The 57465-nt window shown below is 64.7% G+C and carries 49 protein-coding genes (2 of these 49 running past the window's edge); 29 read left to right on the plus strand and 20 right to left on the minus strand.

Features of this window, described 5'->3' with window-relative positions:
* Positions 1 to 88, plus strand: the 3' end of a protein-coding gene (locus HWY05_RS22810) for a hypothetical protein (RefSeq protein ID WP_176059726.1). 392 nt of this gene lie to the left of the window's left edge; the window shows 88 of its 480 coding nt (coding positions 393-480); the start codon falls outside the window, past its left edge; its stop codon occupies positions 86 to 88.
* Between the two features lie 90 nt (positions 89 to 178).
* Here HWY05_RS22810 and HWY05_RS22815 read toward each other — a convergent pair whose 3' ends face one another.
* The 11 genes from HWY05_RS22815 to sctU form a co-directional block, all read right to left on the minus strand.
* Positions 179 to 634, minus strand: a complete 456-nt coding sequence (locus HWY05_RS22815) for a CesT family type III secretion system chaperone (RefSeq protein ID WP_035546652.1) — start codon at positions 632 to 634, stop codon at positions 179 to 181.
* Positions 635 to 844: 210 nt separating this feature from the next.
* A complete protein-coding gene (locus HWY05_RS22820) occupies positions 845 to 1012 on the minus strand; it encodes a hypothetical protein (RefSeq protein WP_176059727.1) in 168 nt (55 codons plus the stop codon).
* Between the two features lie 168 nt (positions 1013 to 1180).
* Complete coding sequence (locus HWY05_RS22825; RefSeq protein WP_035546650.1) at positions 1181 to 1429, minus strand: hypothetical protein; 249 nt, start codon at positions 1427 to 1429, stop codon at positions 1181 to 1183.
* Between the two features lie 51 nt (positions 1430 to 1480).
* Positions 1481 to 2773 (minus strand): hypothetical protein, encoded by a 1293-nt coding sequence (locus HWY05_RS22830; RefSeq protein WP_035546648.1) that lies wholly within the window; start codon positions 2771 to 2773, stop codon positions 1481 to 1483.
* 155 nt (positions 2774 to 2928) lie between these two features.
* Complete coding sequence (locus HWY05_RS22835) at positions 2929 to 4032, minus strand: hypothetical protein (RefSeq protein ID WP_176059728.1); 1104 nt, start codon at positions 4030 to 4032, stop codon at positions 2929 to 2931.
* A 58-nt stretch (positions 4033 to 4090) separates the two neighbouring features.
* A complete protein-coding gene (gene sctS / locus HWY05_RS22840; RefSeq protein WP_035546645.1) occupies positions 4091 to 4354 on the minus strand; it encodes a type III secretion system export apparatus subunit SctS in 264 nt (87 codons plus the stop codon).
* Between the two features lie 25 nt (positions 4355 to 4379).
* Positions 4380 to 5030, minus strand: coding sequence for a type III secretion system export apparatus subunit SctR (sctR, locus tag HWY05_RS22845; protein ID WP_035546643.1), 651 nt, complete (start codon positions 5028 to 5030; stop codon positions 4380 to 4382).
* On the minus strand, positions 5014 to 6528 hold the full coding sequence (gene sctQ, locus HWY05_RS22850; RefSeq protein ID WP_176059729.1) for a type III secretion system cytoplasmic ring protein SctQ: 1515 nt from the start codon (positions 6526 to 6528) through the stop codon (positions 5014 to 5016). The genes sctR and sctQ overlap by 17 nt, the downstream gene beginning before the upstream one ends.
* On the minus strand, positions 6525 to 7256 hold the full coding sequence (sctP, locus tag HWY05_RS22855) for a type III secretion system protein SctP (RefSeq protein WP_176059730.1): 732 nt from the start codon (positions 7254 to 7256) through the stop codon (positions 6525 to 6527). Before sctP ends, sctQ begins: the two co-directional genes overlap by 4 nt.
* A 10-nt stretch (positions 7257 to 7266) precedes the next feature.
* Positions 7267 to 9372 carry a type III secretion system export apparatus subunit SctV gene (sctV, locus tag HWY05_RS22860; RefSeq protein ID WP_035546638.1) on the minus strand — a complete coding sequence of 702 codons (2106 nt, stop codon included), beginning with the start codon at positions 9370 to 9372 and terminating at the stop codon, positions 7267 to 7269.
* An 11-nt stretch (positions 9373 to 9383) separates the two neighbouring features.
* Positions 9384 to 10514, minus strand: a complete 1131-nt coding sequence (sctU, locus tag HWY05_RS22865; RefSeq protein ID WP_176059731.1) for a type III secretion system export apparatus subunit SctU — start codon at positions 10512 to 10514, stop codon at positions 9384 to 9386.
* 284 nt (positions 10515 to 10798) lie between these two features.
* Between sctU and HWY05_RS22870 the strand changes: the two genes are divergently transcribed.
* From HWY05_RS22870 to sctC, 10 genes are all read left to right on the plus strand, one after another.
* Positions 10799 to 11413 carry an HrpB1 family type III secretion system apparatus protein gene (locus HWY05_RS22870; protein ID WP_176059732.1) on the plus strand — a complete coding sequence of 205 codons (615 nt, stop codon included), beginning with the start codon at positions 10799 to 10801 and terminating at the stop codon, positions 11411 to 11413.
* Positions 11414 to 11427: 14 nt separating this feature from the next.
* Positions 11428 to 11823, plus strand: coding sequence for a type III secretion protein HrpB2 (locus HWY05_RS22875; protein WP_176059733.1), 396 nt, complete (start codon positions 11428 to 11430; stop codon positions 11821 to 11823).
* A 22-nt stretch (positions 11824 to 11845) separates the two neighbouring features.
* Positions 11846 to 12676 carry a type III secretion inner membrane ring lipoprotein SctJ gene (gene sctJ, locus HWY05_RS22880; RefSeq protein WP_176059734.1) on the plus strand — a complete coding sequence of 277 codons (831 nt, stop codon included), beginning with the start codon at positions 11846 to 11848 and terminating at the stop codon, positions 12674 to 12676.
* Positions 12677 to 12694: 18 nt separating this feature from the next.
* The gene (locus HWY05_RS22885) at positions 12695 to 13534 is read left to right on the plus strand and encodes a type III secretion protein HrpB4 (protein ID WP_176059735.1); all 840 of its coding nucleotides are present in this window, start codon (positions 12695 to 12697) and stop codon (positions 13532 to 13534) included.
* Entirely contained in the window at positions 13519 to 14322 is an 804-nt protein-coding gene (sctL, locus tag HWY05_RS22890; protein WP_176059736.1) for a type III secretion system stator protein SctL, read from the plus strand. The genes HWY05_RS22885 and sctL overlap by 16 nt, the downstream gene beginning before the upstream one ends.
* On the plus strand, positions 14319 to 15671 hold the full coding sequence (sctN, locus tag HWY05_RS22895; protein ID WP_035546630.1) for a type III secretion system ATPase SctN: 1353 nt from the start codon (positions 14319 to 14321) through the stop codon (positions 15669 to 15671). The genes sctL and sctN overlap by 4 nt, the downstream gene beginning before the upstream one ends.
* Positions 15668 to 16192 (plus strand): type III secretion protein HrpB7, encoded by a 525-nt coding sequence (locus HWY05_RS22900; protein WP_176059737.1) that lies wholly within the window; start codon positions 15668 to 15670, stop codon positions 16190 to 16192. Before sctN ends, HWY05_RS22900 begins: the two co-directional genes overlap by 4 nt.
* The gene (sctT, locus tag HWY05_RS22905) at positions 16189 to 17061 is read left to right on the plus strand and encodes a type III secretion system export apparatus subunit SctT (RefSeq protein ID WP_176059738.1); all 873 of its coding nucleotides are present in this window, start codon (positions 16189 to 16191) and stop codon (positions 17059 to 17061) included. The genes HWY05_RS22900 and sctT overlap by 4 nt, the downstream gene beginning before the upstream one ends.
* A gap of 200 nt (positions 17062 to 17261) precedes the next feature.
* On the plus strand, positions 17262 to 18737 hold the full coding sequence (locus HWY05_RS22910; protein ID WP_176059739.1) for a helix-turn-helix transcriptional regulator: 1476 nt from the start codon (positions 17262 to 17264) through the stop codon (positions 18735 to 18737).
* 92 nt (positions 18738 to 18829) lie between these two features.
* Complete coding sequence (sctC, locus tag HWY05_RS22915; RefSeq protein ID WP_176059740.1) at positions 18830 to 20620, plus strand: type III secretion system outer membrane ring subunit SctC; 1791 nt, start codon at positions 18830 to 18832, stop codon at positions 20618 to 20620.
* Positions 20621 to 20698: 78 nt separating this feature from the next.
* Here sctC and HWY05_RS22920 read toward each other — a convergent pair whose 3' ends face one another.
* On the minus strand, positions 20699 to 21802 hold the full coding sequence (locus HWY05_RS22920) for a response regulator transcription factor (RefSeq protein WP_244146679.1): 1104 nt from the start codon (positions 21800 to 21802) through the stop codon (positions 20699 to 20701).
* 490 nt (positions 21803 to 22292) lie between these two features.
* Between HWY05_RS22920 and HWY05_RS22925 the strand changes: the two genes are divergently transcribed.
* The 4 genes from HWY05_RS22925 (at position 22293) to HWY05_RS22940 (ending at position 31695) form a co-directional block, all read left to right on the plus strand.
* The gene (locus tag HWY05_RS22925) at positions 22293 to 23390 is read left to right on the plus strand and encodes an aromatic ring-hydroxylating dioxygenase subunit alpha (protein WP_176059741.1); all 1098 of its coding nucleotides are present in this window, start codon (positions 22293 to 22295) and stop codon (positions 23388 to 23390) included.
* Positions 23390 to 25606: a thiamine pyrophosphate-binding protein gene (locus tag HWY05_RS22930; protein ID WP_244146682.1), complete on the plus strand. Its 2217-nt coding sequence runs from the start codon at positions 23390 to 23392 to the stop codon at positions 25604 to 25606. Before HWY05_RS22925 ends, HWY05_RS22930 begins: the two co-directional genes overlap by 1 nt.
* Complete coding sequence (locus HWY05_RS22935) at positions 25603 to 27096, plus strand: polysaccharide pyruvyl transferase family protein (protein ID WP_176059743.1); 1494 nt, start codon at positions 25603 to 25605, stop codon at positions 27094 to 27096. Before HWY05_RS22930 ends, HWY05_RS22935 begins: the two co-directional genes overlap by 4 nt.
* Before the next feature lie 270 nt (positions 27097 to 27366).
* On the plus strand, positions 27367 to 31695 hold the full coding sequence (locus HWY05_RS22940) for a hypothetical protein (protein WP_176059744.1): 4329 nt from the start codon (positions 27367 to 27369) through the stop codon (positions 31693 to 31695).
* Between the two features lie 209 nt (positions 31696 to 31904).
* Here the strand turns inward: HWY05_RS22940 and HWY05_RS22945 are convergent, their stop codons facing one another.
* Together HWY05_RS22945 and HWY05_RS22950 are read right to left on the minus strand one after the other, a co-directional pair.
* A complete protein-coding gene (locus HWY05_RS22945; RefSeq protein WP_176059745.1) occupies positions 31905 to 32990 on the minus strand; it encodes an LLM class flavin-dependent oxidoreductase in 1086 nt (361 codons plus the stop codon).
* A gap of 16 nt (positions 32991 to 33006) precedes the next feature.
* Entirely contained in the window at positions 33007 to 33645 is a 639-nt protein-coding gene (locus HWY05_RS22950) for a DUF3455 domain-containing protein (protein WP_051980327.1), read from the minus strand.
* Between the two features lie 411 nt (positions 33646 to 34056).
* Here HWY05_RS22950 and HWY05_RS22955 point away from each other — a divergent pair, with 411 nt between their 5' ends.
* The 4 genes from HWY05_RS22955 to HWY05_RS22970 all read left to right on the plus strand — a co-directional run bounded on the left by HWY05_RS22955 (position 34057) and on the right by HWY05_RS22970 (position 37724).
* Positions 34057 to 35046 (plus strand): TylF/MycF/NovP-related O-methyltransferase, encoded by a 990-nt coding sequence (locus tag HWY05_RS22955; protein WP_208459105.1) that lies wholly within the window; start codon positions 34057 to 34059, stop codon positions 35044 to 35046.
* The gene (locus tag HWY05_RS22960) at positions 35040 to 36287 is read left to right on the plus strand and encodes a cupin-like domain-containing protein (protein WP_176059746.1); all 1248 of its coding nucleotides are present in this window, start codon (positions 35040 to 35042) and stop codon (positions 36285 to 36287) included. Before HWY05_RS22955 ends, HWY05_RS22960 begins: the two co-directional genes overlap by 7 nt.
* Complete coding sequence (locus tag HWY05_RS22965) at positions 36284 to 36715, plus strand: hypothetical protein (RefSeq protein ID WP_176059747.1); 432 nt, start codon at positions 36284 to 36286, stop codon at positions 36713 to 36715. The genes HWY05_RS22960 and HWY05_RS22965 overlap by 4 nt, the downstream gene beginning before the upstream one ends.
* Before the next feature lie 178 nt (positions 36716 to 36893).
* A complete protein-coding gene (locus HWY05_RS22970; protein ID WP_176059748.1) occupies positions 36894 to 37724 on the plus strand; it encodes a hypothetical protein in 831 nt (276 codons plus the stop codon).
* 125 nt (positions 37725 to 37849) lie between these two features.
* Here the strand turns inward: HWY05_RS22970 and HWY05_RS22975 are convergent, their stop codons facing one another.
* Positions 37850 to 39277: an alpha/beta fold hydrolase gene (locus tag HWY05_RS22975; protein ID WP_176059749.1), complete on the minus strand. Its 1428-nt coding sequence runs from the start codon at positions 39275 to 39277 to the stop codon at positions 37850 to 37852.
* A gap of 170 nt (positions 39278 to 39447) precedes the next feature.
* Here HWY05_RS22975 and HWY05_RS22980 point away from each other — a divergent pair, with 170 nt between their 5' ends.
* The 7 genes from HWY05_RS22980 (at position 39448) to HWY05_RS23010 (ending at position 48955) form a co-directional block, all read left to right on the plus strand.
* Entirely contained in the window at positions 39448 to 40599 is a 1152-nt protein-coding gene (locus HWY05_RS22980) for a serine hydrolase domain-containing protein (protein ID WP_176059750.1), read from the plus strand.
* 184 nt (positions 40600 to 40783) lie between these two features.
* Positions 40784 to 41695: a LysR substrate-binding domain-containing protein gene (locus HWY05_RS22985; RefSeq protein WP_176059751.1), complete on the plus strand. Its 912-nt coding sequence runs from the start codon at positions 40784 to 40786 to the stop codon at positions 41693 to 41695.
* A 178-nt stretch (positions 41696 to 41873) separates the two neighbouring features.
* Entirely contained in the window at positions 41874 to 43169 is a 1296-nt protein-coding gene (locus tag HWY05_RS22990) for a dicarboxylate/amino acid:cation symporter (protein ID WP_176059752.1), read from the plus strand.
* Positions 43166 to 44656, plus strand: coding sequence for an amino acid racemase (locus HWY05_RS22995; protein ID WP_176059753.1), 1491 nt, complete (start codon positions 43166 to 43168; stop codon positions 44654 to 44656). Before HWY05_RS22990 ends, HWY05_RS22995 begins: the two co-directional genes overlap by 4 nt.
* A gap of 98 nt (positions 44657 to 44754) precedes the next feature.
* A complete protein-coding gene (gene aspA, locus HWY05_RS23000; protein ID WP_176059754.1) occupies positions 44755 to 46173 on the plus strand; it encodes an aspartate ammonia-lyase in 1419 nt (472 codons plus the stop codon).
* A gap of 323 nt (positions 46174 to 46496) precedes the next feature.
* Entirely contained in the window at positions 46497 to 48140 is a 1644-nt protein-coding gene (locus tag HWY05_RS23005) for a serine hydrolase (RefSeq protein ID WP_176059755.1), read from the plus strand.
* Positions 48141 to 48559: 419 nt separating this feature from the next.
* Positions 48560 to 48955, plus strand: a complete 396-nt coding sequence (locus HWY05_RS23010; protein WP_244146680.1) for a hypothetical protein — start codon at positions 48560 to 48562, stop codon at positions 48953 to 48955.
* 104 nt (positions 48956 to 49059) lie between these two features.
* Here the strand turns inward: HWY05_RS23010 and HWY05_RS23015 are convergent, their stop codons facing one another.
* From HWY05_RS23015 to hmpA, 4 genes are all read right to left on the minus strand, one after another.
* On the minus strand, positions 49060 to 49521 hold the full coding sequence (locus HWY05_RS23015) for a cupin domain-containing protein (protein WP_176059757.1): 462 nt from the start codon (positions 49519 to 49521) through the stop codon (positions 49060 to 49062).
* 113 nt (positions 49522 to 49634) lie between these two features.
* Positions 49635 to 50303: an NAD(P)H-dependent oxidoreductase gene (locus HWY05_RS23020; RefSeq protein WP_176059758.1), complete on the minus strand. Its 669-nt coding sequence runs from the start codon at positions 50301 to 50303 to the stop codon at positions 49635 to 49637.
* Positions 50300 to 50860: an Rrf2 family transcriptional regulator gene (locus HWY05_RS23025; RefSeq protein WP_176059759.1), complete on the minus strand. Its 561-nt coding sequence runs from the start codon at positions 50858 to 50860 to the stop codon at positions 50300 to 50302. The genes HWY05_RS23020 and HWY05_RS23025 overlap by 4 nt, the downstream gene beginning before the upstream one ends.
* Before the next feature lie 302 nt (positions 50861 to 51162).
* Positions 51163 to 52344, minus strand: a complete 1182-nt coding sequence (gene hmpA, locus HWY05_RS23030) for an NO-inducible flavohemoprotein (RefSeq protein ID WP_176059760.1) — start codon at positions 52342 to 52344, stop codon at positions 51163 to 51165.
* 112 nt (positions 52345 to 52456) lie between these two features.
* Between hmpA and norR the strand changes: the two genes are divergently transcribed.
* From norR to HWY05_RS23045, 3 genes are all read left to right on the plus strand, one after another.
* A complete protein-coding gene (gene norR, locus HWY05_RS23035) occupies positions 52457 to 54052 on the plus strand; it encodes a nitric oxide reductase transcriptional regulator NorR (protein WP_176059761.1) in 1596 nt (531 codons plus the stop codon).
* A gap of 161 nt (positions 54053 to 54213) precedes the next feature.
* The gene (locus tag HWY05_RS23040; protein WP_035546580.1) at positions 54214 to 54843 is read left to right on the plus strand and encodes a hypothetical protein; all 630 of its coding nucleotides are present in this window, start codon (positions 54214 to 54216) and stop codon (positions 54841 to 54843) included.
* A gap of 13 nt (positions 54844 to 54856) precedes the next feature.
* Positions 54857 to 55375, plus strand: coding sequence for a M48 family metallopeptidase (locus HWY05_RS23045; RefSeq protein WP_176059762.1), 519 nt, complete (start codon positions 54857 to 54859; stop codon positions 55373 to 55375).
* Positions 55376 to 55406: 31 nt separating this feature from the next.
* On the opposite strand, the gene HWY05_RS23050 is transcribed toward HWY05_RS23045, so the two are convergent.
* Positions 55407 to 57465 carry the 3' portion of an FdhF/YdeP family oxidoreductase gene (locus tag HWY05_RS23050; RefSeq protein WP_176059763.1) on the minus strand. The gene runs 293 nt beyond the window's last position, so only the last 2059 of its 2352 coding nucleotides appear in the window; its start codon lies beyond the right edge, outside the window; the stop codon is at positions 55407 to 55409.

The raw sequence follows: 57465 nt of genomic DNA on the forward strand, positions 1-57465 counted from the left end.
GATGCAACTGGAGCAGGCGGCGGTCAACCAGATCGCGGAGTTGATGAAGCAGGGCGCACGCAATATCGAAGAGGCGTCGAAGGGCTGACGTGCGCGTCAGGGTCCGCTGCGCGTGCCGCCAGGCCCGCAGCCGGAACAGCCGGGCTGCAGCAAGAACGCCAGGCCCGCACTCAGAACACTAAGCCCGCAGCCAGAAAAACTCCCCCGAAGCGATTCCCTCGAACATCTCGTCGCTCGATTCCACGATGTTTTGCCGCCAGTAGCGGCCGTGTTCCGCGTAGTGCGCGAGCAGATCGGCGAGCGCGTTGCCGTCGAGGTCGTCGGAGAACGGTAGCCGTAGCACCAGCACGACGCCGCCGGTGTCCGTGTCGAGTCCCAGTTGCGCCTGGTCCTGCGCATAGATCAGCAGGTTAGCTTCAAGCATCAGCCGGAATACGACGAGCGTGCGCCCGGCAGTGACCGTGCCGAAATGAAAGTTCGCGTACATCGCGTCGAGGTCGCGCTCGAAATAATCGAGCCGCACGTCGAAGCCTTCAACCTCGATCGAGCGTGAGCGCAGCACATGGTCCGCGTCGCCGAGACCGACGACCGCGCACAGATCCGTGATCAGGCTGGTGTAACGCTCGCTGCTCATCCTCGTACCCTGCTTGGCGGTTGCGCGCGCGGCTCAACCGGATGTCCCGGCAAACCGCATCGCGGCGCCGGCAAAAAAGCGAAAAAACGTAAAGGCGAAAAAACGCAAACGCGCAAAAGACACAGCCGGCGCCCGTCGTAAACAAAAACAGAAACGGGACCGGCCGCATGCGAACCGCCGCCGTCGGCGAGCGGCCCGCGTCAGCGACGCTTAGCTGCCGCGCGACGCATCCTTGACGTTGCTCGCACCGCTCTTCGCAATGTTCGCCACCGATGAATACATGCTCTGCTCAACTTGCAGTTGGGCGGACTGCATCGTCATCTGGTCCATTTCCTGCGTGAGACCAGCCATCATTCCGCCTGCGCTTCCTACGGACATAAGAACCTCCAGTGACTAGGGATAAAGAGTGGGAGTGGCCTACATCGAGACCTGCCGTCGCGTCGGCTGCTCAGGAGAGCCATGCCGCCGCGACAAGCGCGTTGCCCGTCGCGCCGGCCGCTGCTGTACCGGTGCGTCGGTGAGTCGGTGAGCCATTGCGCCGCCCTGTCAGGCGTGCGCGCCGGCCTGTTTTTCCTGCAGCCGCGCGATCACGCGCGACGCAGCGAGAAAGCCGCGATACAGCTTGGCCAGATTGTTGCGATCGAGGTCGGTGGCGCCCTGCGTGTCGCTGATCCGCTGCGCGGTCGCTTCGAGCGACTGGCGAATCGCGTCCACGGTCGGCGCGCCGGCCGGATCGGCGAGGGTCTTCTGCAAATCATTGAATTCGCTGGCGTGGGCTTCGAGCTGCTCGTACATGTCGATCTCCTGATTGAACGGGGCAAGGGCGGTTGACGGGTCACCTTAGGGTCAGCTTGCCGGACCGTGGGGTTGAGCCGATGGCAATGTCGCGGGGTTCGGCAGCGGCACGACGCCGGCCGCGCTGCGGGTGACGGTGTCGTTGTCGACGATTGCGGTGTTGGTGGTGTTTGTTGTGTTCGCGACGTTGGCGGTGTTGTTCGGGTTGGCCTTGCCGTTCAGCGCCGCGTTGGCATTGGCGCTTTTATTGACGCTCGCGTTGGCGTTGGCATTCGCGCTCGCATTCACATTGACATTCGCCGTCGCCGCACCGCCCACATTCGCCTCGCTATCCGACGCGGGCGGGTCGACGGCGTAAATATGTTTGACGCCGTCCGGTGTCTGCGCGTAGCGGACGTCGTCGGAGGAAATCATTTCGGAATACGACGCGGGCGCCGCGCTGCCCGCGACGACATTGCCGTTTTCCGCCACCTGCACCACGATGTTTTTCACGTTCGGATCCAGATCGGCGCGCACCCGCGCGAGCGCGGCGTCGAGATCGGCGCGGCTGCTGACGGCGCCGGTGATCGCGAAGTTGCCGTCGCCGAGATAGCGGACATGCGCGCCCGCCACGCCCAACGAATCCTCGATGCTGCGCGCGTCGTTCTGCGCGACGTCGTAGTTGCGCGCCATGCCGCTCGGCGCGATGCGCGCCAGCAGAGTGCGCACGGCGTCGTCGTCGGCGGGGCTCGTGACCATGCCGGTGACCACCACCGTGCTGCCGACCGCGTGCGCCTGCAGGCCGCTCAGATGGGCCGCGGCCAGCGCCTCGCTAACGCGTTGCGCGCGGTCGTCGGCATTGCGCGGCAGGGCGGCGCGGCTCATCTGCGTGGTGGTCAGCAGCGAGCCCGCGACGATCACGATACCCAGCACGAAGCACGCCGCCACGGCGCCCACGTAACGGCGTCGCTTCTTGCGTTCGGCCGCGAAACGCGCTTCGGCGGGACGCGCCAGCAACATCGACAGCAGGTCGAGATCGGATGGCCATGCCGCGTCGTCCGCGCCGATGCAGAGGATCATGTCGTCGAATTGCATCGGTACGAAGTCCACCAGCAGCACTACTTCCTCGCCCGCAAGCGGCGCGGTGGCCTGGCCGTCCGCGGTCGTTGCCAACTGCGCTTCAGAGACGGTGACGCGCTGCGCGCTGACCACGCCGCTCGCGTCGACGTGCAGCAGCGCATCCGCGCCGCGCCAGTCGGTGAGGCGGATGTCGGCATCGTCGTCGGCGCCGACGCGATGCGTGCCCGGCGTGAGCTGCAACTGCGCTCCCGCGTGAACGCCCGTCAGTATCCGCAGCAGTTTCATCGTGCTCGCACAGGGTGGGTGGGAGGGACGCCGGAGGAGCGCGCGGGTTGCGCGGCTCGGCCGGCTCGATCGTCTTTAATGTAGCCGCGCGATGTGGCGTGCCGCCGGGAGGATGCGAAGGCGTCGCATGGGATGCGAAGCCGCGCCGCAAACGGCTAGCGGCGGCCGCCTGGAAAGGCGCGGCGCGGGGACGGCGGGGCAATGCTGGATGCGTTGCTGTCGGTGGCGGACCGGTCGGCTGCGCCCGGCGCGCCGGATGTGCTGGATGAACCAGAGGCACCGGATGCACCAGATGCACCGGCTGCACCAGATGCACCAGATGCACCAGATGCACCAGATGCACCAGATGCACCAGATGCACCCGCCGCCCCGCCAATCGTCCGCCCAAGCACACCACCGCGCAGCCCGCACAACGTATCGATCGACCGTCCGCGTTGCGTCGCCGTGGCAGGTTTATCCGCGTGCAGCCACAACAACGGAAACAGCAGGTTGAAGCGCTGCACGCGCTCAGGCGGCGGCAGCCGCGTTACCCCTTGAGCGCCCGCTCCGCCCGCATGCTCGCGCAATGCGGCCACGCCGGAATTCGCCCCCGGCAGCGCCGCCGAAATACCGCCGATGCGTTGCTGCACACCGAGCAGATCGATCGACTGTTCAAGCACGCGCGCGTCGAGCGGCATCTGCGGATTCGCGGCGAGTTGCTCGCGCAGGCTCAGCATGTCGCCGCGCCAAGCGTCGCGCACCGCGGCGGCGCGTGCGCCTTCCTGACCCGGCTGCGCGTACTGTGCGGCGACCGCGTCGAGCCGGCCGGACGGCGGCGGAGGCACCGCGCCGCGATCGCCGCGCGCCTTGATCGCGGGCGCCGTGCCGGTGCCGTGCTCGTCGCCGTGATCGCCTTGCGAATGGCCACCGCCGCCGCCGCGTCCACCGCCGTCGCGGTTCACTTTGTGGCCTTCAGCGTGATTCGCTTCGGCGTCGTCCGGGCCGTCGTCGTCGAGACCGGCGCCATTGCTGCGCTGTTTTTTGGCCGCGCGACGCTTGCGCGCCAACTGGTCGGCCATGCGTTTCGCGCGCACCGAACTGACCGAGGGTCCGCGCTGCGCGTCCGACCCATACGTGAAATTGGTGGTGCCGCGATACAGCGCCGCGAACTGCGCGCCGTTGCGCGCGCCTTGCGCATTGGCCGATTTCTGCTGCGCGTCCGCAGTGTGCTGCGCGTGCGCCGCAGCCGCGTCGTTACCCTGATGAGAGATGCGGCTCATATCGATCGCCTCGCAAATTGGCCTGCTCGGGTGGACAGGGTGGGCCGCGCGGACCGCTTCACAGCGGCACGGCGGCCTGCATCATTTCGTTGGCGAAGTGCAGAATCGCCGCGCACGAAAGCGGCGCGGCGACCACGATCACCACCGTCACCGCGATCAGCTTGACCGCGTGCGACAAGGTTTGATCCTGCATCGACGTGATCGCTTGCAGGAACGACACGCCGAGGCCGACCACGGCCGCGACGATCACCGCCGGCAGCGACACGGTCAGGCACAGCAACATGCCTTCGGTCGTGAAGCGGATCAGCGAATCGATTTCCATCTGGATCTCCGAAGGCAAGTCCGCGCTATTTGTAGGACATCACGAGGCCGTGAATCAGCGTCGACCAACCGTCCATCACCACGAACAGCAGCAGCTTGAACGGAATCGCGACGTTGGTCGGCGTGACCTGGTTCAGGCCCATCGCGAGCAGCACGTTCGCGATGATCAGATCGATCACGATAAACGCGATGTACAGCAGAAAGCCGATCTTGAACGCGTCGGTCATTTCCGTCAGCGTGAAGGCGGGCGCGAGCACGATCAGATCGTCTTCCTTGATCTGCGCGGCTTCTTCCTTCGGCCACACCACGGACGCCGAGCGCAGGAAGAAACGCTTCTCGCGCTCGTTGGTGTGCTTGACGAGAAACGCGCGGAACGGCTCGCGCGCCGCGCCGAACGCCTGGATCAGCGCTTGCGACGGCTGCGTCGCGAGTTGCTGGCCTTCGAGCGTTTTCGCGGCGAGCATGCCGATCGGCGCCATCACGTAGATGGAGACGAGAATCGCAATGCCGTTGAGCACCATGTTCGGCGGCACCTGCTGCACGCCGAGCGCATTGCGCAACAGCCCCAGCACGACGACGATCTTCGCGTAAGAGGTGACAACCATTGCAACGAAGGGCAGCAGGCTGATCGCGACGACGACCAGCAGCAGCCCGGTGATATCACTGAATTGGACCATGCCTATGCGCCATGCGAATGATGCGGATACCGAGATGCTCGCCGACCGTCACCAGCTCGCCATAGCCGATGGTCTGGCCATGCGCGACGAGCCGCAATTGGGCGTCTGCCGCAGGGACGGGCAGTTCGAGCACATAACCTGGGCCGAGCGCCGACAACTGGGCGAGCGGTAGTGCCACCGTATCGATCTCGAACTGCACGGGCAGCTCGAGCTCACCGATCCGGATCGGATCGGCGGGGTCGTCGATGGCGAGCCCGGCGTCGGCGCTCGCCGGGTCCAGCTCTTCTGACATGTTCGGCTCCTTGACGATGACGAGCGATTGCCCGTCGATTTCCACAGCGGCGCACACACGGGTGAGCCCGGGGGTTCCCCACGCGGCAACGGCACGCAGCCGCGCGCGGGGCGCAGAAAGGTTGTGCGATGTGCCGGACTGCGCCGCATCGAGCGAGGGAAAGGTGGCGCGCAACAGCACGTCGCCGGGTTCGAGCGCATGCAGCGTGTCCACCGGCAGGCGCTTGACGCCGAGGATCAGGCTGCCCGGCACGTCGAGATCGACGGCGGGATAAGGCGGCTGATCGTCTGACGCGAAGGCGGTGCGCGGATCGGTGTTGGCGGTGACGGCGGAGACGCTAGCGGTGCTCGAAGCCTGCGCCGCAGCGTTGCTATGCAGTAGTCGGTCGAGCAGGTCGTAGCACGCGGTGGGCGCGCGCAGCGCGGCCTGATAGTGGCGCCCGGCGAGCACGAACGACAGCGCGATTACCGGTGCGGCGACGGGCTGGGCGGCATGAGTCCCGGCCATGTGCTCGCGCACCGGACGCGTAGTGTCGAGACGTCCACGGCGCACATCGGCGACGCGTGCGTCCTTGAAACCGGCGCTAGTGAGTCGCGCGAGCAGCGGCTCCAGCACGACGCCCGCCACGGCCTGGCGCAAGGCGGCATCGGCGGGCGGCTTCGCGCTCAGCGCGTCGCTGTCCGGCCACGCGGCGATCGACAGCGCCGGATAGGCATGCAGATCGAGCGCCAGATGCAGGCTGACCGGTGCGCCGCCGTCAGGCGAAGCGAGCGTCAGGTCGACGACACCGGCGTCCACGTACGAGGCATCGAAGCTGCGCGTGTCGGTCGGCGACGCTTGCCATTCTGTGATACCGAGCGTCGTGCGCAGATGACCGGCCAGACGCGTATCGCAGACGGTTCGCGTAACCCGTGCAGCGGCGCGTGTGATAGCTGGCATGGTCAGCGGCGCGATCGGCGCGTCGTGCGTCTCGCCGGAAGCGGAATTGGAATCGGCAGCGTGCGCCGAGACCGTCGCCGTGGCTGTCGCCGCGACCGCAGGTGTAGCACTCGCCGTTAGCCGCGTCTCACCACGCACCGCCTCGCCCGACAACCCTGCCGATTCCGTCGTGCGCGCACGCTCACCGGCCGCGTGCGGATCGGCGATGGCTTCGTCTTCGGTCGTCGGCTCGTCGAGCGGATAGATCATGCGCAGAGAATCTGTCACCAGACAGTGAGTTCGATGTCGCGGGCTTCACCCCACGCGCGCAGCAAGGTGTCGAGTTCTCGCTCGAGCAGTGCGCTGTGTTCCAAGAGTAATTGCCTCGCGACGGTATCCGTCGTGTCGAACCGAAGCTGCAGACTGAAACGCGAAAGCGTCAGATACAGCGTGGTCTGCGGCAGCAGTTTCTGATCGAGCGGCAGTTGCACTTCCCAGTTGCCCGCTTCGGCAATCGACGGATCGCCGCAGAACGCGCCGATCTCGCGCGCCAGCGAGCCGAGCAATTGCACGAAGCGCTGCTGCTGCCGATAGACGGCGGAGACCACGGGCTGCGCGGCGTCTTCGACGCGCGAGCCGATCGCGAGGCGTTCGGTTTGGAGCGTATTGCCAGCGCCCGCTATGCCATTCGCACTGGAACCCGCAGAGTCTTCAGCCGCTTGCGGACCGTTACCGTCTTCGTGAGAAAAGAACGGGCGCGGCGCGGCTGGGGCCGATGCATGCCCGGCGGCTTCGGCATCGTCCGCAGGGTGATCGTTCTGCGAGCCGGCGCCGGTATTGGTGCCCGAATCGGCCTGATGATTCAGCCGCAGCACGGCACGCCGGCGCCCGAGCAGCGACGCGTAGTCGAAACCACGACCGCGTGACGCCGAACGCGCAGCCGCGTCGTCGTCGGGTGGGCCGTTGTCCTGCTCGCCTGGAATCACGCGCACGTGGCGCGACACGATATGCGTCATTGCCGTGGCCTCAGATCGACACGCGGCCGAGCGGCCGCAGCTCGACGTGCTCGCCGAGTTCCTGGTACGAATACACCGCGAGCCAGCTCAGGCGCGCCTCGATCATGCGCCGCACGTAACGGCGAATATCCATCGACGTCACCAACGCCACGCCCTCGCGCGGCGTCGCGCCCACGAACGACTGGATCTTGTCGATCAGCAAGGTGGCTTCATCCGGCGGCAACGCGAGGAAATTGCCGGTGGGCGTCTGCTTGATCGACTGACGAATATGCTGCTCGACTGGCATGTCGAACAGCACCGCCGACAAGGTCCGCTCGCCGCTCGCCGCCCGATGCGCGAGAAAGCGCGAGAGATCGCCGCGTACGTACTCGGTCAGCATTAGCATGTCTTTTTCTTTCGGTCCCCAGGTGATCAGGCTTTCCATGATCGTGCGGACGTTGCGGATCGAAATCTGTTCTTCGAGCAAGCGGCGCAGCACGTCGGCAATCCGTTGCGGCGGCAGGACCTTCTGCACTTCGGCGACCAGACCCGGATAGTCGGTCGCGAGCTGGTCGAGCATCCACTGCACTTCCTGGATGCCGAGAAACAGCGGCGCGTGGCGGCGCATGAGTGCGACGCACGCATGCGCGATGGCCTGTTCCGCGCGCCATACCGGCGTTTTCGGCGGCACCGCGCGCTCTTCGAGCCAGCGCGTCGGCGCACCGCTCGGATCGATCGGCGGACCGGCTTCGGCTTGCGCGACGAGCGCGTCCAGCGCCGCGCTTTCCTCGGCCGTCAGCGTGACGGCGGCGGCCGAATGGGCGAGGCGGCTCGCTTCGGGCAACATCACCTTGCCGGCGGGCAGTTCGATAGTCCGTTGCGGCACGTCGTGCACGAGAATCTGACAGGTGGACGCCGGCAGCGCCGCATAGGTCCACATGGTGATGCCGGGAAACGGCAGCCCGAGTTCTTCCTGCAGCCGCGCGCGTTCGCTTTCGAACGACTTGTCGAGCGCCGGCATGGTGAGCCGGGCCACGAGGTCGGGGGCGATCCGCACGCCGAGCGGGCAGGTGAATTGCGGCGCGCGCGCCAGAATGACCGGCACGTCGATCTTCGAACCCGAGCGTTGCATGGCGTGCAGTGACTCGCGTTCGTGGCTGCTTTGCTGCGGCTTCTTCGCGTCCAGCCGCCACGCGGTGAACGCCAGCGAGCCGGCCAGCAGCAGGAACAGCGCGGCGGGGAAGCCCGGCACCGCCGCAAAGCCGAGCAGCAGCACCGCCGCGAAATACAGCGCGCGCGAACTGGAGCCGAGCTGGCGGCCGATTTCATCGCCGAGCGAAGCGGGTTTCGCCTGCCGCTCGTCGGCAACGCGCGTGATCATCACGCCGGCCGCGACCGAGAGCAACAGCGACGGAATCTGCGACACCATCGCATCGCCCACGGACAGAATCGAAAAGCGGTTCGCCGCTTCGCCCGCGCTCATGTTGTGATACGCCACGCCCACCGCAATCCCCGCGACGATATTGATCATCGTGATGATCAGGCCGGCGATCGCGTCGCCCTTGACGAACTTCATCGCGCCGTCCATGCCGCCGTGCAACTGACTTTCCACGGCGAGGGTCGCGCGCTTGCGGCGAGCTTCCTCGGCGCTCAGCAGATTGGCGCGCAGGTCGGCGTCGATACTCATCTGCTTGCCGGGCAGCGCGTCGAGCGTGAAGCGCGCGCCGACTTCCGCGACCCGCTCCGAACCCTTGGCGATCACGATGAACTGCACCGTGGTGATAATCACGAACACCACCAGCCCGACCACCAGATTGCCGCCCACCACCAGCTCGCCGAAACTCTCGATGATGTGCCCCGCTTCGGCATGCAACAGAATCGACTTGGTCGACGCGATGTTCAGCGACAGCCGGTAGAGCGTCGTGAACAGCAGCAGCGAGGGGAACGCCGACAACGACACCACGTCGGGCACGTACAGCGTCACCATCAGCAAGGTCACGCTGATCGCGATGTTCACGCCGAGCAGAATGTCGATCAGCGTCGGCGGCAGCGGCAGGATCATCAGCGAAATGATCGCGACGATCAGGGCGACGATGCCAATCTCGCCGCCGGCAGGAAGTTTCAGTGTCTTCAGCATGGTGGGTCTCGTCAGTGGAGGGCGGGCGGCGGGGCGCTGGCGTCGTGCGAGGAAGCGGACGACGCGGCATCGTCGTCGAACGCCGGCATGCCTGCCGAGCGCCGCGCGCCGATCGATTCGACCCAGCGCAGAATCGCCGCGACGGTCTCGAACAGTTCTTCGGGAATCGGCTCATCGAGACCGACCTTGTACAGCGCGCGCGCCACCGGCGGATTACCGATGATCGGCACGCCCGCATCGCGCGCCGCACGGCGCAATGCGGCCGCGCTTTCGTCCATGCCCTTGGCGATCACGCGCGGCAGCGGATGCTCGTCGGGGGCGTAGCGCACGGCGACCGAGTAGTGCGTGGGATTGACCACCATCATGTTGGCCATGCCCACTTTCGACTGCGGCGGCGAGTTCAGAATCTCACGCGCAAGGCGCCGCCGTTCCCCCTTGATGCGCGGATCGCCCTCCTGATTCTTGTGCTCGCGTTTGACCTCGTCTTTCGACATCTTCATCTTCTTGAGGAACATGAAGCTCTGCAGCTTGACGTCCGCGGCGCCGACCAGCACGAACACCGCCGCGGCCACCATGAACAGCTTGATCAGCAACGCCCAGAACATCCGCACCAGTCCCGGCAGTGGCTGATAAAGCGAGCCGACGATCAGCGGAAACAGCCATTTGATGGTCTGCCACATCACGCAGAACACGATCGCCGCCTTGACGATCATCTTCGCGCACTCGATCAGCGTGCGCACCGAGAAGATCTTCTTGAGGCCCCCCATCGGACTGACGGCTTTCAGGTCGGGCGTGATCGGCTTGGTGGCGATCTGCATGCCGACCTGGCCGATCGAACCGGCAATCGCGGCGAGCGCCGCGATACACACGCACGGCACGATCGCCGAGAGCGCAAGGCCGCCGAGCGTGTACAACTGGGTCTGCATATTGGTCAGCGAATGATCGCCGTCCACGAAACCCGTGGCGATCAGCACCGCTTCGCGCATCGCGTCGCTGAAGTGGCTCGCGCCCGCCATCAGCAACAGCACGACCGCCGACATCGAGATCGAATCGGTCAGATCGCTGCTGCGGGACACCTGTCCTTCCTTGCGCGCGTCCCGCAGCTTTTTCTGGGTTGGCTCTTCGGTTTTTTCGTCGCTCATGTCGGCTCGGTCGCGATGGGAGAGGGCAGTGGGCGGACGCTGCGCGTGCCGTGGGAGGGCGCTTGAGACCCCGCCTGACGATAGCGCTCGCGCCGCTCACGCGCGCCGGGCGAGGCGAAGCGGCCGCACGCAGCGCGAAGCACCCGTGCGGCTTCGCATCCGGTGCGGCGACTTCGCATCCGGGCGTTGCCCGCCGCGCGGCGGTTGCTATGTTTGCGTCATCCTTCCCGACCTGCTGCAACCCGCAGGGTCGATTTCAACGCTTCCGTCAGGAGCCCATCGCCATGACCGTCAGCACGCCGGATTACCTGAACTGCAGCCCCGATGTCGTCGGCGGCCTGATCGAAACCGTCTCGACCGCCTTGCTTAGCCACTTCCCGAAAGTGTCGGCCGATCCGTACGACATCGAGCTCGTGCTCGACGCGCTGCGCGTGCTGCGTCCGCGCGTCGCCGAAATCGATACGCTCGACGGCATCCTGCACATGGTGCGCGGCCACTGGGACGACGCCATTCACGTGCTGCGCCAGGTCGGCGAAAACGCGCCGCGCTTCGGCTACGCCAAGGCGCTGCTCGCCTTCTGTCTGTCCGCCAAGGGCGACCCCGACTGGAAGCAGTGCGCGGCCGAAGCCATGGCCGACAATCCGACCCGCGATACGCAGTCGCTGGTGCGCGCGCTCGAAGCCCGCGAGGATCTGCTCAACGCGATGAAGGTCAAGCGCGCGGGCGGCCAGTTCGTCACGCCGAAATCGTGCGAGGCGCTGGCGGAGTTCGACGCCGAGACCGCTGAAGGCGCCGAAGCCACGCCAGCCGCCGGCACTGCGGAGCCGGTCGCGCATGCCGCGGTGGCGGCCACGCCCGCGCCGCTCGACTACGCGAGCCAGTCCTTCCTGCGCGCCTGATCGCGGAGTCGCACATGACCGTCAATGCCACCACGACCGCCTTGCAGGCGTCGCTCGATCAGATGTCGGAAGGCGCGGCCGCGCCCGCCGCGCAGACTTCGCCCGAACTGGCCGACAAGTTCCAGTCGCTGATGCAGAAGGGGCAGATGAGCGCGCCCGCCACGCCGCAGCAGGACGGCACCGCGGTCGCCTCGAAGCTGGTCGCGAGCCAGGACGCCGAGCTGCAACACACCGTCAACGACGCGCTGCAACTGGCGCAGCAGGCGCCGACCATGACGATGAACGAGATGAGCGCCGGCACCATTCGCATGACGCTCGAACTCGCCAGCACGCAGCTCGATCTGGAAGCGAAGATGGGCGTGGTGGATTCGTCGAAGTCGGCGATCGAAACGCTGATGAAGAACCAGTAACGCTGCCACGGACGCCGCCACCATGTTCGACCGATTGCCCACTGCGCGAGCCAGCCGCCGCGCCGCGCCGTTGCTTTGCGTGCTTGCGCTGTGCATCGCGCTCAGCGGCTGCAAGAAGGAGCTGTACGGCAATCTGTCGGAACAGGACGTCAACGAGATGGTGGTGGCGCTGCTCGAACGCGGCGTGGACGCGTCCAAGGACACCTCGGACGCGGGCAAGACCTGGTCGCTCGACGTCGACGATACGCAGATGGTGCGTGCCATGGAGGCATTGCGCGCGCGCGGTTTGCCGCACAGCAAGTTCGACGACCTCGGCGCGCTGTTCAAGAAGGACGGCCTCGTCTCGACGCCGACCGAGGAGCGCGTGCGCTTCATCTACGGCACGTCGCAGGAGTTGTCGTCCACGCTCTCGAAGATTGACGGCGTGCTGGTCGCGCGCGTGCAGATCGTGCTGCCGAACAACGATCCGCTCGCGCAGACCATCAAGCCTTCGTCGGCGGCGGTGTTCATCAAGTACCGGCGCGATTCCGATATCGGCGCCCTGGTGCCGCAGATCAAGACGCTGGTGATGCACAGCGTCGAGGGCCTCACCTACGATCAGGTCAGCGTCACCGCCGTCGCGGCCGACCCGGTCGAATACTCGCAACAGCCGCAGAGCAACGGCATGCCGGCATGGCTGCTGGGCGTGCTGGCGGGCGCCGTGGTGCTGGCTGCCACCGCGCTGCTGGTGCTGGCGCGTCGTGGCGTGCTGGCCGGGCGGCCGGGTGCCGACGCGGCCGGTGGCGAGGGTGCGGCGAGCGGCCGGTTGGGCGGATTGCTGGCGCGTCTGCGCCGCTTGCGACCCGCGAACTGAGCGGGCGACGCGGCTACGATGAATGCGCCGACCGATCTGCCTTTTCAACGCATGGCCGCGGCGCTCGATGCGTACCGCCGTAACCTTGCCAGCGTGGCCCGTTGGGCCGATCCGTCGTGGAGCGCCGCGTTGCTCGACGCCGACGTTACGCAACTGGAAGCCTGGCGCGGCGCGCTCGAGCGCGCCGGTGCAGCGGCCGTCGAAACCTGTTCGCTGGCGCTCGCCGATGCCGCGGGCGTTAAACCCCCTTCATTCGCCGCGCTGACGCACACCGCGCTCAAGCCGTCGGCCTCCGGCGCGGCTCAACCGAACGCCGTGCTGCTCGACGTGTTGCCGGTGCGGCACGCGTTGCAGGTGCTGTGCATGCGCGCATTGTCGTTCCGGCGCGCGGAAGCACGCCGTCTGATCGACAAACGCACACGCTCGCTGCTGGCGGAGTGGACCGGCGTCGGCGTCGACCGTCTCACGCAGGACGCGCATCTGGCCGACGCGCCCGATATCGCGCGTCTCGCCACGCGCGCGGCGATGCCGCCGCTGACCGCGCTGGATGCGAACGCGCTTGCCGTCGAAGGCTGCGCGTTGTTATTGCGCGATCTGGGCAGCGCGAGTGCAGTACAAGGCATGCATGACACGCAGGGAATGTACGCGGGGCAGGTGGGGCACACCGGGCACACGCGGCACGTGGTCGGCGAGGCAAACCGCCTGCCGTTCCCGTTACTGCGGCTCGCGTTGCCGCGCGTGCTGCCCGCGCCGGCCTGGCTCGCCGCCGTGCCCGCGGCGCTCGATGCCCCCGGCTCGGCGCGCCTCTTCGCGCGTCTGTCCGATCTGCTACCGGAGTTTGCATGGCTATTTGGTTAAAGCACGCGCGCTCCGCTTTTGGCGAGAACGATGCCGAGCGATGGGTCGCGCGCGTCGGCGCGTCGACGGATGTGATTCCGCGCGCGACCTTCGGTGAACTGGTCTCGATCGACGCAGCCTATGCCGCGCTCGCCGTCGAGCGCGAGGCCTTGCTGGCCGACGCGCGCGACGAAGCCGCACGCATCGTTGACGCCGGGCATGCGCAGGCCGCCGAGATCGCGGCGCAGGCGCAGCGCGATTACGACACCGCCAGCGAGCAGGGCTATCGCGACGGCTGCGATCGTGCGCTGGCCGACTGGATGCAGCGCCTCGCCGACGTGGCCGATGCGCAGAGCCAGTTGCAGATTCGCATGCGCGAGCGGCTGGCGCAGATCGTTGCGTCGGCGGTCGAGCAGATCGTGCGGGTGGAGCGTCACGAAGCGTTGTTCGAGCGGGCGCTCGCCACGGTCGATCGCATCGTGGAAGGCGCGACCTATCTGCGCGTGGCCGTGCACCCCGACGACTACACCGAAGCCAAAGCGACCTTCGACCGGCTTGCCTCGCGCTGGCGCGATCTCGGCCAGCCGATTCCGCTGTCGGTGATCGCCGATAAACGGCTCGAACCCGGCAGTTGCGTTTGCGAATCCGACTTCGGCACCGTCGACGCCAGTCTCGACACGCAATTGCGCGCCATGCGCAGCGCGGTGTCGCGTGCATTGAAGCGTTCGGTGGAAGTGGCCGACGCGCAAGGTGAAGCGCCGCCGCCCGACAGCGTGGCCGACGCGCGCATTGACGAGGACGCCGCATGAGCACGCCGTGGCTGACGGGCACGGTCGATTTCGACCGGCTCACCGACGAGATCGAGCGCGAGATTCTGGCCGAGCCGGGCGTGACGCGGACCGGCAAAGTGCTCGAAGTGATCGGCACGCTGATCAAGGTCGCTGGGCTCGATCTGTCGCTCGGTGAACTGTGCGAGTTGCGCGCGGCGAACGGCACCTTGCTGCAGCTTGCCGAGGTGATCGGTTTTACCCGCGACGTCGCGCTGTTGTCGCCGTTCTCGCGGCTCGAAAACATTTCGCGTTCGACCCAGGTAATCGGCCTCGGCCGCCCGCTCTCCGTCAAAGTGGGCGACATGCTGCTCGGCCGCGTGATCGACAGCCTCGGCGAACCCGTGGACGGCGGCCCGCCGATTGAGTCCGACACGCTGCGGCCGATTTTCGCCGCGCCGCCCGAGCCGATGAGCCGTCGCATGATCGACGCGCCGTTGCCCACCGGCGTGCGCGTGGTCGACGCCATGATGACGCTGGCCGAAGGGCAGCGGATGGGGATTTTCGCGCCGGCCGGCGTCGGCAAAAGTACCTTGCTGGGCATGTTCGCGCGCGGTGCTTCGTGCGATGTCAACGTGATCGCGCTGATCGGCGAACGCGGCCGCGAAGTGCGCGAGTTCGTCGAGTTGATTCTCGGGCCGGAGGGCATGGCGCGTTCGGTGGTGGTGTGCGCCACCTCGGACCGCTCGTCGATGGAGCGCGCGAAGGCGGCCTATGTCGCGACCGCGATTGCCGAATACTTTCGCGACCGCGGCCAGCGCGTGCTGCTGATGATGGACTCGCTGACGCGCTTCGCGCGCGCCGGCCGCGAGATCGGCCTCGCCGCCGGCGAGCCGCCCGCGCGGCGCGGCTTTCCGCCGTCGATCTTCGCCGAATTGCCGCGCCTGCTGGAACGCGCGGGGATGGGCGAAACCGGTTCGATCACGGCGCTCTACACCGTGCTCGCCGAAGACGACAGCGGCAGCGATCCGATCGCCGAAGAAGTGCGCGGGATTCTCGACGGCCACATGATCCTGTCGCGTGAGATCGCGGCGAAGAATCAGTATCCGGCCATCGACGTGCTCGGCAGTTTGTCGCGTGTGATGCCCCAGGTCGTGCCGGACGATTACGTGCAGGCGGCCGCGCGGATCCGCGAATTGATGGCGAAGCATCGCGAAGTCGAGATGCTGTTGCAGATCGGCGAATACCAGCCGGGCATGAACGCGCTGGCCGATGAGGCGATTGCCAAGGCCGACGCGATCAAGGCGTTCCTGTCGCAGCGCACCGGCGATTACGCGGCGCCGCAGGACACCGAGGCGCAGCTCTACGACCTGAGCGGGTTCGGCCGATGAGCGCATCGAAAGGCATGCAGCAGCGGCGCATTGTCGCGCTGGAGCGATCGTGCACGCGGCGTCGCCGTCTCGACGAGACCTTGCGGGCGACGCTCTCAGCGCAGCGTCATGCCCAGGCGCCACTCGAAGCCGCGCGCGACGCGAAGCAGGAACAGCTCGCGCACGAAACCGGCGTGCTGCGCTTTTACGAGCATCGCGTGGACGGCATGATGACGGGCACCGAGCCGTTCTCGCTCGACGACCTCAATAATTGCCGCTTGTATCTCGGCGTGGTGAACGACCGGCTGCGCCTGCTCGACGCGGAACTCGCGCAGGCGGAAGCCGCCGTGCAGGCGAATCTTGCCGCGATTGCGCAGACGCAACGCGAGATCGCGTTGAATCAAGGCCGCATCGATCTGTGCGGCGAGCGCATTCGTGAGATTCGCCGCGCGCAGGACAACGCCGAGAGCGACGCGAGCGACGAAGAGGCCGAAGAAACCGCGCTCGCCCGACGCTTTAACGCACGTGGGGCGCACGCATGAACGACATTGCCTCCGCGCTGCCGCAACTCGGCGCGCTGCTGGTCGGCTACATCACGCTGATCGGCGTGTGCTCGCTGCGGTTGTTTATCGTGATGTTCATCTTTCCGCCGACCGCCGACGGTCTGCTGCAAGGCGTGGTGCGCAACGCGGTCGTGCTGCTGTTCAGCTCTTACGTGGCCTACGGTCAGCCCGTCGCGTTCATGCAATCGCTGCACGGCGTGATGCTGCTCGAAGTCGGTTTGCGCGAGGCGCTGATCGGACTGGTGATCGGCTTTGCGGCTTCAATCGTGTTCTGGGTCGCGGAAGGCGCGGGCACGTATATCGACGATCTGACGGGCTACAACAACGTGCAGATCACCAACCCCACGCGCCAGGAACAATCCACGCCGACCGCCACGCTGCTCGGGCAGATTGCCTCGGTGGCGTTCTGGGCGCTCGGCGGCATGACGTTTCTGCTCGGCACACTGTACGAGTCGTATCACTGGTGGCCGATCGTCTCGGCGGCGCCGAATGTGTCGAACATTCTCGAATCGTTCGTACTCGCGCAGACGGATACGCTGATGCAAACCGTCGCCAAGCTCGCGGCGCCGATGATGTTTATTCTGCTGCTGATCGACTTCGCTTTTGGCTTTGCCGCGAAGTCCGCCTCGAAGCTCGACCTGATGACGCTCAGTCAGCCGGTCAAGGGCGCGGTCACAGTACTGATGCTGGCGCTGTTCGTCGGCGTCTTCGTCGATCAGGTGCGCGACCAGGTCACCTTGCGCGGTCTCGCTGCGGAGTTTCGCGTGCTGTCGGATTCGACGAAGACGCCGGATGCATCGCCAACACCGCACACGCCGGATACCGCTGCGCCGACGAACCATCCTTGAGCTTGCGTTGAGAATGTTGCATGACGTACCGCATAAATCGCTGCATCGCAGCGAGATCGCGGCAAAACTCAAACCTTCTCAAACACGCCGGGAATGTCAGATTAATTGAAATTTTGCTCGATCCGCCTGGCTACATTGACTCCACCCGACGCAACGCGCTTGCCGCCTGCGACGCGTTCCCGCACTCAGAGGAGTCGTCCATGCTTTCGATGCTTTATTTCCCTGTGGTCTCCGCGCTCGCGACACCGACACCGTGTGCTGACACCGCGCCGGCCAGCCGCTTCCTGGACACCTTGCTCGATGGCAAACTGAACGCCGCGAGCCAGCTCGCGAGCCGCTGGACCGACGAAGCCGGCAACGCCGATTTCGCGCCTCACGCGCTGCAATTGCACGCCGACCTGCAACTGATGCTGGGTATCGAAGTCGAGGCGGAAGAGAACTACCGCCGCGCACAGAAACTGATTCGCTCGTCGAAGCATGCGATCCGTGCCGCGTCCTGCCGGAATGCCGCGTGGCAGGCATTTTTTCGTCATCGGCTGGGCACGGCGCTCGCGTGTTTTTCGCGTGTCGCCGACGAACCCGAAATCGAGCCGGCGCGTGCGGTGGAGGCCCACTTCGGGATGGTCTGCGTGCTCTATGAATTGGGCCGCACCAGCGAAGCCGCCGACGCGCTCGACGATCTGATCGAACGGGTGGGGCGCGATCTCGACGATACGCAGGGCCATTGGCACGCGCTGCTCACCACGCTGCGTTTCGACTTCGCCGTGCAGGCGGAAGTGCGGGGCGCAACGGCGCTGCGCGATCATGTCTACTGGCACTCCGGTTTGTCGAGCGAACGTGCGCCGCGCCCGGGTCAGGGCACGGATGCGAGCGTCGACGGTCTCGCGCGCGCCGTGTTCGGCGTGCGCTCGCCGTTGCTGCGTGCGCGGATCGACTACCTGCAGCAGTTGCGGCTGGCCGCCTGCGCGGATCGCGATGCGATCGGCGAATTGCAGCGGCATTTGCAATGGTCGCGCGAGCAGGGACTCGCCGACTATCAACGCACGCTGCGCCTCGAAATCGCCCTGGCGACACTGGCCGGCGCGGCGCCGCATCTGGCCTGCTCGATTCTCGAACCGCTGCATCAGGTCGGCCGTAACGGCACGACCGGCCACCGTCAGCTCGAATACCTCTACTGCAGCGCGAAAACGCGTCAGGCCGAAGGACGCGCGCAGGAATCGCTGCAGCTTTACAGCCGCTACGCGCTGGTCGCAATGCAATGTTTGCGCGAAGACTCGCAGGTGCGCGCGCCGTTCCTGCAGCGCAGCGCGAAAGCCTCCCCGCAACTGGACGACGTGGGCGCGCGTCTGCCGGCCAAGTATCGCCGCGCCTACGTCTACGTGCTGGACAACCTCGACCGGCGCGATCTGTCGGTGCGCGAAGTGGCCGCCGAAATCGGCGTGACCGAGCGCGCGCTGCAAAGCGCCTTCAAGAATTTCCTCGGACTGTCGCCGACCGAATTGATCCGCCGTCAACGCATGGAACGGATCCGTGCGGAACTCACCGACCGTTCCTATTCGAGCGAGCGCGGCGTGCTCGGCGCGGCCAGCAAATGGGGCGTGCAAAACCGCTCGACACTTGTCAACGGCTATCGCAAACAGTTTCACGAAGCCCCGTCCGAGACGCTCGAACGATAGCGCGGCCCCTGCTGCAACGGCGCACTGCGGCTGACCGCGGCAGTGCGAGCGGGCCTTCGTCATTTTTCCTTCACCTTCACACAGTCGACTCCATGAAATCGAAGACGCTGTTCTGCGCCGCGTGGCTCGCGGCGTCCCTCACGTTGAGCGCGCTGCAACCCGCGAGCGCTGCGCCGGTGCGCTGGCGCGGCACGACCGTACACATTGCCGTCGAAGGCAAGGATCTGAAAGACGTGCTGCGCGATTTCACCGCCAGCCAGGGCGTGGCCGCATCGATTGCGGGCAACGTGCAGGGCGCGGTGACGGGGCGTTTCGATATGTCGCCGCAACGCTTTCTCGATACGCTTGCGTCGACCTTCGGCTTCGTCTGGTTCTATGACGGCAGCGTGCTGTCGATCAGCAGCGCCAACGACGTCACGCACCAGGTGATCAAACTCGACCACGCGTCCGCCAGCGATCTGCGCGCCGCCCTGCACACCATGAGCGTCGACGACCCGCGTTTCCCGGTGCTTTATGACGAAAGCGCGGGGACGGCGATCGTCAACGGTCCGCCGCAATATGTGCAGATGGTCGGCGAGATCGCGAAGCGGCTGGACGAGAACGCCAGCCGCCGCACCGGCTCGGTGATTCGCGTGTTCAAACTGAAGCATGCGTGGGCCGCCGATCACAAGGTGCAGATCGACGGCAACACGATCACGGTGCCGGGCGTGGCGACGGTGCTGTCGAACATGTATCACGCGAAGCAGGAGAAGGGCGGCGGTGGCGGCCAGTCGCAGACCTCGGTGTCGCCGAACCTGCAGCGCGTGCCGCCGATGACGGACGTCAACGGCGGCAACAACGGCGGCGGTCAGGTGAACAATCCGCCGTTGCCGCCCAACATGGCAGGCGGCGACGGCTCCGCGCTCGGCGGTCTGGTCGGCAATGCGCAGCCGTCCAGTTACGGCAGCGGCGGCGCCGTGGGCTACGCGAATACGCCGGGCTCGTCGGGGATGAGCCAGCCGAGTGGCGGCGATCTGACGTTGCCGATCATGCAGCCCGATCCCACCACGAACTCGGTGCTGATCCGCGATACGCCGCAGCGTATCGACCAGTACGCGTCGCTGATCGCTCAGCTCGACACGCGGCCCAAGCTGATCGAGATCGAGGCGCACATCATCGAAATCGACGACGACCTGCTCAAGCAGATCGGCGTGGACTGGCGGGCGCATAACAGCCATCTCGACTTTCAGACCGGCAGCGGCACGTATCAGCAGAACAGCTACGCGAACGGTTCGATCAATCCGAACTTCGGCACCTCGACGCTCGCCGACGGCACCACGGTCGTCTCGGCCACGCCGGTGGGCGCGTCGATCACCGCGGTGCTGGGCGATGCCGGGCGTTATCTGATGGCGCGCGTCAATGCGATGCAGAGCAGCTCGAAGGCGAAGATCGACGCGTCGCCGAAAGTCGCGACGCTCGACAACGTCGAAGCGGTCATGGACAACAAGACCAAGTTCTTCGTGCGCGTGTCCGGCTATACGTCGGCGGATCTGTACAGCGTGTCGACCGGCGTGTCGCTGCGCGTGTTGCCGATGGTGGTGCAGGAGGACGGCCAGACGCGCATCAAGCTCGAAGTGCATATCGAGGACGGTCAGCTTACGGGGCAGCAGGTCGACAACATTCCGGTGATCACCAGCAGCGAGATCAATACGCAGGCGTTTGTCGGCCAGGGGGAGAGTCTGTTGATCGCGGGTTATAGCGTGGACAACAACTCGAACGGTATGACCGGTGTGCCGGGTTTGTCGAAGATTCCGCTGATTGGTGCGCTGTTCCGTTACAACAACGACGAGCGCTCGCATATGGAGCGGGTCTTCCTGTTGTCGCCGCGAGTGCTGGATCTGTAGGCGGCTGGGTTGAGTCTGGATTGATGCAGGACAGGGGCAAGGCGGTGATGGCCGCGCTTGCCCCTTTTTAGCCGCTGCCTAGCGACGGCGTGCGTTGCCGCCCAGCAGCGCGGCGGGAATCGAGAACGAGGTCAGCGCGACCGATGCGTCACCGTCCGAAGCCTCCACGCCGGCCGCCGTAAAGCCCGCCAGCCGATGCACGACGTGCGTCGTACCGCTGTGCCACATGGCGGCATACTGGCCCCACGGCTGCGCGTTGCGTGCCGTCTCGCTGTCTTTTGCGTGGATGTCCAGCGTCCGCACCGGGCGTGTCGTTTGTGTTGTGCAGTCGTCGGCGATTTCTTCGCGTGCGCTATCCACGGCCTGGGTGATCGCGACAATCGCATCCGCAGTGCGCGCGGCTCGCGTGCTCTGCGTGGTTCGCGTTGATTGCGTGTCCTGGGTGGTCCGCGTCAGATCTGTCGCGATCGCGTCGCTCTCGGCCCGGCCGTCGCACAACTCGACGCGATAACCGTGCGCATACATCGTGCGGAGCTGCACACCGGATGCGCCATTCAACGCCAGCTTCTTGCGCAGCTTGTAGATGTGCTGTTCGAGCGTGCGTCCGACGATATCCTCCGTGCTGCTCCAGATCGCGCCGGCAATCTGCCGGCGGCTCACATACTCGCCGGCCCGCGAGAACAGCAGCCACGCAATCGCGAATTCGCGCACCGTCAGGCGGATTTCCTGATCGTCGACCAGCACCGTGCCCGTGCGCCGGTCGAGCCGGTACGGTCCGAGTTCGACCCAGTCTTCGGATTGCACCGGTGTAGGCGACTGGAAGCGGCGTAGCGCCTGGTAGGTGCGTGCTTCGAGCTCGCCGCGGTCGATCGGCGAGAGGACGACGTCGTCGGCGCCGATTTCGAAGGCCCGCTCGATGCTGTCGCGATCGGCAAACGCGCCGATCACGATCAACGGCGCGCGGCGGTCGCCGTAGCAGGCGCGACGTGCGAACACGGCGCGCGTCGCGTCGATCCCCGTGGCGGCGTCGACAAGAATGGCGTGATAGTCCTCGCGATAGATCGCCCGGGATAGCGCGACGTCATCGAGGAAACGGCAGCATTCGATTGCCTCGTCGTGAAAGCATTGGCAAATCAGATTGAACAGACTGCTGCTGGTGGTCATCACGGCGAATTTCAACATGCCCTCCCGGGACTGATGCTTAAGGTTGCTTCCCAAACCATCTGGCGTGCCCCGAAAATTACGGCCCTTAAAATATCAGGGCTGTAACGAATTGTTTCGCTGTAAGAAGTAGAGAAAGTGCATGAAATTCAGGCGAAGGGTTTCGAATCGCTTTATGCCGGCTAATAAGGTTGGAGATCGCGCACGTTGAGTGGAGATGAATGGCTGAACCGGTTTGCGGTATCAATTTCACTCAATATGAATGAGGCCGGTAAAAGAGACTCAAATCGGCCGGAATCGCACGCGAAGCAAGGTTCGCAGCACCTTTCAGCGTTGCAAGGCCTATTTACTTTTGTTGAGAATCGCGCGACTGCGTTTTATGCCCATAGCTTCGGATTGGCATGAGTTTTTTTGAAACTGTGGGACGGCCGGCTACTTAGACTCGCATGAGGCGGCCGGAAAGCGGCGCCACGCTATTTTTTTCTATGCCGATTCCATTGCGAGTGCGTCCATGTCCTTTCTGTCCAATGCCTGGTATGTCGCCGCGTTCTCCCACGAGGTTTGTCCCGGCACGCCGTTTTCGCGCACGCTGCTGAGCCGGCCCGTGGTGTTGTATCGCGATGCCGAACAACGCCCGATCGCGCTCGACGATCGCTGCGCACATCGTTTCGCGCCGCTGTCGCAAGGCCGGGTCGTCGACGGCGCGCTCGAATGTCCCTATCACGGCTTGCGCTTCGGGGCGAGCGGGCAGTGCGTGCACAATCCGCACGGCGACGGCCGGGTGCCGGCCGGCGCGAAGGTGCGCACCTATCCCACGCTCGAACGTTACGGCGCCATCTGGTTCTGGCCCGGCGACCCGTTGCGCGCCGACGAGTCGCTGCTGCCGTCGTTTCCGTTCGTCGAACCCGCCACGCACGTCACCCACGATGGTTATCTGCACACGCGCGCGCACTATCAACTGAGCGCCGACAACCTGCTCGATCTGAGCCACTTCCAGTTTCTGCATCCCGATACGTTGGGCAGCGAGGCGATCGCGCGCGGCGACGTGCAGTCGGGCAACCTCGGCGACATTGTCTGGGTGCGCCGCAGCGCGTACGACGAAGCGCTGCAGCCGTTCGTCGCGCAAGGCTTCGGGATTCCGCCGGGGACGCGGGTGGACCGCTGGATGGATGTGCGCTGGACGCCGCCGGGTCTGCTGTCGATCGTGGTCGGCGTGACCGCCGCGGGCATGCCGCGCGAAGCGGGGCTGATCGCGCCGTCGGCGCATTGGCTGACGCCGGAGACGGAGCGCACGACGCATTACTTCTTCGCGTTCGGTTTGCCCAGGGAGATGGGCGAGGCTGCGCATGACCTGGTGCGCTATGCCGTCGACGGGTTGATGAAGCCGTTCGAGTGCGAAGACCTGCCGATGCTCGAAGCGCAGCAGAAGAATCTCGGCGATAACGACTTCTGGGCGATGCAACCGGCGCTGCTGCCGATCGATGCCGGCGCGATTCGCGCGCGGCGCGTGATGGAGCGGCTGATCGCGGCGGAGCGGGCGGCGGGCGAAGCGCCCGCGCGCACGATCGCGATCACGCCGGTGGCGGATGCTTCGCGAGCGCTCGCGTGATGGCGGCCGTTTTCGATGAGGCGACGCTGCGCGGCGAAGCGCTTCGCGACGATGCTGCTGCGGATGACGAATCGCTCAACGCGGTCTGGGTGGAATGCATCGTCGAGATGCTGAGCGCGGCCGGCGTGCGTCATGCGGTGTTGTGCCCCGGTGGACGTGCCAGTGCAATGTGTCTCGCGGTCGATGCGCATCCGCATATCGCCGTCGAGATGGTCTGCACCGATGAGCGAAGTGGCGGGTTCGTCGCGCTTGGGCTCGCGAAGGCGAGCGGGTCGCCGGTGGCGATCGTCACGACTTCCGGCTCGGCGGTCGCGAATGTGTTGCCGGCGCTGACCGAAGCGGACGCCGCCGATGTGCCGCTCGTGGTGCTGACCTGCGATCGTCCGCGGGCTTTGCGCGGCACGGGCTTTGGGCAGATGGCCGATCACCTTGGCGCGACGCGCGCGTTCGTGCGCGCCCAGGCGGATCTGGATGATCCTGTCGATTCGCCGCACGCGGTGGAGCAGGCGAGGGGCAGGGTAGCGGCGGCGCTTGCGGCGATGGTCGAGGGTGTGGAAGACATCGGCGATGGCTTGTCGCGCGCCGATGCGCATCCGCCCGCCCGGCGGCCGACGCGTGGGCCGGTGCATGTGAATGTGCCGCTGGCGGGTGTCTACGATGCGGTCGAGACGCAGCCGGTGTCGGGCGAAACGGTTCGTGCGGTGCGAGGGGCCGGTGACGTGGCCGGTGTCGTACGCGGGATGGTGACGCAGCGCGATGTTGCTGGCGTGGCTGAAGTTCAGGCGTTGGACGCGCACGCCGCAAGTGCGGGCGAGCACATGAATGAGCATGTGGTTGAACGAGTGCTTGAGCACGGGAGCGAGCACGGCTCGTACGAGCACGGCACCAACGATCACGGCACCAACGATCACGGCACCAACGAGCACGCGAACGAGCGCCCGAGCGATCACGCGAAAGAGCACGCGCACGAGCTTGAACAGGTCGTTGCGCGTGTTATGTCTCGTGTGCTGGCGAAGCGCGGCGATCGGCCGCTCACTGAAGGTCTCGACGGCTTGATCGTCGTCGGACCCGAACCTGGCGTGCCGCTCGAAGCGATTTTCGCGCTGGCGGCATCGAGCGGTTTTCCGGTACTCGCCGATGCCGGCAGCGGACTGCGTTCGGGGCCGTCCGCGCTAGCGCCTCAGACGGCGGCACGCGGCGCGCCGGGCGCGCTGATCGTCAACGCCTTCGATGTATTCGGCGGTGCTTCGCGACTTGCAAACACGCGTGCGGAATTGATCGTGCGCTTCGGCCTCGCGCCGGTGATGCCGGTGCTGCATGCCTACCTCGAAACGCAGGCCGACGTGCCCACCATCAAGATCGCGCCGTGCCGTGTGGCGTATGACTATCTGCATCAGGCGCTCGATCCGCGCGATGTGGTGGTGGCGCCTTCGGTTAGCGCTTTGCTGGAGATGGGGCGAGCGCTGCGCGAAGCGGTGCGTGGCCGGATGGATTTGCATGCGTGCGCGGAAGCAAATACCGAAGCAAACACCCGCCCCAACGAACCCGCCGCGCCCGTTGCCTTCTCGTGGCGTGACCGCTGGGCCAGCGTCGCCAGTTACGGCGCGCGCGAGCGACGCGCATACGTCGCGTCGCTCGAATGGGGCGAAGTGTCGGCGGTGCATCGCGTGCTGGCTGCGCCGGGTTTCGCGTTCGTCCATCTCGGCAATTCGATGTCGATGCGCCATGCCGACATCGGTTACGACGTGCGCGCCGCGCGTCAGGACATCTATGTCAATCGCGGGGTGAGCGGTATCGACGGCACGCTGTCGACGTTCATCGGCGAGGCGCTCGCGCGTGGCGACACGGGACTGCTGCTGCTCGGCGATCAGGCGTTGGTCCACGATCTGTCCGCGTTGGCCAGCGCGCAGCGTGTGCAGACGCCCGCCTGCGTCTGCGTGGTCGACAACGGCGGCGGCGCGATCTTCGATTTCCTGCCCATCGCGCAAGCGCCGGCTTATCGGCGCACGATCCGCAATCCCTATCGGCTCGACCTCGGCGCACTCGCGCAAGGATTCGGGCTGGCGCATCGACGGGTCGGCACGCACGCCGAACTGGACGCGGCCCTCGCCGATGCCAAAGAGCACGCCGGTGTGACGATCGTGGAAATCGCCGTCGAACCGTACTCCGGCGCGATGCAGATGAATCAGCTCGCGCAAACGTTGGGGGCGGCATGATGGATTGGGACGTGGTGGCCAGTCCGTTGGAGCGTTCGCTCGCGGCCTTGAACCGGTATGCGAGCGCGAGCGCGCCGGATGAAGTTTTTCTCGACGATCTGCAGCAACGTATTGGCGCGGCGCGGCGTGCGTCGGCGCGTGGCGGTCCGCGTGCGTCGGGCGAGGGGCTAGGTGCGCCGAGTGTGTCAGGAGCGTCAAGCTCGCCGGGTGTGCCGGGTGTGCCAAGCGCAGCAAGTACGTCGAGTGCGCCAGGCGCGTCAAGTTCGCCAAGTGCCCCAAGCGCCCCAAACACCGCACCGCGCGTGCTGCTGCTCGGCTATACCGGCGCAGGCAACACCGGCGCCGATCTGCGCACGATCGAAACGATCGCGCAGCTACGCCGTGTGCTCGCGCCGCGCGTGCCGCAGATCACGCTGTTCGCGCTCGGCGACTGCTTCGATCATCCGCTGCTGGCCGACACGCCGCGCCTCACCCCGGCGCTGCCTTATCTGCCCGATGCGCTCGATGCCGCCGTGCGCGAAGCCGACCTCGTGCTGAATGTCGAAGGCTCGACTTACACGTCGAAATTTTCGGATTCGCTGGCAGGCGTACTGATCGGTGGCCTCGCGCTCGCGCATGCGCATGGGCGGCCGGCGATTGCCTATGGCGTGGACAGCGGCACGATGAGCGCCGCGCTGACGCGCTTCGTCGAACGTAACGCCGATGGCGGCGAGATCATCTGCCGCAACGACGCGGCGCGACAACAACTCGCGTCGCTCGGCGTGCTCGCGCAGGCCGGCGCCGATACGGCATGGACTTATCGGGCGCGGCCTGAAGCAAGCGCCGCATCGCCCGCCGCGCGACGCGTCGCGCTGTGTCCGAACAATCCGTTCTGGTGGCCGGTGCGTGCCGATGCCGCACGTGCTCGTGAGCTCGACGCGCGCGGCGAAACATCGCCGCTGCGTTACGGGCCGCTGCATTTCCACAGTTGGGACGCGGCGCGTGCCGAGGCTTATCACGCGTATCTCGATCGCTTCGCGCAGATCGCCATCGGCTTGCGGGAGCAGGGTTATACGCCGGTACTCGTGGGCATGGAGCAACTCGACCACAGCGCCTGCGTCGATCTGGCCGCGCGGCTGCCGTTCGAGATCGAGCTCGTCACGCGTGGCCCGCGGACGCTCGACGAAGTGGCCGCGGCGGTCGCGCATGCCGCCTGCGTCGTGACGACGCGCTATCACGCGGCCGTGCTCGCGATATCGCACAGTGTGCCGGTGTTCGGATTGTCAATGGACACGCGCATCGAGCGTTTGCTTGGCGAAGTGGGATGCCCGCAATGGAGCGCGGCTTGTGACGACGCGGACGGCGCGCAAGCCGCACTGACGGCGATCGGATCGCTGTGCCGCGATGAGGTGCGCACCGCGCTGATCGCGGCTTACGCGGACTATGCAACGTCGCAACGCGTCCGTATCGACGCGATGGGCGAGAGGCTGCGCGCTGCACTCGAAGGCTGAACGCTGATCGCGCGAGTGCACAGATGCACGCGCATTGCCGTGCCATGCCATGACGCGACGCGGTCCGGTCCGGTCCGGTCCGGTCCAGTCCAGTCATCCGCGCCACACCCATCCACACCACAACCACCCGTACCGCATCAAAACTTCCCACAACCGTCATCAGGCTGACAAAAACTTCGCCTGGCCGTTCGGCAGTTCCGTTTTGCGTTGGGTCGACACATCGATTTCCGCTGTACTGACGAATCGAGCCCGATCGCCACGGAGACCAGCATGTCGACACCGTCCATTCCAAGTTCGCCCCGTGCTGGACATGTGCCGGACCCGGCCAACGGCGAGCACCCGTCCACCGATCCCTCCCACCCGACCCCTGCATCGACGACGCCCACGCCGACGCAGCAAGGCAGCGCCCAGTTGTCGACGCTCGGCAAGCTGAAGGCAAAGCTGTCGAAGACGACCAAAAAGACCGGCCAAGGCATCGCGGCCATCGAATCGCCGCTCGGCACCACGGCGTCCGGCGGCTATCTGGGGTGGGGCGTGAACAACGCGGCGTCGTCCGGCGGCGGCCTGGCGAGCGCCGCCGGCCACGCCTCCGACGGAACGAAAACGCTCGCCGAAGTCGCGGGCTCGCTGGGCGCCGTGCCTCAGGCACTCGACATCGTCGCTACCACCGTCAGCACCGCGAACAAGGCTTTCAAGGTCGCGAACAGCGCGAACAAGGTCAAGACGACGGAAAAGGGCACGCTCGACGGCGACGAAGCACGGCGGGTGCTGGCTCAGGACAAAGGCAATCTCCAGCGCGCCGCGCCCGGCGCGTTTCGCGATGTCGGGCTGGGCGCGCTGAACATGACCAGCCGCATGGAATCGGTCACGCATCCGGGCACCTCGCTGTACGGCAAGGCGCCGGGGCCGGTGTATGCGGACGGCGCGCTCGCCATCGCTTCCGGCGCGATGTACACGGCGGCCGGCGCGCTGCAAAGCCGGGCGGTCGACCGCAAGGTGCAGCGCACCCACGCGTTCAGTACCGCGCTCGATCATCCGGCGAGCGCGCGTGAGGATGCGACGAGCCCCGGCCTGCAAGCGCTCGACGATCTGCACGCGCGAGGCAGGATCGACCCGAACGTCTATTCGATCCTGCGGCAACGCAGCGATGCCGAGGTCACGAAATTCACGCAGAATTTCGCGTCGGTGGGCGGCGGCGGACAGACGCGGCTGAACCAGATGCTGCATTTCCCCGGCGAGCGGATCAAGCTCAACGTCCTCAACTTCAACCGCAAGACCAATCTGAATACGGCGAGCACGCGGCGCGCGATTCGCGAAGACGTGATCGACGCCTTCATCGCCGCCGACGTGAGGCCGGGCCGCACCGATTCGTTGTTCACGCATCTGGCGACGGTCCGTGAAGCGTCGCGCGGCAAGCGGGCCGGTCCCGATCTGGGCAAGCTGGACCCGCACTTCGCGGCACACGGGGTGCCGAAGAGCGAGTTCGACAAGAACGCGCTGACGGCGATTGCCCGCTCGGGCGATCCGGATGCGTTTCTCGAACGCTACAAAGGACTCTCCGAGACCGATCGCTCGCGCGTGCGCGACACGCTGCACTTCGGCTCATGGCGTTTCTGGAAAAGCGACGCCACCTTGCCCACGACGAAATATCAGCGCGGCGATATTCGCCAGGCGCTGGCGAAGCACTTCATCGGTGGTGCGACGATCGAGCGGATGCAGGAGCTCAAGACGCGCTACAACGCGAAAGTCGTGCCCTTGAAGCCGAGCGGCACGACACCGCAGACCGCCGCGCCGCCGGAGATGCTGAAGCAGCATCTGTCGGCTTACCAGGCACTCAACCTCGACAATCTGAAAGAGGAAAAGCGGCACGCGAAGGTGCAGGTCGCCTACGGCGCGGTCAACATGGCAGCGGGCGTGGCCGAGTTGGCGGTGAATCCGGTCGCCGCGGCGACCGCAGGCCAGGTGAGCGCGTCGCGCGCGGTGCTGAGTCCGGTGTATCTGATCTATGCGGGCCGCCGGGGGATCGTCAGCTATATCACGCAGAATAACGCCCGGCCGATCGACGCAAAGATGCGCGAGGAAGCGCTGATGCGCGCGCTGCCTCGGGTGCGCGAACGGATCGAATCAGGCGCGGGGTCGACGCAGCGTCTGCAGCATCGCGATATGTTCCTGCGCAACGAACTGAAACTCGGCGACGCGGACATCAAGAAGCTCGACGGGCTTGAACGGTCCGGCAATCATGCGGGCGCCCGCGAGTTTCTGGCGTCTAAAAACCCCGAGAACAATGTGCTGGTCGCGCTGCGTGTGCTGGCCGACGAGCGCGGCGGCGTCGCCTCGCATTTTCATCGCAATCAGGCACGGCAAATGATCGATGCCGAGGCGCAGACCCATAACTCCGACGCCTTGCGCGCGATCGACGACGACTCGAATCCGGACGAGTCGTTTGCCGCGCTCAAGACGCATTTCCTCGATGAAGCGGCTTACGATCCGGCCGCCGGAATCGGCACGCTGTCCGAACAACTGTCGGCGGGACACGCCCCGGGCGATCTCGGTTTCGATAAGGCCGGCTATCAGGGCAAAACGCCCGCAGCGGTCGCGGAGCATCTGAAAACACGTTTCGCGCAGGACAATCCGCCGTTCGCGGTTCGCCAGTTCGTGGCGGGGTGGCGCGAAGGCGGCGAGGGCGCGGTCGCGGCGAGGAACATGCTGCGCGATTTCCGCTTCACCGAAAAGGATATCGCGGGCCTCCAGGGTATGAGTCGCAAGGACGCGTGCAAGTGGCTCGAAGGTCATCTGTTCGGCGAAAACGTGCGGCGGCGTTTCTCTACGGTCACGCTCGATCAGGCGGGCCGCAATCGCGCGGCGGACGCCGTCGAACGGGTTCAGCTTCAGCCTTCGGATGCGGCCGAGCCGTTGCAGTGGCGCAACCATTTCGAAGAGGCTGGCGTCGATGTGATCGACAACCCGGGTACGCCGGGCCTCGATTCGATGTTGTACGCGTTGCATCAGAATTTCTCGGGTAAGAGCGATGCGTCGTCGAGCGAGATGAACAGGCAGGTGATGAAGGCGCGCGCGCAAGTGATTCAGACGTTGCGTCAGAGTCAGAGTCAGGGTGCGGGTGCGGGTACGGCGCCGGGTGCCAGCGCGTCGCCGCTGCTGCCCATCGATGTGGCGCAGCATGCGGACGTGATCGCACAGGTCGCGGCTCAGGTCTATGGCAAGCCGGGCGCGGCGGTCAAACTCGTGGATGCTACCGGCGCGCAGCCGCATCAACGCGTTGGCGGCAATGGCAACGCGGCCGCGCCGGTTGCTGCCGTGCTTTGCTACGACAGTCAGTCGAAACGCACATTCACGTTGCACGGCGGGAAACCGGCTCCGACGCCAGCGGTGAGCCCGCCGGCGTCCGGTTTCAGGCCGCTGCAAAATGTCGGGGGTTCCGGTCTCGACCTTAACGCCACGGGCGCGATGGAGATGCAGCCGATGGCGGCTTTGGCTTCGGGTTCGTCGAGTCGGTTGGCTGGGCCGAGGCCGATGCCGATGGCTAGTCCGCAGGTTAGGCCGTCGGTGACGGCGAGTGGGTTGCCGCCGAATACGCCGGTGGTTACGTCGCCTATTGCGCCTTCGATCACTACGAGCGGTTTGCAGCCGAACACACCGCTGGCTACGCCCCCGATTACCGCGAGCGTGTCGCTGCCGAATACGTCGCCTATTGCGCCTTCGATCGCTACGAGTGGTTTGCAGCCGAACACGCCGCTGGTTACGCCGCCGATCACCGCGAGCATATCGCCGCCGAACACGCTGCCGGCGTCGACGAATACGTCGGCGACGCCGAAGCCGCTGAAGCCGCCGATCAGCGCGAGCGTGTCGCAGCCGCTCAATTCGCCGTCGTCGCCGTCGATGACCACGCCGCAAACGCCCACGCCCAAGTTAAACTCCGTGGCCGCGTCAAGCGCTTCAAGCGCCGCGTCATCGTCAAGCTCCGCTGCCGCGCTGGTCGCGCCCTTAGCGCCGGAGCGCGAGGCACACGACGACCGGATCAACGACGCGCTGAGTGCGCTCAAGGTACTGCCGCAGAGCGCGCCCGCGATCACGCCATGGAACAGATTGCCCGACGACATAAAGGCGGTCTACGGCAATCAGCAGTGGGAGTACGAACAGCAAGCGACCATGGCCGCCACCGATTTCGCTCCAACGCAAGCGAGCCTCGAGAAGAGCGGCTTCAGCGTCGTTAAAAACAACGGCGACATGAACAACTGTCTGCTCATTTCCATGGTCCAGCATGCGACGGGCGACTACAGCCAGCCTCACACGCAGCGGGTGGACGAGTATCGGCAGAAACTGGTGGGCGAAGGACACGTCCTGAACGGCCAACCGATGACATTCACCGGCGCTGCCGGCAAGCGTCTGGTGGTGATGATCAACGACGACCCGCAGACACAGCAGCCGCTGCATGTGGTGGGTGTCACGCAGGTGGCGGGTAGAACGCACCTGGATCACATCGGCGCGGATCAGCAAGCTGAAAACGTGCGCGAGGTGATGATCTGGGATCAGGGCGGTCACTTCGAAGCCGTCAAGCCGAAGGACCCACCGGCGGTTTGAGTGTTCGCTGCAGGTCGAGCGCTGGACATGCCGGCGCTCGATCGCTTGAGGTCGGGCGCGGTGCGCTAGTGCTGCTCACTGCTTGTCGCTTGTCGCTTGCCATTTGCCACTCAGCACTCAGCACTTAGCACTTAGCATGCAGAACGCAGAACGCAGAACGCAGAACGCAGAACGCACCACGCACCACGCACCACGCACCACGGCCAAATTCACCACGCCAGCGTTGACTCCCACTGCGGACGCGGTGACGCCTCCTCGCATGCATCCGTCGCCGTTTCGCGCGCGAATGCCGGCATCACGTCCCGAGCAAAACGACGCATGGATTCCATCGCCATGTCATGCGGCATCGAGCCGAACCAGAAGCTCGCGCTGAAGTAGTCACAACCGAGCCCGGCTTGAATCCGACGCAGTTGATGAATGCATTCGTCCGCCGTGCCGATCACCAGAAAATCGTTGCGCAACGCGTCGTCCGAGGGCTCGTCGGGTAGAGGCGCCGCGGGCACGATGCCGTCCACGACGTCGCCCCAATCGTGACGCAGACGCAGCGTCGCGCGTCCGTTCCAGCGCGCATGCTCGACGGCCTCGCGCGCCTGCGCTTCGTTCTCGGCGACGAACACAGGCCGCTGCGTGCCGATACGCACCATCGACAGCGCAGCGGCGAGATCCGGATAGTGGCGCCGCACATTGGTCAGCTTCGAAATCGGTTCGAGCACGCCGGTGAAGAGATTGGCGCGCCGCTTCACGGCTTGTTCGACCGACGCCCGCCGGCTCGAATTGACCACGAGCCACAGCGGTATCGCGCGTTGCAGCGGCTGCGGTACGAGGCCGGTGCGGGGAATGTGGAAGTGCTCGCCGTGATGCGAGAACACGGGTTCGCGCAATGCTTTCAGGAGCACGTCGATCGCTTCGTCGTCGCGTGCCGTGCTTGCGCCTTTGGTGAGCTGGAAGCGCTCGTATTGATAGCGCTGATAACCGCTGCCGAGACCGGCTTCGACACGGCCGCCGCTCAGCACGTCGAGTGTCGCGAACTCTTCCGCGATCACCAGTGGATGATGCAGCGGCACCGGAACGATCGCCGGTCCGAGACGCAGATGACGCGTGCGCGCGGCGATATGCGAGAGCAGCATCAGCGGGCGTGACGAGTGCGAATAGTTCGTGAAGTGATGCTCGGCGAGCCACAGATGGCTGAAGCCGAGCGTATCGGCGGCTTCAGCCATGTCGAGCGCGCGCTGGTAGAGCTCGGCGGCGGGCTTGGGTTCGGGCGCGGGTAGCGTCAAGAACAAACCGAATTGCATGGTCGACTCCGGGGTATCAATGCAGTGGCTGGCTCGCCGACAAGGCGACCGGCGCGAGCCCTTTGGCGCGATAGAACATATAGGTCGCGCCGTAAGGCACCAGCAGATGAGCGCCTTCCAGTTCGCACGCGGGCAGAGGCGGCAGGCCACCCGAAGTGTCGATGCGCTGGATCGAACTGATGTCGGCCAGCCGGCCCTCGCCGGGGCGTCGCGCCGCGACGAAGCGCGCGGTGTAACGCACCCAGGTCAGCGCGTTCGCGCCGACCTGGCTTTCGCCGGCCACTTTGCCGATCACGTAGCTGCCGTCGTACGCGAGGAAGTAACGGCCCGGTGCGATGGTGCCCACGCTTTGGCCGCGTGCGTCGACCAGCAAGGCTTCGGATCCCAGCGGATCCCACAGCAGTTGCGTGCCGTCGCGGGCGATGCCGGGCTGCAACGCGGCGCCGGCGGCGGGCACGTCGGACTTGATGCGTCGGCAGACGTAGGTTTCATCGCCGTGGGTGGTCATCACTTCCTGGAGCACTTCGTTCTGGCCGGCGCGTAGATCGAGAGGGAGGGACTCGTTGGCGGTCGGCGGCGTTCTGGACGTCGTCGCGCAGGCGGCGAGCGCGAGCAGGCAGCCTGCCGTGAGACAGGTCAGCGTCGGGCGCGACAAAGGCGCGAGTCGGGCGAATGGCGCGAATGGTGCTAGTCGCGCAAATAGTGCGGGGCGGGGCGGGAAAGCAGTCATCGGCGGAAAGGGAAGGCGAGCGATGCTGGCATCACACCTGATCCTGTGAGGTGTCGTGGGCGCCGACACGAAAGACTGGATCGAAAACCGCACGCGATGGGATCGGGCAAGTCACCTGCACAGGGAAGGAGCGAAGGAGCGAAGGAGCGAAGGAGCGGGACAGCGGGACAGCGAGGCGCAACGGTTCGCCTGAGCATGCAGTGGTTCGCGCTTCGGCCAAACGCGTTCGGATGGCGGTCGATACTGACTCGGGCTTGCCGCCACGCTCAACGTAGCGTGACACCAACGGTTTCGCCTCTCTTCTGACCAACGGCCCGAGCGCCACCCGAACCCGCGATGGAATCGACTCTTTCGAACTTCCCAGGCTTGCCCCGTGTCTCGTGGCTCGACGCCGAGCCGATGCCTCTCGTGCCGCTCGCGGACCAAGACGGGGCGTACCCCTATCTGGCGATGATCCGCCGCTACATCGGCGGCGCGGCGGATACCAAGGCGCACACCGACGTGCACACCGATACGCCCGCACCTGCCGCCACGCCCGACACGCCCGCCACGCCCGACGCCCTCATCACCGCCGCCGATTGTCGCGAACGGCTAGCCGAAGCGGATCGCATCTTCGCCGACTGGCTTGGGCCGTTGCATCGCACGGCGGCCGAGGTCGCTGGCGTCGACCCGTCGCGCATGGCCGATGCGCTCAATCACATGCATCACGCGTCGCGCCGTCTGACCATGTGCGATTCCGTGTTGCTCGACAACGTCGTCGAGCTGGCGCGCGTGACGATCGACGAACAGGTGCCGGGCGACTTCATCGAAACCGGCGTGTGGCGCGGCGGCGTGACGATTCTGTTGCGCGCCGCGTTGAACGCGTTCGGCGACCGAGGCCGTAGCGTGTGGGTGGCCGACTCCTTCGCGGGACTGCCGACGCCGGACCCCGCGGTCGATCTGCGCGAGGCCATCTGGCATCACCTGATGGGCGCGGTCGGCGGACTGCGCAGCGATCTGGCCAGCGTGCGCGAGTCGTTCGCCCGAGCCGGACTGCTCGACCGCCGCGTGCGCTTCCTGCCGGGGTGGTTCGCCGACACGCTGCCCGCTGCCCCGATCGAGCGGCTGGCGCTGATGCGGCTTGACGGCGACTGGTACGAGTCGACTCGTGTGGCGCTCGACGCTCTGTATTCGCGTTTGTCGCCGGGCGGCTTCGTGATCGTCGATGACTATGGCTTGCCGACCGGTTGCGCGCGTGCCGTCGATGAATATCGCGCCGCGCATGGGATCGATGCGCCGTTGACGCGTGTCAACGGGCAAGCGGTCTACTGGCGTAAGCCATGGTGAGCCGTGACGCGCACGCGGCGTTGAGTGCGCTGCTGGAAGCGCGGCTCGCGGAGCACTATGTCGCGCCGCCGCAGGCGTTAGCGGTCGATCTGATCGTCAGCGATTGCGCCGAGGTTTCGCGGCGCTTTCTGCTTGGCCCTTCGATTGAGTCGATGCCGACGCCGACGCCTACGTCGATGCCGACTCCGACCGCGACCGCGACTCCAGTTCCAGTTCTGCCCCCCTCTAGCGGCGCATACCCCGCCGCAGCGCGCATCACCCTAAACCACGCGCTACTAAGCGCGATGCTCGACGACCCAACCGGTTTCGATCCGCGCAGCGCCACCTCCCTCGCTCTCGGCGGCATGCGAATCGACGGCTCCGCGCGGCTCGCGGCGTACTGGCTGCAATTGCTCAAGCGTCCTTCAACAGCGGGCCGCGCGGCGCTCGAGCGGGCCAGGCAACGCGCGCCTGCCGCCCTCGCGACGGTGCGCGTGATGAGCACGCAAGGTTGCAATCACAACGACCTCTGCACAGCGCTTGCCGACGCGCTCGACGCCTCGGTTCCACTCGTTCTGCGCGATATGATCGACTGGCCGGAAGTCGCGTGGACCCTCGACGACTGGCGTCGCCATGAAGGCTCGACGGTGCTGCGCCCGGACCCATCGAGCGGCGCGGCGCAGACCGTGGCCGGCTTCATCGACAGAATCGCCGAGCAGTGCGTGGCCGAACCCGGCGCCGCGACTTACACGGAAGGCTGCCTGCTGCCACCGGCATGGGAAGCGCGCTTTGCGTTGCCACGCTTGCCGGCTCGTCTATTCGGCGCGGGTCAGCTCTGGTTTGGCCGAGCCAGCGGGGCGGCGCTGGTGACGCGTTTGCACTGCGATCTGGCGAACTCGTTTCTGGCCCAGATTCACGGCCGCAAACGCGTGCGTCTTTACGCGCCGGCTCAGGAAGCCGCCCTCTACGTGTTCGATTCGTTCAACACGTATCGCCCGTGCCGTGTCGACGTGGCGTCGCCCGATCTGACGCGCTTCCCGCGTTTTGCCCAGGCGCGAGGCGTCGATCTCGTGCTGGAACCGGGCGACCTGCTGGTGATTCCAACCGGCTGGTATCACTGTGTGTGGGCGCTGGATCATGTGCTGTCCATCAGCCGCTTCACCGCCGATGCCGCCGATGCCGCGGATGCCACCGTCGCTGCGATGCTGCGCGACGATACGGTTTCCCAATCGAAACTCACGAACACTGCGAGGACTGGATGAACGATGCAACCCGAAGCGGCTCGCGTCGCGCGCGCTTTCCGATGTGGATCCACCGCTCGTGCGCGGCGGCGCTGCTGGCGTCGGCCGCGTCGCTGAATCCGCTGACCGCGCAAGCGCAAACACAGGTGCAACCACAACCACAAGCCCCGGCGGCGATGACGCAGATCTGCGCGATGCGCGCGAACAACGCCAAGCTGATCGCGCAGGACCGTGACGCGGGCATCAGCAAACAGGACGAATTGCGCAAGACGCAAGCGGTGGCGGCGGCGATGCCGATCGAACGACAGGTCTACGCGGAAGCGGAACTGGCGACCTTTGTCGAACGTCTGTACGGACGCTACGCCAAAACACCGCCGCAGCAAGCCTACGACAAGTACCTCGCCTATTGCGAAGGCCAGGCCGCGCGCGGTGCCGCCCAGGTGCAGTGACGCACAGATGCGCGGCGCGTTGCGACGTGATCGTCGCTTCGCATTTCCAGCGCGCTTTTCGGATGGCACGCCATGGTCTCGATGCGACCCCCTAGCATTAGACGACCCCGGACCGCCGCTGTGTGTGTTTCGCATCCGCTTCACCGATGGCGGTCGATCTTCCCTTGCAGAGGACGCCATGACCGCAATCGCCAACGACACCGTTTCCAGCTTCTCCATGCCCAGCACCGACAGTTCGTTCTCGTCGGAGGATCAGAATATCAAGCAACTCGAGCAGCAGGTCGATCAGATGATCAATCAGGCGCTGCAGCAGAGTTCGTCGTCGCTCGGTCAAAACCAGACCGGGCAGGACGCGGCCGGCACGCTCGCGAGCTATATGAATCAGAACGGCATCTCGTCGCTCGATCCGAACAAGCTGTATCAGCTCGCGAATAATCCGCCGGCCGGCACGCCGCCCGAGGTGTCGTCGGCGGCGTCGTACATGCTGCAGAATCCGGATGTCTATCAGCAGATCGAAACGCACGACGTGTCCGGCGCGGACGGCATTTCGGGCGTGGGCAATTTCGAGTGGGCGGCGCAGGGCGGTCTCGACAGCGAGCCGTCGTCGAGCACGACCGACTCGATGGATTCAACGTCGACGCAGGGCGCAATGATGGGCGCGCAAGACGCGGCGGGCACGCTGTCGAGCTATATGAGCCAGAACGGGATCAAGTCGCTCGATCCCAACAAGCTCTACCAGTTGGCCAATAATCCCCCCGCCGGCACGCCGTCGGACGTGTCCGCGGCGGCGTCGTACATGCTGCAGAATCCGGACGTCTACCAGCAGATCGAAACGCACGACGTGTCCGGCGCGGACGGCAAGTCCGGCGTGGGCAACTTCCAGTGGGCAGCGCAAGGCGGGCTCGACCAGATGGTGTCCGATGGCACGTCCAAACTGCCTGACATGAACCTCGATCTGTCGATGAACATGCCCAATATGCCGGACTACACGCAGACGCTGTCTGCGTGATTGCTTGCGGTCGCCGTCGCGCGGCATTCAAGATCAAGTTCAGGAACTGACTGGTGGCATAGAAACCTGTGCCACCCAGTTGGCTTCACGATTCGACGCGCCGACGCGCGTTCGGTGCGCTGGGTTTATTTCCCCAGCGCGCCGCCAGCCGTCTTCGCTGCCCACACAACATCCCCATCCACCGCGTAAAGCCGGCAACCGCTATGACCGTTTGCGCACGCAACGAGCGCATCGTTCATCGGATCCAAACCTGAAGCCACGCCCCACGCGCCATCGGGTGCAATCGCGAACGCTCGTGGCCGGCGACTCGTCAGAAACGCGCCATAGGCCTTGCGTCCTTGAGCATTCAGATACGGAACGGCCGACGCATCTGTCAGCGCCGCAAAGTGCGTGCTCGGCGGTTCCGATTCGAGCCGAGGCCAGACGACCTTATTGTCGACCGCGTACAACTGGCAATAGTGCGTGCGTTCAGAACAGTGCTGCATGGCGCTCGCGGCGGCATCGAACCCGCCCGATGACCAGACCGCGTCGGTCGTCCCGATTGCGATCGCACGCGGCAGCGGCGCCGCCAGAAAACCGCGATACAGCGTCTCCCGTTGTTTCGCGTCCAGATAGGGCAGTGCGCCGACGTCATTGAGATCGGCATACGCACTCGTCATGTAGGCCTGATTCGGCAGGTACTCCGGGTTGACCTCGCGACCGGGCATGCCGATGCCGGTGAGGAACGCATCGGCTTTCTTTACCCACAGAGGCAAGCCCGCCGCCGACGCCGTCATGGCATGCGCATCCTTCTGGAACACGCCGTAGTCGACGAGTTCCGCGGGCGCGCCCGCCGCCGTGTATTGTCGAAACATGTCGCGCCAGGTCGAGGTGGCGAAGGTTTGATCGTTGTCGCCGAAGAACCAGATCGAGTGCAGTTTCGTGTGAGCGCCGAGCTGGCCGGCGCCGCTGATCAGGCTCGCGTCCGGCGCGTGGCAATCGGATTCCTTGAGGCCGCCCGCAAAGCTGACGAGTCCTTTTACATCGGGCGGGTTCTGCGCGCCAAACACCAGCGTGTTCCATCCGCCCATGCTTTTGCCGACCATGACGATCCGCGAAGCATCCACGCCCGGTTGCTGCTTCACGTAGTCGAGTACTTTGCGAATGTCGCGCGCTGCGTCCATGCCGGTCGCCACGAGATCGCAACCGTGCGGACGCATGGTGCCTTCGGAGCCCGCGTAGCCGCGCATCATCGGCATGGCGACCGCGTAGCCGCGCGAGAGAAAGTAGTAGGGGATGAAGTTATCGGCAATGCACGGCGCGTTCGCCGGATCGTGCGACGCACCGTGATTGATGAGCGCGAGCGGGAAAGGGCCGCCGCGCGATGGCATGTACACGGTGACCTTTAGGCGCACCGGTGGCGACGTGTCGATGGGCACTGTCAGGATGCGCTCGTTGAGGGGCGCGCTGGGCGAGTCGGGCGTGGTCCCGGCCGTGTTGGCGAGACCCGAATGGGCAAGCAACGCGAGCGATGCCAGAAGCGGCAGAACTTTATGCGTGGTTGCTTTCTCCATAGGGCGCGGGAAACGAGGGGCTTATTCGAAAGGATATCTTTGCGATAACGGCCGATTCAGTGTTTTCTGTAGCCCTCGCAGCAGCCTTCGTCTTCCTGGCGCAAAATGGACGCCCCGTGCCGGAAACCATTCCGTCCACGGGCTTCCCATCACGAACGCAGGAGACAACCATGACATTCGACGGTTCGGCCATCAAGACGTTGCTTGACAACGCGGTTTCGACCGGCGGCATTCACGGCATCGCGGCCGTGGTCGTCGACCGTAACGGCCCGCTGTTTCATCACGCGGCCGGCGAGGCAAGCGAGCATACGATGTTCCGCAACGCGTCGATGACGAAGGCCGTAGCCACCACGGCGGCGCTGCAGTTCGTGGAGAAGGGGCTGCTGAATCTCGACGCCACCGTCGAATCGATTCTGCCGGCGTTCGGCGAGTTGCAGGTATTGGACGGTTTCGACGGCGACACGCCGCGGTTGCGCGCGCCCGCCAGCAAAGCCACCGTGCGCCAACTGATGACGCACACCGCCGGTCTCGGCTACTTCTTCCTCAGCGAAAAGCTGATGCGCTATCACGAGGTGACGGGTGTGCCTCACCCGCTGTCGGGACAGAAGCAGAGTTTCTCCGCGCCGCTCGTCAACGATCCCGGCACCGTCTGGGAATACGGCACCAACACCGACTGGCTCGGGCTCGTCGTCGAGAAACTGGCGGGGCAGAGTCTGGGCAGCTACATCAGGCAGCACGTGTATGAGCCGCTGGGTATGAACGACTCGACCTTCGAACCGAACGCGGATCAGCGCGGCAGATTGCTGCGCGTGATGCAGCGCCAGGCCAGCGGCACACTTGCGCCCGCAACGATCGATCTTCCGCCCGTTTCCGAATGGGACGCCGCCGGCCATGGCTCGTATGGCACCGTGCAGGACTACGGCCGCTTCGTGCAGGCATGGCTCAACGACGGCGCCGGCATCCTCGAACCGGCGACCGTGCGGATGGCGTTGCAAAACCATATCGGGCAAATCACGTTGCCCGAGTTGATGAAATCCACGATGCCCGAACTGTCGAACGACACGCCCGGCGCGCCGTGGCCGCAGAGTTGGGGGCTGGGCTTCCACCTGACGCTCACCGATCTGCCGGGCATGCGCAGCAACGGCACCGGCGACTGGGCCGGCGTGTTCAATTCGTTCTACTGGATCGATCGCGCGAAGGGCATCGGCGCGGTGCTGATGACACAGTTGCTGCCGTTCTTCGACATGCCGGTGATCGAGACGCTGATCGGTTTCGAAACGGCGGTCTATCAGCAGGTGGGAGCGGCCGTACCGGCGGCGTGATGTTTGCACCGACAGCGGCATCGAGCGCGACCATCGCCTGAAGAAGTACGACAAGCGGCGCTGAACTGCGCAGAATTAGATCGACCCGTGGATCGCGGCGCGCGCGGCAAGTTGTCCGCGCGCGTAGAATCCCGGCTCTCTCGAAGCGCTGCTGGCTTGTCACTGCAACACACGCGGAACCGACATGGAAATCAAGTGGATCGAAGACTTCATTGCGCTTGCCCGATATCAAAGCTTCTCCCGGGCAGCGGAATTTCGGAGCGTCACGCAGTCCGGCTTCAGCCGGCGCATTCAGTCACTTGAACAATGGGTGGGCGCCGATCTGATCGACCGGAGCAGTTTTCCGCCGTCGCTCACGCCGGCGGGCCGTCTGTTCCGCGAAGCCGCCGAAGACATCCTCGAGAAGCTTTTCGACACCCGCGCGATTATCCGCACCGAGCAGAGAATGGCCGGCAAAGGCCTGCAGATTGCAGCCGGCCACACCATCGCGCTGAGCTTTCTGCCCGGCTGGCTGAAGGCGCTGACCGCGCATGTCGGCGAGGTGCGCGCGCGGGTGATTCCGACCAACGTGCACGACTCCATTCTGATGCTCGTCAACGGCAACTGCGAGCTGATGTTTGCGTATCACCATCCCGAGTTGCCGCTGCATCTCGACCCGGTGCGTTATCAGCATCTGACGGTCGGCGTCGATACCTTCATGCCGGTGTGCCGGCCCAACGAGCGCCTCGCGCCCGCATTCCGCTTGCCGGGAACCGCGAACCGTCCGCTGCCGCTCATCTCGTACACGGAAACCAGTTACTTCGGCCGCTGCCTCGCGCTGCTTCTCGGTCGCGCAAGCGCGGCGCCGGTGCTGCAACTGCATTACGAATCGGACATGGCCGAAGTGTTGAAGAAACTCGTCATGGAAGGCGAGGGCCTCGCGTGGCTGCCGAAAAGTTCGATCACGGCCGAACTCGAATCCGGCGAGCTGGTTCCCGCCGGGCGCGCCGAATGGCATCTCGAAGTCGAACTGCGCGTTTACCGCGACGCGTCGAATCGCAGCGAGTTTCTGGAGACGCTGTGGGGGCATATTCGCGCGACCAGCCAGCCTTCGTGATAGGGTTTTCACGGGTTATGCGAAATCAGCATAGGCGCATGCAGTACTAGCATCGACGTTTTTTTGAGGTTCCCTAATATCCGTTCAGACACAGAGACCGGCTAACACAGCGCGGTTTCTGCCTTTCCTGCGCGTGGTGTGCGACTCGCTCACCGGCACTACCCCTGGACGGATTCACATGAAGAATCGCCTCACTCTCTACATCTTTGTCGGCATGGTGCTCGGCGTTGTCGTCGGGTACATCTGTCACCGCTCGGTGGCGAATGCCGACGAAGCAAAGGCCGTTGCCGGCTACTTCTCAATCATCACCGACATCTTTCTTCGGCTCGTGAAGATGATCATCGCGCCGCTGGTGTTCGCGACGCTCGTCTCCGGACTCGCGGGCATGGCGGGAACCAGCGACGTGCGCCGCATCGGCTTCCGCTCGGTGGGATGGTTCCTGTGCGCGTCGCTGTTGTCGCTCGCGCTCGGTCTGGTGCTGGCGAATGTCTTTCAACCCGGCGCGGGGCTCAATCTGGTGCAGACCAGCGCCGACGTCAGCACCGGGCTGAATACCGCCGGTCTGAACTTCAAGGATTTCGTTACTCACGCGTTTCCGACCAGCATCATCGACGCGATGGCGCGCAACGACATTCTGCAGATCCTCGTGTTCTCCGTGCTGTTCGGCGTGGTGCTGAGCGTGATCAAGAGCGACCCGCGTGTCGCGCCGCTGGTGGCCGGCGTCGACGCGCTCGTGCCCGCCATGCTGAAGCTGACCGACTACGTGATGCGCCTCGCGCCGATCGGCGTGTTCGGCGCGCTGGCCTCGGCGATCACCGTGCATGGGCTGGATGTGTTGACGACTTACGGCAAGCTGATCGGCAGCTTCTACGTGGGCCTCGTCCTGCTGTGGACGCTGCTCGTGGCGGTCGGCTATGTCTTTCTCGGCAAGCAGATCTGGGCGTTGCTGAAGGCGATTCGCGAACCCGCCATGCTCGCGTTCTCGACCGCGAGTAGCGAAGCGGCGTACCCGCGGCTGACGGAAAAGCTGGAGGAATTCGGCGTCGATAAGAAGGTGGTCGGCTTCACGCTGCCGCTCGGCTACGCGTTCAATCTCGACGGTTCGATGATGTACCAGGCGTTCGCGGCGATTTTCATCGCGCAGGCTTTCGGCATGGATATGCCGCTGGGCACGCAGATCATGATGCTGCTGGTGCTGATGGTGAGCAGCAAGGGCATGGCGGGCGTGGCGCGCGGTTCCGTGGTGGTTGTCGCGGCGGTGGCGCCGATGTTCCACCTGCCGCCTTCCGGTGTCGTGCTGATCCTCGCGATCGACCAGATCCTCGATATGGGCCGAACCGCCACCAACGTGATCGGCAACAGTATCGCGACGGCGGTGATTGCGAAGTGGGAAAACAAACGCGCGCTCAAGCGGGGGACGGTGACTGTTGCGGATGAACCGGCTTTCGTGCAATTGCAAGGCGAGACGAAATGACCGAAGGGCTGGTAAAGAGCGCGCGTAAGTTTGGCGTGGTGGGCGGACTCGGACCGCTCGCCAGCGCGGATGTATTTTTCAAACTCGTCAAATCGACGCCCGCCACGAGCGACGCCGAACACTTCGACGTGGTCTTCGAGCAGCACCCGTTCCGAACCTCCGGTGCGGGAACGGAGGCGACGACGGAGCGCAAGCTGTACATCTTCGATCTGATCAGCCGTTTCGAGAAGCAGGGCGTGACGACGGTCGTGCTGCCTTGCTTTCTCAGTCACACCTTTATCGATGAACTGCGGGCCAACTCGCCGCTGCAGATCGTCGATATGGTCGAGGCCGTACGGAGTCACGTTCGACGGCGCTTTCCGTCGGTGCGTCGCATCGGCGTGCTTGCCTCGGACTACACGCGTCGCAAAGGGCTGTTCGAGCGGTATTTTGCGTCGCCCGAATTCGAGGTGGTCTATCCGCGCCCGCGGAACGGCCTGGATCTCGTCACCGAGGCGGTGTACGGCGCGGAGGGGGTGAAGAGCGGGAACCTGAATGGCCGGCCGGCGACGCTGTTACGCGAAGCATGCGAGGACCTGATCGCGCAGGGCGCGACGATCATCGTTCCGGGGCTGACGGAAATCGCACTGGTTGCCGGAGAGATCGGGTCGTTGCCGGTGCCGCTGCTCGATTCGAATCTGGCGTACGCGCAGTACGTGGTGTCGGGGCAGTACTCGTCGCCGGAAACCTTGTTCAAGGTGGGCGTGGTGGGCGGCGTGGGTCCGGCGGCGACGGTGGACTTCATTCACAAGATCGTGCGCAATACGCCCGCCAAACGGGATCAGGATCACATCAAACTACTGGTCGAACAGAACCCGCAGATTCCGGATCGCACGGAGAGTCTGATTGGCGATGGTCCCGATCCGACCATCTCCCTTTACGCGACCTGCAAGAAGCTCGAAGCGGGCGACGCGGATCTCATCGCGATTCCGTGTAACACCGCGCATGCGTTCGTCGAACGTATCCAGCCTTATCTCAGCATACCGATCGTGAACATGCTGACGGTGACGGTCCGCTATCTGCGCGAGCACTTTCCGTCGTTGCGTTCGGTCGGCGTGCTGGCGACCTCGGGGACCGTGGAAAGCGGCGTCTATGAAAAGGCGCTGATGTCGCAAGGCTTGCAGCAGGTCCTGCCGGGCCCGGCTTTGCAGGCTCGCGTGATGGATGCCATTTACGGCGAAGAGGGCGTGAAGGCGGGCTTCACTAGTGGACAGTGCCAGCTCGATATCGCCGCCGCGATCGATGGACTCATCGCGCAAGGCGTAGAAGTTGTCATTCTCGGTTGCACCGAATTGCCGCTTCTGCTTCCACAATCGGATTACGTGGCGACGAATGGCAAGTCGGTCCACCTTGTGGATCCCACCGACGTGCTTGCGCGGCAATGCGTTGCGTACGCCACGGCCGCTGCCACCGGCGCTGCCGTTACAGCGGAAACACTCTGCGTCTAATCGACCTCAACACCTCTTCACCTCTTCTCCCGGCCTCGTGACCTGCACGAGCGCCGGGCGACGCACTACGCCTGTCATGTCCAACTATCGAGGAATTCATGCTCACAGCCAACGAACGTATCGAACACGATCTTCTCGGCGACCTCGCCGTGCCCGCGTCGGCCTATTACGGTGTGCACACGTCGCGCGCATTGGAGAACTTCCCGATCACCGGTATTCCTATTTCGGTGTATCCGAATCTCATCAATGCGCTGGCGAGCGTCAAGGAAGCGGCCGCGCTGGCGAATTACGATCTCGGACTGCTCAGCGAGCTCAAGATGTCGGCCATCGTTCAAGCGTGCAGACAGGTCCGCTCCGGGGTTGCGCATGAGCACTTTGTGGTGGACGTCATTCAGGGCGGCGCGGGTACGTCCACCAACATGAACGCCAATGAAGTCATCGCCAATCTCGCGCTTGAGCACCTCGGGCATCAGCGAGGCGAGTACGGCGTTCTTCATCCCAATGAGGACGTCAACCTCGGTCAAAGCACCAACGACGTGTACCCCACGGCGCTGAAGATCGCCACCTATGCGGGCATCATGCAATTGATCGACGCGATGGGCGTGCTGCGGGCGTCGTTCGAACGCAAGGCGGAAGAGTTCAGAAGCGATCTGAAGATGGGGCGGACGCAATTGCAGGACGCCGTGCCGATGACGTTAGGGCAGGAGTTCAGCACCTTCGCCGTGATGCTCGGTGAAGACGAGGAACGCCTCAGGGAAGCCTCGAAACTGATCTGCGAGATCAACCTGGGCGCGACGGCGATTGGTACGGGCATCAATACCCACCCGCAGTACGCGGGGCTCGTCTGTACTCATTTGAGCAGCGTGACGGGCATTGAGCTCACCACGTCGCCGAATCTGGTGGAGGCGACTCAGGACGTCGGTTCGTTCGTGCAATTGTCCGGCGTGCTGAAGCGGGTTGCCGTGAAGCTGTCGAAGACCTGCAATGATCTGCGGCTTCTGTCGAGCGGTCCGCGCGCGGGGTTGGGGGAAATCAATCTGCCGCCGGTGCAGGCGGGCTCCAGCATCATGCCGGGCAAGGTCAATCCGGTGATTCCGGAAGTGGTCAATCAGATCGCGTTCGAGGTGATCGGCAACGACGTGACCGTGAGTTTTGCGGCGGAGGCCGGGCAGCTTCAGCTCAACGCGTTCGAACCGATCATCGCGCACAGTCTTTTTAAAAGCGTGGCCCATCTGCGGGCGGGGTGCTTGACGCTGGCGTCCCGATGTGTCGACGGGATCACCGCCAATCGCGACCGGTTGCGTGCCATCGTTGAGAACTCGATTGGAATCGTGACCGCGCTCAACCCGTACATCGGCTATACGCATGCGACGGAAGTCGCGCAGGAAGCGCTCGCTTCCGGTCGCAGCGTGGCGGAGATCGTGGTCGAGAAAGGGCTGTTGAGTCAGGCGCAACTCGATGAGATTTTGCAGCCTGCGATGTTGACGCAGCCGAGGAAGGTGGGGGCGGTGTCGTAAGCGGTGGATTGACCGGCGGCTGCGGCTGTGACGCCGCCGGTTATCTTTTGACTTCAGGTCCGGTGCGAGACGGTCGCATCGGCTTGCAATGGCTGCGTCGTTATCTGGTGACGCACACCCTCAGCGGGATTGTCTCTGAAAGACCCAAAGCCGTATTCGAGCAACGTATTTGCGCCCGAAATGCGTTGTTTCGCCGTGGGGGCGCCAAGCAGAACCGCAAAGACGCGATGACGATTCAGCGTGATCCAATGCGTTCGCGGCATGTCATGCGATCATCCGACACCTACCCATAAACGCTGCGTGCTTCCATCAGGAGCAAATAGATGTCGTCAGTGGCTGCCGAAAACCCTTCCAACGCGTACGCCCTTAAAGCCGCCGCTGTCGTCGCTCCATTCGTGGACGCCAACCTGTTTTCCGGCCTGATTCTGGTCGCGCATCGTGGCAAGCCGATCTTCCACGAGGCATTCGGCCTGGCGAATCGAGAATGGATGATCGCCAACTCGCCGGATACCCGATTCCGGATCGGTTCCATCACCAAGCAGTTCACGGCGGCGGCCATCGTTATGCTTGCCGAGCGCGGCAAACTCAATGTCACAGATCTGGTTTCAACTCACTACGCGAATGCGCCGGAGAGTTGGCATGAGGCCACCATTCATCAGTTGCTGACACATACATCGGGCATTCCTTCGTACACGGGTTTTCCGGACTTCGTTTCGAAAATTGGGCGGATTGACCATACGCCCGAGCAGATTCTCGATCTGGTGCGTGACTTGCCCCTGGAATTCACACCCGGCGAGCGTTTCTCCTATTGCAATAGCGGCTATGCACTACTCGGCCTGATCGTCGAAAAGCTCAGCGGCCAGACTTACTCCGCATTTCTGCGGAGTGAAATCTTCGATCCACTCGGTATGAGCAATACGGGCTATGACGAGACTCGCGCAATTCTTCCGCGGCGGGCGGCGGGATATGAGCGCCACGGCGGAAAGTGGATCAACGCGCTGTACTCCGCGATGAGCGTCCCATACGCCGCAGGTGGCCTTTATTCGACGGCCGACGATCTTCTGCGCTGGACCGAGGCACTTTCAAACGGCAACGTCATCAGCGCGGCCTCGCTGGACGAGATGCTGCGCGATCATGGCCACGGGTACGGTTACGGCTGGTTCATTGTCAATCGATCCGACCGTCGTCTGCATCATCACGGCGGAGGAATCAACGGCTTCGTGTGCGCGCTGGACCGCTACCTGGACGACGAACTGACGGTCGTCGTTCTGTCGAATCTTCAACATGCCATTATTCCCGCAATCGCGGAGCGCCTGGCGAACCTGCATTTCGGACGCCATGAACCGCGCGCAAGCGTACCGATCGATTCGCCGCTGCTGGAGGCGTACACGGGCTGCTATCGACTGGGACCGAAGTACTTTGTGCGGGTGACGATCGAAGCGGGCGCGCTGAACATTCACGCTCGCGGACAGGAGTCGTTGCGGCTGGCGTACGCCGGCGCCGATAGCTTCTTCTGCCAGGTTCGGGACATGCAGATCGATTTCCAGCGCGCCGACGAAGGCGGCATTGTCGCGCTGCTAGACCGCGAGCGCGGCTGCGACTTCGTGGCTCATCGGGTAGAAGAAGCGTTTGCCCGGCAGATCGAACAGGCGCCCCTGCAGAGCGCCGACCATGCCGGGGCGGAAACGGAGAACTTCGCCCAATATGCCGGATGGTATCGACTCAGCGCGTATATGGACATTGAAGTGACCTGCGAGGCAGGGCAGATCCATGTTCAGGCCACCGGTCAGGAAAAGCTGGCCACCGTTTATCGCGGCATGCGCCGATTCGAGCTGGTAGGTCGAAATATCGCCGCCATTACATTCGAACTCGACGGCGACGGCACGGTGTGCAATCTGATCCTGCATCAAGCCGGGGTGGATTGGCGTGGCTTCAGGCTGAACGAGGCAAACCGTCCAGCCCAATAGACTCCTATAGCCGCACCGATTGGTCAATAGAGAAGTGTGCTCAATTGCTCATCGGCGACGCCAGTCCGATACTCGCCTTAACGTCCCCTCGCTCATAAAAATCATGGCCATGCCAACGATGAGAGCAGACCTATTCGACGCCGCGCGTTCCCGGTTCTTATGCGGGTTTGCCCGCAAGATTCAGGGCAACGCCGGTACAGGGGCCGCGAGACTCAAGGGAGCCTGACATGGCGTACACCGATCTGGCGGTACTTGGGGGAGTCGGGGTTCTCGCACTGGCTTGCCTCGCCGTATGCGGCGTGTATGTGTACTGGGGCAGCGACCGATATCGCAATCGGCAGCGGCGACGCGCCGCGCAAAAAAGCGTCGCCCAGTTGGCGGCTCCAGATAACAAAATCCTTACAGGAGCGCGAGCCACCATGGGTACGGAACTCAGTCACCTCTGCAAGACCTCCCTGTATCGGGCCGTGTTCAGCCATGATCGCGACGATAGCGTCGTGTTTCTGAGCGCCGACAGCCGCGACGACGCGCGAGCGCGCGCGGCCGCCGCGCTGGCCGCGATTCATCGCCTCGAGGTCCCGGAGGTGACGCTCAGCAATCTCGCTTCGTTTCGCGAACTGGTCGACATCGGCGTTAGCGACGATGAAGACATGCGGATCTTCGAGCTGGCGTGGAAAGGCCCGCAGGTCAGTGCATGGGCCGAGCATCCGCTGTTTCTGATCAACGATCCGAGTCTGCTCGGCAAGTGGGCCGAACTCTATGCGGATCTGGTGCGGGAAGTCGCGCTCGCCGCGATCGACCGGGCGCGAGGCTAACCGCGTAACAACGCCGCCTGTTCAGCAGCGCCCGGTGATTGCCGGTGCGCACGCGCGCGCTGACAATCCTCCCGGCAGCCATATTCCGTATGGCTTCTTCCTGATTACTTCTTGTCCACCGTCACCAGATCCTTGTCCTTGCTGTCCGCGACGAAAATAGCGAGCAGCTTGGCGGGTTCGGTGTCGCTCGCGTTCTCGCTCACGGTGTGATGGGCGCCCGGCATTTCGGTCCAGTGTTCACCGGCGTGATAAACGTGCGTCTCGCCGCCGTTGACCTGGCTGCGGATCGCGCCGGACAGCACATAGCCGACCACGAACGCCTGACCATGCCGATGCGCGGGCGTCTTGCCGCCGGGCACATAGTCCACGATCAACGCGGTCATTGTCTTGCCCGGCACGTTGGCGATCGGTTCGACGAAGGCCGGCGCGATGGTTTCGCGCGGCGCAGCGGAAGCAGCAGTGGCAGCGGTGGGGGCCGAGGCTTCCGCGGCGTAGACGATTTGCGAAGCGGTGGCGACCGAGAGAACGGCGAACGTCGTCGCCGTGATGAGTGATCGGAGATTCATGACGGATTTCCTGCCTGGATGATTTCAATAACCGATTTAACGGCGACACGCTTCCCGACGATTCGGATGACCAATCGCCCAATACGTCAGTAAGGGAAGTTATTCGACTGCGATTACGCAGTCAGCGATGCTTCGTCAGCTTCGACTGGCGACAGCTCATTCGCCCATTGCGCGGCGACGGCGTCCAGCTCACGATGCGCGCGTTCGAGCGCTTCGATGCGAGCTTGCTGATCCGAGAACTGCAGCGGCTGCGCATCGACGAAGGTGGGGTTCGCTACGCCGATAAATCCGAACGCGGCTTTCAATGCCGGTGTGAGCGCGTCCATCGACGAGAACGGGGCGGCGCGCAGATCCGCACCGCGACTCGTGATGAAGATGGTTTTCTGCCGCTGGAGTTGCCCTTCGATCCGACCGTCCGCGGTATTCACGTACGTGAGCCCGGTGCGCGTGACGTTGTCGATATAGGCCTTGAACGCGGACGGCATCGACCAGTTGTACATCGGCATGGCGAAAATCAGTGCGTCGGCATCGAGCAGGCGCTGGCACAACGCGTCCGAAGCAGCCAACGTTGCCTTCATGGCCGGTGTGCGCTCGTGCTCCGGCGTGTAGGTGGCAATCGCGAACGCTTCGGTGACGTGCGCGGGCGTATCGACCGTGACGTCCAGATAATCGATGTCGAACTCCACGCCTTCACTGCGCAAGCGTTCGATGAAATAGCGGCTCAACGCGCGCGAGTTGGAACGTTCGCGCTTGGCGCTCGCGTCGACGTGCAGGACTTTCATGACTTCTCTCCTTGATGGGAATTTCGATGAGGATTGCTGCTCTCGCTGCGGCGTGTGGACGAGCGGTGCCCGAGCCACTTGACGACCTGATGCCCGTAGGTGGCGGGCGCTTTTTCGACCGTGCGCGTTGCCAGATCGGCTAACGAATGCGCGGCGAGGGATTCGGTCATGCGCTTTTCGGCGTCCAGCATCACGGCATGGATCGAACACACGCCGCGCGTGGCCCATGCCGGCGGCTTATCGCCGAACACCGCGCAATTCGCGCGGATTTCACGGCAATCGAACAGCGCCTTGTTGCCGTCGATTGCATTCACGACGTCGAGCACGCTGATCTCGGCCGCCGGCCGCGCCAGCCGGAAACCACCCCGTACGCCCTCGGTCGCGGCAACAATGCCGCCCCGCGAGAGCTTGGTGAACAGCTTGGCGACGTACTCCACCGGCACGCCCTGAAGCTCCGCGAGATCTTTCGCGCTGGCGTCGCTCACGCCAGCGGCGGGATCGCTGAGATAGAGCAGGCAATGCAACCCATACTCGACACCTGTGCTGATGTGTGACATTTCCTTAACTCCGACTCACGATATCGTAGTTAGAAATGTAATCGACTTTGGCCTCGGGTGCAACCCCAGGTTCCTGGAACACAGTGTTGCTTGGCCGTGGTGGCGCCCGGTTCGGTACGCCTCACGCGGCAGGGCACAGAGTAGGCGGTGCGTCGGCTGCGGCAAATAGCCGGTTCCGGCGATTTTCAGGTGACCAGCGCAGAGCGCGCGGGTTTGGACGTGGGGGTTAACGCAGTTCGGGAGCGAGGGGGCTCGCTCCCGAATCGGTCTTGTGCGAAGCGGCTTGTTATTCGATTATTCGATTATTCGAGCGCCGTGGCCGGACCGAAGAACTCGTAACGGCTTTGCGACTCGGGCACGCCGACCGCCTTGAGATGCTTCTTCATGGCCTTCATGAAGGCGATCGGGCCGAGAAAATAGACATCGACGTCGCGCGTTGTGGGCAGCCAGCGATCGAGCCGCGCCTCGTCGAGATAGCCGATCCCGTGCGCGTCGGCGTCCTGCGCGCGGCGCTGCTCATAGCAGTAGAAGCGCTTCAGTTGCGGATGACGCGCGGCGAGTTGATCGATCGTGTCGCGGAACGCATGCACGCCACCGTGTCGCGCGGCATGGATGAAATGCACCGGACGTCCCCTGCCGAGCGCGGCCTGCAGCATCGCCAGCGTCGGAGTGATGCCGACGCCGCCGCTAATCAGCACGAGTGGTTTGTCGCCGGGTTGAAGCTTGAAATCGCCGGCCGGCGCGAACAGGTTCAGCGTATCGTTTTCGGCGATCTGCTCGTGCAGGTAATTCGACGCCTTGCCATTCGGCTCGCGCTTCACGCTGATGCGGTACTCGCGGCCATCGGCCATGGCCGACAGCGAATAGTTGCGGCGCACTTCGACGCCGTCTATCACGAGCCGCACGCCGATGTACTGGCCCGGCTCGAACGCGAGCAATTCACCGCCGTCGTCGGGGCGCAGATGGAACGACGTGATCTCGTCGCTCTCGCGCACCTTGCGGGCCACGCGGAACCGCCGCGTACCGCGCCAGCCGCCGGGCGCCGCCTCTCTGTCGGCGTACATCGTTTCTTCGATGCCGATCAGCAGATCGGCGAGTTGCTGATACGCGGCGGCCCAGGCTTCGATCACCGCGTCGGTGGCGATCTCCGCGCCGAGCACTTCGCGGATGGAGCGCAGCAGGCATTGGCCGACAATCGGATAGTGCTCGGGCAGGATATTCAGCGCGACGTGCTTGTTGGTGATTTGTCCGACGAGGCCGCCGAGTTGATCGAGCTTGTCGATATGGCGCGCGTACATCAGCACGCCGTTGGCGAGCGCGCGTTGCTGCGCGCCGCTGGCCTGATTCGCCTGGTTGAACAGCGGGCGCACCTCGGGATGCTCGTTGATCAGCAGGTCGTAGAAGTGCGTGGTCAGCGCTTCGCCGCCGCTTTCGAGAAGCGGCACGGTGGCTTTGACGATGGCGCGATGGTCGGGGGAAAGCATGGAAGAGTCCTCGTGGTGAGTGGGTGACGGGCCGGACCTCGGCCGATGCCTTCTCTATCCATGTTTCGTGCCAGGTGTAAAATTCAAACAAATCAATGAGCTAATTTTAAATATGGTCGATTCGACTCTGGTCAAAGAGACTCCGTCTGCAGTCGGATTGACTGCGCGGGTGGTGCTGGATGCGCTGACGCCACTGATCCAGGATCTGTCGCGCGAGCTGTCCGACAGCGAGCGCTTTCGCCGCTTGTTGAGCAGTCTGCGCACGCTGTTTCCCGGCGACGCCGCGGCGCTGTTGCGCCTTGAAGGCGACACGCTGGTGCCGCTCGCGATCGACGGCCTGAGCAGCGATACGCTCGGGCGGCGCTTTCGTGTCAGCGAGCATCCCCGCTTCGCGCAATTGCTATCGCGGCCGGAGCCGACCCGGTTCGCCGCCGACTCCGATTTGCCCGACCCCTACGACGGCCTGGTGCAGGGCGTGGCGGGGCATCTCGAGGTCCACGATTGCCTGGGCTGTCCGCTATTGATCGGCGGCCGCCCGTGGGGGCTTCTCACTCTCGACGCGTTGAACCCGGCGCGCTTCGACGCGATCGACATGGCGTCGTTGCAGGCCTTCCTGAGCCTCGCGGCGGCGACCGTCAGCGTGGTGGAGCGAATCGACACACTGGCGCGCACGGGCGAAGAAGAACGGCGGCGTGCCGAAGCGTATCGGCAGGCGAGCGGGCAGAGCCGTCGCGAGATGGTCGGCAGCAGCGAGTCGCACAAGCATCTGATCGAAGAAATCGAAGTGGTGGCCGGCAGCGATCTGACCGTGCTGATTACCGGCGAGACCGGGGTCGGCAAGGAACTCGTGGCGAACGCGATTCATGCGCTGTCGTCGCGGGCCGGCAAGCCGATGATCAGTCTCAACTGCGCGGCGTTGCCGGATACGCTGGTGGAAAGCGAATTGTTCGGGCATGTGCGGGGCGCGTTTTCCGGCGCGTCGTCGGACCGGCGCGGCAAATTCGAACTCGCCGATGGCGGCACGCTGTTTCTGGACGAGGTCGGCGAGTTGCCGCTCGCCGTGCAAGCCAAGTTGCTGCGCGTGCTGCAAAACGGCCAGTTGCAGCGAATCGGCTCGGATCACGAACACAACGTCGACGTCCGCCTGATCGCCGCGACGAATCGCGATCTCGCCGAAGAGGTGAGGGCGGGCCGCTTTCGTGCCGACTTTTATCACCGCCTCAGTGTTTATCCGCTGCGTGTGCCGCCGTTGCGTGAACGCGGCCGGGACGTGTTGTTGCTGGCGGGCTTTTTCCTCGAAGAAAACCGCTCGCGGCTCGGCTTGCTGAGTCTGCGTCTCGCCGCCGACGCGCAAGCCGCGCTGCTGCGTTATCCCTGGCCGGGCAACGTGCGCGAACTCGAACATCTGATTGGACGTAGCGCGCTCAAGGCGCTGGCGAGCAATCGCGAACGTCGGCGGATTCTCACGTTGAACGCGGCCGATTTCGCTTTTTCCGGCGCGCTTGGCGGCGAACCGCAGGAAGCCGTGCCCGCGTCCGCGCCGGCCGTCGTGGAGAAGGATTTTCGCAGCGCGGTGACGGCGTTCGAACGGAGCATCGTGGTCGAGACGTTGGAACGGCATGAGCAGAATTGGGCCGCGGCGGCGCGTGAGCTTGGCCTCGATCGCGCGAACCTCAACCGGCTCGCGAAGCGGCTCGGTTTGAAGTAGCGCGGCACGCCGCGAAGCGGGCGGGGCGCGCATCCCAGGTTAGACTTCGTGGATGGAAAACATCGATCTAACCAGCGTGGTTCGTCGGCTGTCGCCGGGAACGCAATTCATTGCCGGCAAGCCGGCTGATGAAGACGTGTGGACGTTCAACGGAGAAGCAGATGAGCAGTGAAAAATCGAAGCGTGCGCGTCGCGCCGCGGAGGACCTTTTCGGCGGACTGCCGGCCAGCGGTTCCACGGCCGCGAGCCGCCCGTCGAACCCTTTCGGCGACCCGTTCTCCAAGTCAACCAGTTTCGTGCCCGCAGACGACTTGCTGATCACCTTGCCGGCTGAAATGGAACTGCCGCCCGGCTATGCCGATTCGGCGGCCATGCGAGACGCGCTCACGCGCGCCTGGCGGATGGACTGGATCAAGGTGGGGAAAGACGAGTGTGTGGTCAGATTGCCGGTCGACTGGATCGCGGATAAATCGGTGGACGGCGTGCTGCGTATCAAGGGCGCCGGCATCGTGCGTGCCGAGGGCCGGCTGGTGAAAGGCGCCACGCTGCTGATCCTGCCGCGTTACTACCTGAAGGCGGAGTTCCACGACCTGAACGAACACTGCCGGATCGTCGTGCGGGACCGCGCGCGTAACAACGCCATCCTCAAGGAATCGTTCTGGGACACGCGCAGCGGCCCGAATCATCCGCAGTGGAAGGTGCTGTCCGACTGGCTCGACACGCAATACCCCGCCCACCGCGACCCGCTCCGCTATTGGGACGATTGCGAAGACAACGTTCGCTCCGCCTGAGCCGCGCATTGCCATGTCGCATCTGAAATACCTGACCGGTTATCCGGCGCCGCTGCAGGAGAAGGTCAAGAAGCTGATCGCCGACGAGCAGCTTGGCGCGTATCTCGCCGAGCGTTATCCGAACACGCACGACGTGCAAACCGACCGGGCCTTATATGCGTACTGCGCCGATCTGAAGCGAGAACATTTGCGCAGCGCGGAGCAGATCGACAAGGTCACGTACGACAGCAAGCTCGACGTCGTCCGTCACGCGCTCGGGCTGCACACCAGCATTTCCCGCGTGCAGGGCGGCAAGCTCAAAGCGAAGAAGGAAATCCGCGTTGCGTCGCTGTTCAAGGCGGCGGCGCCGGAGTTTCTGAAAATGATCGTCGTCCACGAGCTCGCGCATCTGAAGGAAAGCGATCACAACAAGGCTTTCTACCGCTTGTGCGAGTTCATGCAGCCGGGTTACCACCAGATCGAATTCGATTTGCGTCTGTATCTGACGCATCGCGACCTGGCGAAGAGCCAGGTCGCGCGCCCGGTACTTTAGGTTTTAGCCCGCAAGCTCCAAGCCTTAAGCTTCAGGCCGCCACGGCCTCGTGCGTTTCGAGCAACTCGCCCGTTTCACTCACAGTGACTTTCGACGCTTTCAACAGCACCGGAATCGACTTCGACGTCGGCGTGCCCGCGCCGTCGGCGACGGAAGAGAGCGGCACCAGCGGATTCGTCTCCGGATAGTAAGCGCCGAGGCAACCGCGCGGAATGTCGTACTCCACCAGCAGGAAACCGTCGGCGTGACGCTCGATGCCGTCGGCCCACACGCTCGTGATATCCACGCGCTGACCGACCGAGAAACCGAGCATCGCGATATCGTCCTTATGGGCGAACAGCACGCGCCGTTGTCCATAGACGCCGCGATAACGGTCGTCGAGGCCGTAAATCGTCGTGTTGTACTGGTCGTGCGAACGCGTCGTCATCAAGGTCATCAGACGCTCGCCGTATTGCTTGCGCGCCTGGTGAATCGGCGTGTCGACCGCAATCGCATGCACCAGAAACTGCGCCTTGCCGCTCGGCGTTTTCCAGATCCGCTCGCGTGACGCGACACCGAGGTGAAAGCCGCCGGGGGTCTTGAGCCGCTCGTTGTAATCGTGAAAGCCTTCGATCACTTGCGCGATGCCGTCGCGGATCAGCGAGTAATCCGCCGTCTGCGCGAGCCAGTCCACTTTGTCGCTGCCGAGCGTGGCCTTCGCCATACGCGCGACGATCGCGATCTCCGACAGCAGATTCTCCGACGCCGGTTTGTTCATACCGTACGAGATGTGCACCATGCTCATCGAGTCTTCGACGCTCACGCCTTGCGCCACGCCATTCTGCAGATCGATCTCGGTGCGCCCGAGGGTCGGCAGAATCAGCGCGTCGCGGCCGTGAATAAGATGGCTGCGGTTCAGCTTGGTGGTGATGTGTACGGTCAGTGCGCAGGAACGCATCGCGTCCCACGTACGCGGCGTGTCGGGCGTCGCGATCGAGAAGTTGCCGCCGAGGCCGATGAACACCTTCACCTTACCGTCGAGCATCGCCTGAATCGTGTTGACCACGTCGAGTCCGTGCTCGCGCGGCGGCTCGAAATCGTAGACCTCGCCGAGCCGGTCGAGAAACGCCTGGGTCGGCCGTTCTTCAATGCCGACCGTGCGGTCGCCCTGCACGTTCGAGTGGCCGCGCACCGGGCACAGACCCGCGCCGCGCCGGCCGATATTGCCGCGCATCATCATCAGGTTCGACAGCAACTGAATCGTCGGCACCGAATTCTTGTGTTGCGTGAGGCCCATGCCCCACGTCGAAATCACCGCGCGGCCCTTCACGTAGATGTCGGCGAGTTTCAGCACCTCGTCGAACGGCACACCGGCTTCGGCGACGATCGTGTCCCAGTTTTCGGCGCGCAGGTCGTCGGCGAACGCGTCGAAGCCCACGGTGTGTTGCGCGAGGAATTCGAGGTCCAGCACGCGTTCGAGACTGGAGGCCTGCGCTTCGTCGTCGAGTTCGATCACGCGTTTGGCCACGCCCTTGATCAGCGCGAAGTCACCGCCGACCTTCGGGCGAATGAACACGGAGCTGATCTTCGTGCTCCCCATGGTCAGCATTTCCACCGGATGCTGCGGGCTCGCGAAGCGTTCCAACCCGCGCTCCTTCAGCGGATTGATCGACACGATGGTCGCGCCGCGCTTCGCGCATTCGCGCAGTTCGCCGAGCATGCGCGGATGGTTGGTGGCCGGATTCTGGCCGAAGATCAGCAGCGTGTCGGCGTGTTCGAAATCGTCGAGCGTGACCGTGCCCTTGCCGATGCCGACCGTGCCTGGCAAACCGCGGCTGGTCGCTTCGTGGCACATGTTCGAACAGTCGGGGAAGTTGTTCGTGCCGTACATGCGCACGAACAACTGGTAGAGGAAGGCGGCTTCGTTGCTGGCGCGGCCGGAGGTGTAGAAGGCGGCGTCGTCGGGATGGTCGAGCGCGTTCAGATGGCGCGCGATCAGGTCGAATGCTTCGTCCCAGCCGATCGGCACGTAACGGTCGCGCAGCGCGTCGTAGACGAGCGGATCGGTCAGGCGGCCGTGCTGTTCGAGTTCGAAATCGGACTGCGCCATC

Origin of the sequence: Paraburkholderia sp. BCC1876 (genome assembly GCF_902833695.1) — a bacterium.
Lineage (GTDB): Bacteria > Pseudomonadota > Gammaproteobacteria > Burkholderiales > Burkholderiaceae > Paraburkholderia.

Excerpts from the sequence above, each read along its gene's own strand:
- HWY05_RS22990 (WP_176059752.1), top strand. The coding sequence starts at position 41,874 with ATGAAGAATCGCCTCACTCTCTACATCTTTGTCGGCATGGTGCTCGGC.
- sctR (WP_035546643.1), bottom strand. The coding sequence starts at position 5,030 with ATGGTCCAATTCAGTGATATCACCGGGCTGCTGCTGGTCGTCGTCGCG.
- HWY05_RS22875 (WP_176059733.1), top strand. The coding sequence starts at position 11,428 with ATGACCGTCAATGCCACCACGACCGCCTTGCAGGCGTCGCTCGATCAG.
- HWY05_RS22945 (WP_176059745.1), bottom strand. The coding sequence starts at position 32,990 with ATGCAATTCGGTTTGTTCTTGACGCTACCCGCGCCCGAACCCAAGCCC.
- sctN (WP_035546630.1), top strand. The coding sequence starts at position 14,319 with ATGAGCACGCCGTGGCTGACGGGCACGGTCGATTTCGACCGGCTCACC.
- HWY05_RS22965 (WP_176059747.1), top strand. The coding sequence starts at position 36,284 with ATGAACGATGCAACCCGAAGCGGCTCGCGTCGCGCGCGCTTTCCGATG.
- HWY05_RS22975 (WP_176059749.1), bottom strand. The coding sequence starts at position 39,277 with ATGGAGAAAGCAACCACGCATAAAGTTCTGCCGCTTCTGGCATCGCTC.
- HWY05_RS22820 (WP_176059727.1), bottom strand. The coding sequence starts at position 1,012 with ATGTCCGTAGGAAGCGCAGGCGGAATGATGGCTGGTCTCACGCAGGAA.
- HWY05_RS23040 (WP_035546580.1), top strand. The coding sequence starts at position 54,214 with ATGAGCAGTGAAAAATCGAAGCGTGCGCGTCGCGCCGCGGAGGACCTT.
- aspA (WP_176059754.1), top strand. The coding sequence starts at position 44,755 with ATGCTCACAGCCAACGAACGTATCGAACACGATCTTCTCGGCGACCTC.
- HWY05_RS23015 (WP_176059757.1), bottom strand. The coding sequence starts at position 49,521 with ATGAATCTCCGATCACTCATCACGGCGACGACGTTCGCCGTTCTCTCG.
- norR (WP_176059761.1), top strand. The coding sequence starts at position 52,457 with ATGGTCGATTCGACTCTGGTCAAAGAGACTCCGTCTGCAGTCGGATTG.
- HWY05_RS23020 (WP_176059758.1), bottom strand. The coding sequence starts at position 50,303 with ATGAAAGTCCTGCACGTCGACGCGAGCGCCAAGCGCGAACGTTCCAAC.
- HWY05_RS22960 (WP_176059746.1), top strand. The coding sequence starts at position 35,040 with ATGGTGAGCCGTGACGCGCACGCGGCGTTGAGTGCGCTGCTGGAAGCG.
- HWY05_RS23025 (WP_176059759.1), bottom strand. The coding sequence starts at position 50,860 with ATGTCACACATCAGCACAGGTGTCGAGTATGGGTTGCATTGCCTGCTC.
- HWY05_RS23010 (WP_244146680.1), top strand. The coding sequence starts at position 48,560 with ATGGGTACGGAACTCAGTCACCTCTGCAAGACCTCCCTGTATCGGGCC.
- HWY05_RS22920 (WP_244146679.1), bottom strand. The coding sequence starts at position 21,802 with ATGTTGAAATTCGCCGTGATGACCACCAGCAGCAGTCTGTTCAATCTG.
- HWY05_RS23005 (WP_176059755.1), top strand. The coding sequence starts at position 46,497 with ATGTCGTCAGTGGCTGCCGAAAACCCTTCCAACGCGTACGCCCTTAAA.
- HWY05_RS22900 (WP_176059737.1), top strand. The coding sequence starts at position 15,668 with ATGAGCGCATCGAAAGGCATGCAGCAGCGGCGCATTGTCGCGCTGGAG.
- HWY05_RS22985 (WP_176059751.1), top strand. The coding sequence starts at position 40,784 with ATGGAAATCAAGTGGATCGAAGACTTCATTGCGCTTGCCCGATATCAA.
- HWY05_RS22935 (WP_176059743.1), top strand. The coding sequence starts at position 25,603 with ATGATGGATTGGGACGTGGTGGCCAGTCCGTTGGAGCGTTCGCTCGCG.
- HWY05_RS22925 (WP_176059741.1), top strand. The coding sequence starts at position 22,293 with ATGTCCTTTCTGTCCAATGCCTGGTATGTCGCCGCGTTCTCCCACGAG.
- HWY05_RS22955 (WP_208459105.1), top strand. The coding sequence starts at position 34,057 with ATGGAATCGACTCTTTCGAACTTCCCAGGCTTGCCCCGTGTCTCGTGG.
- sctP (WP_176059730.1), bottom strand. The coding sequence starts at position 7,256 with ATGACGCATATCGTGTCGCGCCACGTGCGCGTGATTCCAGGCGAGCAG.
- HWY05_RS23045 (WP_176059762.1), top strand. The coding sequence starts at position 54,857 with ATGTCGCATCTGAAATACCTGACCGGTTATCCGGCGCCGCTGCAGGAG.
- sctS (WP_035546645.1), bottom strand. The coding sequence starts at position 4,354 with ATGGAAATCGATTCGCTGATCCGCTTCACGACCGAAGGCATGTTGCTG.
- sctL (WP_176059736.1), top strand. The coding sequence starts at position 13,519 with ATGGCTATTTGGTTAAAGCACGCGCGCTCCGCTTTTGGCGAGAACGAT.
- HWY05_RS22870 (WP_176059732.1), top strand. The coding sequence starts at position 10,799 with ATGACCGTCAGCACGCCGGATTACCTGAACTGCAGCCCCGATGTCGTC.
- HWY05_RS22910 (WP_176059739.1), top strand. The coding sequence starts at position 17,262 with ATGCTTTCGATGCTTTATTTCCCTGTGGTCTCCGCGCTCGCGACACCG.
- sctU (WP_176059731.1), bottom strand. The coding sequence starts at position 10,514 with ATGAGCGACGAAAAAACCGAAGAGCCAACCCAGAAAAAGCTGCGGGAC.
- hmpA (WP_176059760.1), bottom strand. The coding sequence starts at position 52,344 with ATGCTTTCCCCCGACCATCGCGCCATCGTCAAAGCCACCGTGCCGCTT.
- HWY05_RS22995 (WP_176059753.1), top strand. The coding sequence starts at position 43,166 with ATGACCGAAGGGCTGGTAAAGAGCGCGCGTAAGTTTGGCGTGGTGGGC.
- HWY05_RS22980 (WP_176059750.1), top strand. The coding sequence starts at position 39,448 with ATGACATTCGACGGTTCGGCCATCAAGACGTTGCTTGACAACGCGGTT.
- HWY05_RS22815 (WP_035546652.1), bottom strand. The coding sequence starts at position 634 with ATGAGCAGCGAGCGTTACACCAGCCTGATCACGGATCTGTGCGCGGTC.
- sctT (WP_176059738.1), top strand. The coding sequence starts at position 16,189 with ATGAACGACATTGCCTCCGCGCTGCCGCAACTCGGCGCGCTGCTGGTC.
- HWY05_RS22970 (WP_176059748.1), top strand. The coding sequence starts at position 36,894 with ATGACCGCAATCGCCAACGACACCGTTTCCAGCTTCTCCATGCCCAGC.
- sctJ (WP_176059734.1), top strand. The coding sequence starts at position 11,846 with ATGTTCGACCGATTGCCCACTGCGCGAGCCAGCCGCCGCGCCGCGCCG.
- HWY05_RS22830 (WP_035546648.1), bottom strand. The coding sequence starts at position 2,773 with ATGAAACTGCTGCGGATACTGACGGGCGTTCACGCGGGAGCGCAGTTG.
- HWY05_RS22885 (WP_176059735.1), top strand. The coding sequence starts at position 12,695 with ATGAATGCGCCGACCGATCTGCCTTTTCAACGCATGGCCGCGGCGCTC.
- HWY05_RS22930 (WP_244146682.1), top strand. The coding sequence starts at position 23,390 with ATGGCGGCCGTTTTCGATGAGGCGACGCTGCGCGGCGAAGCGCTTCGC.
- HWY05_RS22825 (WP_035546650.1), bottom strand. The coding sequence starts at position 1,429 with ATGTACGAGCAGCTCGAAGCCCACGCCAGCGAATTCAATGATTTGCAG.
- sctC (WP_176059740.1), top strand. The coding sequence starts at position 18,830 with ATGAAATCGAAGACGCTGTTCTGCGCCGCGTGGCTCGCGGCGTCCCTC.
- sctV (WP_035546638.1), bottom strand. The coding sequence starts at position 9,372 with ATGCTGAAGACACTGAAACTTCCTGCCGGCGGCGAGATTGGCATCGTC.
- HWY05_RS22835 (WP_176059728.1), bottom strand. The coding sequence starts at position 4,032 with ATGAGCCGCATCTCTCATCAGGGTAACGACGCGGCTGCGGCGCACGCG.
- HWY05_RS22940 (WP_176059744.1), top strand. The coding sequence starts at position 27,367 with ATGTCGACACCGTCCATTCCAAGTTCGCCCCGTGCTGGACATGTGCCG.